Origin of the sequence: Bacillus sp. FSL K6-1284 (assembly GCF_038002625.1) — a bacterium.
Classification (GTDB): Bacteria; Bacillota; Bacilli; order Bacillales; family Bacillaceae; genus Bacillus; species Bacillus paralicheniformis.
In genome coordinates, this window is record NZ_JBBOCW010000001.1 from 3,444,491 (window position 1) to 3,500,879 (window position 56,389).

Here is a 56,389-nt window from a genome sequence, read left to right on the forward strand (position 1 = left end):
GGTTCCGTACGCGCTTGAAATCGCAAATAAGGGCGCGGAAAAAGCGATACTTGAAAACCGTGCGCTAAAAGCCGGCGTAAACACAGCAAACGGCCATATCACTTATGAAGCCGTAGCCAGAGACTTAAACTATGATTACGTTCCGGCAGAGCTTGCGATCGAAAATTCGTCGTCAGCCACCGGTGCATAGCATCAAAAAGACAGAGCCTCGGGAAACAGCTCCGAGACTCTGTCTTTTTCTTTTATTCCGTTTTCCGCCGATCCTGAATCAATTTTGCGGTAATCACAGAAACAGGGATCACCGCAAACAGAACAATTCTCCACAGCGTCCTGTCTGAGGCATCGCCGGCTGCGGCAAAACCGCCGCAGCTGTCAGCGCTAATAAAACAGCAAAAGCCTTTTTCTTGAATGATGCGATCAAAAGCCAAAAACATACGGTCAGCATGCAAAATATGAGCAGCTGTACGAAAAACATTTCATCCTCCCCCGCTAATCAAAGCTGTACCTTTCTTCTTTCCAAGGATTTCCCCTCATATGGTACCCGTTTTTCTCCCAAAAGCCCGGATGGTTTTCCTTTGTAAACTGAATGCCCCTCAGCCATTTGGCGCTTTTCCAAAAATACAGATGCGGCATGACCGCTCTTAGCGGAAAACCGTGCTCCGGTGTGAGCGGGGCGCCGTTGTGGGAATGAGCCAAAAGAGACGAATCCTTTAAAAAGTCTTCGAGCGGAACATTCGTCGTCCAGCCTTCCTCTGCATGCAAGATGACAAATTTGGCTTCGGGAAGCGGCTTTACTCTTTCAGCGATCTCCTTTGTTTTGATCCCTTCCCAGACATTATCGAGCCTGGACCAGCCTGTTACACAATGAATATCATTGGACACTTCGCTCTGCGGCATGTCATGCAGATCATTCAAAGACAGCAGGAGCGGCTGTTCGACAAGTCCGTAGACTTGCAAATTCCATTTTGAGAGGTCTTTGTATTCCGGAACATCGCCTGCATGAAGAACAGGAAAAGATGTCGTGACATTTTGGTTTGGAGGCACCCTGTCGGACTTGTGCGGTTTTGTTTTTCCAAAAAACACGAAAGAACCCCCTTTGTTAACTTTGTTTAAAAAGTGGTTGACAAACTATTTTACGATCTCTTACGATAAGGTTGTGTTGAATCACTGAGGAGGAACAAAGATCATGAATAAAAAGAAACTTCGCGCCGCTGATATGGCGCTTGTCGGAATGTTTGCCGCCCTCATGGGGATCGGCGCTAATATCACTTCGTTTGCCCCGTTTCTGCAAATCGGCGGTATTCCGCTTACGATGCAGCCTTTCTTCTGTCTGCTTGCGGGGCTTCTGCTCGGCCGCAAATTAGGTGCGCTGTCCATGATCGTTTATGCGTTAGTCGGCTTTGTAGGCGCTCCCGTATTCGCTTCTTTTTCAGGCGGTATTTCCGTTCTTTTCAAAGGAAGCGCCGGATTTATTCTATCCTACATTCCTGCCGCATATGCCGCGGGCTGGATCACGGACAAAGTATCAGAACCGAGAACAGGCCACTTTTTCACAGCTTCATTGATCGGTACACTAATCATTTATCTGATTGGCGTCAATTATACGTATCTCGCGTTTTCAACTTGGCTCAATACACCGTTGTCTTATTCAGCCGTTTGGAAGATGATGACCTGGTTCTTCGTGAAAGACTTGGCATTCTCCGTTCTGCTTGCCGCGCTCGCCTCAAAGGTTTTCCGGGCGGTTCAAAAAGGCGCAGGCTTCAGAAGAAACCCGACCTATTAATTAAGAGCAGGCGGTGCGGTTCTCTTTTTATTTTAACAAACATAGAAAAAAATTCCCCTCAAAGTGAGGGGAATTTTTTTAAAGAACAATCGCCGCGATCCAGCCAAACAAAATCAGCGGAATATTATAAAAGATGAATGTCGGAACACAAGTATCCCAAATGTGGTGGTGCTGTCCGTCCGCATTTAAGCCTGATGTCGGGCCAAGCGTGCTGTCGCTCGCAGGTGAACCGGCGTCCCCGAGAGCCGCCGCCGTCCCGATAATGGCGATGGTCGCCATCGGACTGAAGCCAAGCTGCATGCAAAGCGGCACAAATATCGTTGCGATAATCGGAATCGTCGCAAATGATGAACCGATCCCCATTGTGATCAATAAACCGACAATCAGCATCAGCAATGCGCCGATCACTTGATTATTGCTGATGAAACCTGTTGACGCTTCAACAAGAGCTTTGACATCGCCCGTTTTCTCAAGCACATTGGCAAAACCGGCTGCGGCCAGCATCACAAATCCGATAAACGCCATCATGTTCATGCCGTTTGTGATCAATTCGTCCGCTTCGCCGCGCTTCATCGCTCCGCTTAAAAACAAGACCGCCAAACCGCTGAGCGCGCCGAAGATCATTCCGTCGACGTCTAAACTTTGAGACAAATAAAGCTGTACGCTTAGTGATACAGCGATGGCCAAAGCGGCAATCGAAAGGCTTTTTTTCGTATAAGCCGCCGATTTTTGACCGGCGATTTCCTTCATTTCGTACGTGCGCGGTTTGCGGTACACAAAAGCAGCAGCAGCCAAACCGGCAATCATCCCGGCGATCGGGATGATCATGGCGATCGGAATATCAGCCAATGTGACCGAAAGGCCGGCATCTTTCATATTGTCTTTCAAAATCCCCTGGAAAATCTGACCGAAGCCGACGGGAAGCAAAACATACGGAGCTGTCAATCCGAATGTCATCGCACACGCAATCAGGCGGCGGTCCACTTGCAGCTCATTCAAAATTTTCAATAGCGGCGGTATTAAAACAGGGATAAATGCGATATGAACCGGAACGATATTTTGAGACATACAAGAAATGATTAAAATCACGAAGACGATCAGCGCTTTTGAAAGGGTTTTGCGCCTTGTATCGCCTTCTTTGCCGATCAGCTTGACAGCAGCTTCAACCATGGCATCCGGAAGACCCGTTTTCGTCAAAGCGACCGCAAATGCGCCGAGGAGCGCGTAGCTGACAGCGACGGTTGCGTTCCCGCCGAGTCCTTCCGTGAATACGCTGACCGTCTGGCCGAGACCGAGACCGCCCGTCAGACCTCCTGCAAGAGCGCCCACAATCAAGGCAAGAACAACATTGACTCGCAGCAGGCTTAATATAAGCATGACAATAACAGCAATCACAACTGCATTCATATTTGAAACCTCCGAACAAACGCTTTAGTTTGCTAATGTAGTAGATAATTAAAGTAATGAACGTATATTACCACATGTTTTATGAATGCGTCAATGAGGCTCCTCTGTATTTTTCATAAAAAAAATCCCCTTCTGTCAAAGGGGATAAAAACCTACAATTGATCCGAAAACCGCTCGACAAACGTGACAAGCGTCCTTACCATCACGCCCGTTCCGCCTTTCGGTCCAAAGCATGAACTTTGAGATGTCGTTGCCGTTCCGGCGATGTCAAGGTGAACCCATGGCGTCCGCTCGGCGAATTCACCGAGGAACGTTCCGGCCATAATCGCATGGCCTTCCCTGCCCGGTGAATTGTTAAGGTCGGCCATTTGGCTGTTTTTTACTCTTTTTTTGTCTTTTTCTGTAATCGGAAGCTGCCAAATCGCTTCTCCCGCTTCTTCAGCCGCCTGTCTCACCTGCTGATAAAGCGGATCATGATTTGTCATCGCGCCTGTCGTTTCCGTTCCCAGAGCTACGACGACACCTCCGGTCAGTGTCGCGACATCGATCAACACGGAGGCTCCGTGGTGCTTTGCATATGTCAGTCCGTCAGCGAGCGCCAGCCTTCCTTCGGCGTCCGTATTCAAGATCTCAATCGTCTTGCCGCTCAAGGAAACGATAACATCGTCCGGCTTCATTGCGCTTCCCGAAATCATGTTATCAGTCGATGGGATCACGGCAAGCACGTTTTGTTCCGGCCTTAATTCACCGATCGCTTCCATCGCTCCCAAAACGCTGGCGGCTCCGCCCATATCTGACTTCATGCCGACAATGCCGCTCTTCGTCTTAATCGAATAGCCGCCGGTATCAAACGTGATCCCTTTGCCGACTAAACCGATGACATCATCCCATGCTTCCTTTCCCTGATATTTTAAGACGATCATTTTCGGCGGCTCTTCTGATCCTTGGTTGACCGCGAGGAGACCGCCCATCCCGAGCTCTTCCATTTCAGCCTTTTCGAGAATTTCACATTCAAATTCGTATTTTGCTGCCAATTCAGCGGCGTATGATGCGAGATCCGCCGCTGTCAGCATGTTCCCCGGCATGTTCACGAGGGTTCTCGCCGAATTCGTCGCATTTCCGTACACCTGCCCGACATGCAGACTCGCCTGAATTTCCTTCAGGTCATGGTCTGTCAAAACATAGACGCTTCGCAGGCATTGATCAGGTACATTTGCTCTGTGCTTGTAATCCTGCACTTCATAGCATGACAGCATGCACGATTCAGCCAATGCATGCGCGGCGTCAGCGGCTGGTACCTCTTCAGATACGAAGCTGTCGAGCATGACGGTTAACTCCTGCTTTCGATCTTTGTGAATCTGCTGAACAGCTTCGGCAAAGCACTGTTTCGCATCCTCGAAGGTAAATTCCGCTTCACGGCCCAATCCGACGATATAGATGCGTTTGACTCCCTGAAGGGAAGGGGTAAATATTTTAGACACTTTCGTTTTTTTGGAAGATACATCCCCGTCTTTCAGCAGCTGAGAAAGCTGGCCGTCCAAAAGGCGGTCGATTTCTTCCGCCTTCCCGTACAGCTGGCTTTTTTTAAACAGTCCGATTAAAAGCGTTTCTTTTTTTTCGAAGTCTTTAAAGGCATAAAACATGCGTTCACAGCTCCTTATCAGCAAAGTGAGTAAAATTGAAACAACAATGTTATAATAGGAAAAACATTTTTTCCCGATGGGGTTTCATATTATATATTTTAGCAAATAACTGAGTGCTTTTTTGAATTCATCTCTATTTTCTTTATAGAAAGGATGTTCTGCAAAATGGAAATCCTCACAAACTTTCCTTTACTGGCGAGCTTTGCCGCGATCTTTTTCGCTCAGTTTATCAAGGTGCCCATTTACTTTGTCGTCTCGAAAAAATGGGATTGGCGGCTCGTCACAAGCACTGGCGGAATGCCGAGCTCACACTCAGCAGCCGTTACGGCGCTTTCAACCGGCGTGGCTCTTGATCACGGGATGGATTCTTCTTTGTTCGCCGTTTCCGCAATATTTGCCGTTATTACGATGTTTGATGCAACCGGAGTGAGAAGACATGCCGGAGAACAAGCAACAGTGATCAACCGGCTTGTCCGCGATTTTAACCGCTTTGTCAACGAAGCGAAAGATTTCCCTAAAAGCCATCAGGAAGAAAAACAGAAGAAGCTGAAGGAACTGCTCGGCCATCAGCCGATTGAAGTTTTTTTCGGCGGTTTGACCGGCATTGCCCTGACGCTGCTTCTCGATTACTTATTGATGTAGAGCAAAAAAACGTTTAAGACGCAACGGTCTTAAACGTTTTTTCTTATTCTTTCGCCATTTTATATTTTTGTCTGAATACTTGCATCGATTTATTTTCATTCAGTTTCAGGAGATCCTCTTCGGTAATGGTGCCGTTTCCTTTTTTAATGACATACACATCAAGTGTTTTTTTGCCCCACTCTTTATAAACATCTTCAACCGTCTCATAGTACAAATCAAGCCGGTTCCCTTTGATGGCTGATCCGGTGTCCGCAACAACGCCATAGCCGTAGTCCGGTATGAACAATATGGTGCCGATCGGAAAGACCGACGGGTCGGCAGCAACGGTTGAATATAAATCTCTTTTAACTTTGACTCCCGAATATGTAATCCCGTAATCTGGATGATGAGGCTGTTTTCCCGTCGATTCCGCCCCTGCTGTATATCCGGTCGCGGTGACTTTTTGCTTCGGATACTTGGTCCAGTCAAAGGCATCTTCAAGCGATTTCGGTTTGTTTTTAATTTGTTCTGCGGCAGACAGAGACGTTTTTTCCGCTTTTTCTTTCGGAAGTGATTTAAAGGTGAGCATCAGCTGTTTCAAGGACAGATCGCGTTCTTTCGCCCAGCTGGATATGTCCTGTGCTTCCACGCCTGAAACGGCAAAGAAGGTCGTCATAAAAGCAAAGACAAACAAAACTGTCATCAAGAAACGCCGGAACATTGTCATCACTTTTCTCAAATCTTCCACTCCTCTCACCATCTAGTTGTTTCCAAGCGGAAACAGAAATATTCAGATGGCGGAAAAATTTTAAGAAAAGTGAAAAAATTAAATTCAAAAAACCCTCTCCCTTGAAGAAGAAGGCTTAAAACATTTGATATCCCCTTTTTCGCAACGCTTTAATCGTAACACCCGACAACAGGGCTCCGGCCATTCCGCTGGCTAAAATGATGATATCGGCAGCTGCCAATGAAGTCACTCTGTCAAAAAGGCCGGAAAATGCCTCTCCCGGCGCCTCTACATAGCGAATCAGCTTTTCTTTATTCACAATGAAAAGGCATACAATTGGATAAATGACAGCCATGATCCATGACATCCTGAGCAGCATATTCAGCAGAAAACCGATGCCGAAAAACAGGACGAAAAATAAGACAACTGAAATGATGACAACTGGTAAACTAATCAAAGCCTCCACCCCCAATTCACCTCTTTTAGTGTACATTGGGGAAGGAACTTGAGTCAATCATTGGAAAGCGGCGATCAGCGGTCTTTTCCCGTTCCCTTGCAGTTGTTGCACGTTTCCGAACCACCGAGCAGAAGCTGAAAATAGCCTTTTCCCGAACAAAATGTACAGGTTGATTCAAGGCGATGGGTTGATGTCGTCTTCATTAGTTACTCACCTTTTTCTTAATTTTCTGATAATATATCATGAACATTGTCAATAATAAAGTCAGAAAATATAACAGATCATTCGATGTAAGCGCTTAAAAGCTAAGCTATCTTCCTTTTTCTTTCGTTTTTGAAGTTTTTAACCCCGAATAAAAAGCCCGCAGCTTCCGCTGCAGGCTTCGATTCCGCTTAGAAAAATTTAAACTTTCCTTTTTTCAGAACAAGTCCCGGCCCGCCGATCAGGAACAGCGAGCGGTTGTCGATGATTTTTTTCATCATGGACGCCGTCGTTCCCGTCATCTTTCTCCCGAATGCGACGCCGATTGCATCATGTTCGCCGAGAGAAGCGACAGAGCCTTTATTATCGAATGAGAACGTTTCCGTTTCTTTGCCGTGAATCAGTGCGGCCAAATTGTTTGCGCACGTTTCGCCCTGCTGCATGGAAATCTGCGCAGTCGGCGGATAAGGCCTTTCGGTTTCTTCATTTATGATCAGCGAGCAGTCTCCGATTACAAATATATCATCATGGCCTTCAACGCGCAGATCAGGTTTTACCTTCACACGGCCGCGCATGTTTTCAAAGCCTGATTCTTCTATGATCGGGTTGCCGCGGACACCTGCGGCCCATACGACAGTACCTGCTTTGATTTCTTCGGTCTGATCGTCTTTTCCGCAGATGATTCCGTCAGGCGTGCATTCTTTCACCGCCGTGCCGATTTTGAATTCAACGCCTTTTCCTTCAAGGTAGTTGACCGCATAATCGACAAGCTCCGGATCAAAGCCCGGGAGAACGGACGGCGCGGCTTCCACGCATATTAAACGAACCTGCTGGCGATCGATATCGTATTCGCGGCACAGCTCAGGAATGCGGTTGCCCAATTCGCCCAAAAATTCAATGCCGGTAAAACCCGCTCCTCCGACAACGATCGTCAGGCGTTCCGGGCGCTTCTCGGCTTCTGTGTTATACGTCGCAAACTGATATTCAATGTGCTCGCGAAGCTGCCGGGACGAGTTGATGTTTGAAATGGAGAAAGCATACTCTTTCAATCCAGAAATTCCGAAAGTTTCAGGGACGGCCCCCAGCGCTACGACAAGATAGTCGTAACTAAGCTCGCCGGTTTCAAGGACGACTTTCTTTCCTTCTTTATCGATTTTCTTTACCGTATCCTGAACGAAATTGACACGGGAAGTATTGATGACGTCTTTAATCTGATAGCGGCATCTGTCATGATGAAGCGTACCTGCGCTCGCTTCGTGCATCCAGGTTGTCTCATAATGATAATTGTGCTTGTTGACAAGCGTAACATCCGCTTCATTGACGCCGATTTTTTTAACAAGTCTCGTAACGGTCATTAATCCACCATAACCTGCACCTAATACTACTACTTTTGGCTTATTCAACGGAATCACATCCACCTTTTCTGTATTTTACTGCTAAGCCGGATTAAAAATAGCCTTTGGGTTATCTTCTGCCGGCTTCAGGCTTTTTATGAAAAAAAGTTTGTGAAACCCTTCACTTTAATTTGCCGAACAACGGAATGTTTTTCGGCTGTGCGTCGAAAAATATTCACGAATTTTTAACAAAATGTTCACAACTACATCATAGCCGCTCGCTTTTGCTTTTTCAAGGTTAAATATGCTTGGGCGGCAGACTTTAGATCAGACGGTAATATTTTCCGATCTTAAAAAAACAGACGCGCTCGTATTTATTTTATGTGATATGATATAATTAAGAACAATTTTCATTTAGGGGGCATTATTTTCATGCGTGAAGACTCAAAAGTATATGACATTACAATTATCGGGGGCGGCCCTGTCGGCTTGTTTACCGCATTTTACGGCGGAATGCGGCAAACGAGCGTCAAAATTATCGAAAGCCTGCCGCAGCTAGGCGGTCAGCTGTCCGCTTTGTATCCCGAAAAATACATATACGATGTAGCCGGGTTCCCTAAAATCCGCGCTCAGGAGCTGGTCGACAATTTAAAAGAGCAAATGGCGAAATTTGATCAGACCGTTTGTCTGGAACAAGCCGTCGAAAGCGTTGAAAAACAAGCAGACGGCATTTTCAAGCTCGTCACCAACAAAGAAATCCACTATTCCAAAACGGTGATTATTACAGCCGGAAACGGAGCATTCCAGCCGAGAAAGCTCGAGCTTGAATCTGCGGCTCAATACGAGAATGCAAACCTTCATTACTTTATAGATGATCTGAATCAATTTGCGGGCAAACGCGTTGCGGTGTTGGGCGGCGGCGACTCCGCCGTCGACTGGGCGCTCATGCTGGAACCGATCGCTAAAGAGGTGTCAATTATTCATCGCCGCGATAAATTCCGCGCACATGAACACAGCGTCGAAAACCTGCACAATTCAAAAGTCAATGTGCTGACACCGTTTGTTCCGACCGAACTGATCGGCGCCGAGCGGATTGAACAGATCGTCATCGAGGAAGTGAAAGGCGAGAGAAAAGAAATCATCGATGTCGACGATGTGATCGTCAACTTCGGCTTTGTTTCATCTCTCGGACCAATCAAAAACTGGGGGCTTGAAATCGAGAAAAATTCGATCGTCGTCAAGTCCACAATGGAAACGAACATCGAGGGATTCTATGCAGCTGGCGACATCTGCACATACGAAGGAAAAGTCAAGCTGATTGCCAGCGGATTTGGAGAAGCACCGACCGCTGTCAACAATGCAAAAGCTTACATGGATCCTAAAGCGCGCGTGCAGCCGCTGCACTCTACAAGCATGTTTGAAAACAAATAAAAATGAAAAGGAGCCTGACACCGGCTCCTTTTCATTATATGATATTCAAATATGAGAAGATCGTTCCCAAAATCAGCACAATCGTTAAGATACCGACCACTCCCGCCGCAGTCAAGACAATCCGGTCCGTAATTTTCTGTGCTTTTGGAAGCGGTTTTTCGCAGCCGCATGCTTCACAGACTTTTGAATCGTAAGGCGTAAGCCCGCCGCAGCTTCTGCAGTTGATTTTTTCCATGGTTGAACCCCTTTTCTTTACTGGGCTTGGACTCTAAATAAACCTGTCCAGTATAGAATAACAAATTGACGAATAGAATGTCTTAAGATTCACAAAATATTCTTAAATGAACTCCAAAAAACCCTTGTTAGGAAGTGACGATATGTCTTACTACAACAATCGCAATCAAGAGCCTTTGCCAAAGGAAGATATCAGTACGTGGGAATGTACCGCTGAGGACTGCAACGGATGGATGAGAAAAAATTTCACGAGCAGCGATCGCCCTCTATGCCCTCTGTGCAACAAGGAAATGGTAAGCGGAAGCCGCTATATCACCTCAATCACCAACAACACGAGCAATCTCAACCGAATCTTTAACCAGAAATAAACACGATTGTTCCGGAAGCCCCGTTGCAAAAACCTTGCTCAGCACTTGAGCGGGGTGGCTGCATTGCTTCCTTCCGGCATTTCCCGAGCGAAGCGGAACACAGATTATGTTAAATCTTTTACCAAAAGAATCTCATCCCGAATCGGAATGCCGTTATCCGCGGCAAAGGGAATTTCAGGCTTTACTTTTCTTGCTTCTTCAACTGCGTTTACATACAGCTCGGCCATTGTATAGCCTCTCTTTTGATAAAACATAAACGCCCGCATATTATCGTTCGTCGTGATCAGTTTAATCGATTGACACTGTTTTCGCTTTGCAGCACGTTCCACTTCGTTTAAAAGGAGTGAGCCGATCCCTTTGTTTTCGGCAATACTGTCCAAGGAGACGACTTCACATTCGTTTCCGGCGATGAAGTACGTAATCAGGCCTTTTATATCGCCTTTTTCATCTGTCACAGCGAATCCTTCCAATTCATCGCAGCGGAATGTTCCGTGTGAATTGACCATGTCCGGACTTCCCCAATGCTTATGAAAAAACGCGGTAACGTCCGCTTTTGACAAGCCGAGCGTTGATACGAGTTTCATTTCTTTCCCCCCAGATCATAATAAAACGCCTTTTCGTCACGATGATGCATCGCAATGAAAGGCGTTTTTCTCATTCCATATCGTTGACCTGATGCCAATATGTCAGCACTCTTCAGGCTTCCCTGCATTCACTGCGGTTCTGAATGATGATCCGCAGCCGCATGAAGCGATGGCGTTTGGATTATCGATGGTGAAGCCTCCGCCCATCATCGATTGTTTAAAATCAATGACCGTACCGTTCATAATATCCAGGCTTTCTTGATCTACAAGCACTGTGATTCCATGCTGGACGAATTCATTGTCGTCTTCGTTTTTTTCGTGTTCAAAACCCATGCCGTATGACAGGCCGCTGCATCCGCCGCCTTTTACTCCGATTCTCAAGAATGCGTTCTCCTCTTCATGCTCTTTCATCATATCCTTGATATGAAGAGCAGCCGCTTCCGTGACCGTAACTGTTTTTTCGCTCATAACATCACACCTCCTAAAAGCTCATGTGTACTTTATTATAAAGTCGCACGTCCGATTTCTCAAACGGACCGACTCATGATATAAAAAACTCGCCTTCACATACCGTTTCAGCGGGTCCTGTCATCATGACGCGTCCGTCATTTTTCCAATTAATGATCAAATCGCCGCCGGCGAGATGGACGGTAATGTCCGTGTCCCGTTTGGAATAGCCGTTGAGTATCGAACTCACTGCGGCTGCGCAGGCGCCCGTTCCGCATGCCTGGGTAATTCCTGAACCCCTTTCCCATACACGGAAATGGAGTTCTTTGTCGTTTTCGACTTCAACAAATTCTACGTTAACCCCTTCCGGAAACCTTTCATCTTTTTCAATGAGCGGTCCCATCGACGTAAGCGGCGCTTTTTCAATATCGTCTAAATAAAAGACGATGTGGGGATTGCCCATGGATACAGCGGTACCTTTCATTTCCCGGCCGCCGAATATCATCTTTTCATTGATCGTCTCCGATCCCTGTTCACCGCGCATTGGCATATCTGATTTGAGAAGGCGCGGTTCACCCATATCGACTGTAGCCGATACAACTTTTCCTTCCTTCACTTCAATCTCAGCCTTTACCAAGCCTGAAAGAGTTTCAATTAAAAAGGATGTTTCCTTCACCAGTTTATGTTCATACGCGTATTTTGCAACGCAGCGCAAACCGTTTCCGCAGTTTTTGCCTTCAGATCCGTCGCTGTTGAAAATCCTCATTTTAACCGGCGCTTGATCTGAAGGACAGATGAGTATCATTCCGTCTGAACCGATTCCGGTGTAAACGGAAGACACTTTGACGGCCAAATCTGACAACAGCTCCTCAGGGAGATGTTCTTCAAACTGATTGACGTATATATAGCTGTTTCCTAAGCCGTGCATTTTAGTAAAACGAAAAGAATTCATAGCCGCCTCCACATTTTTTTACTTTCTTCTAGTATAAAAGCTGAAAGGGATGGATACAATATGGCTATCCCCCGTTTTTCATACATAAAAGCTCCCTGCGTTCATTTGCAGGGAGCTTTTATCATGTTATCCGATAAACATACCGGCGATCGCCGCGCTTGTAAGGTTGGCCAATGTTCCGGCAGCAACGGCTTTCAAGCCGAGACGGGCGATATCGGAACGGCGGTTCGGCGCCATTCCTCCCAATCCTCCGAGCAAAATCGCCACAGAAGACAGGTTTGCGAAACCGCACAGCGCAAAGCTGATAATCGAAGCGGTTTTGACGGAAAGCTGATCAAACATCGGAGCAAAATTGGAATAAGCGACAAATTCATTCAGCACGAGCTTTTGACCGATAAAGCTTCCGGCCTGAACTGCTTCATCCCAAGGGACGCCGATGACAAAGGCGAGAGGTGCAAATACATAGCCGAGAATGAATTCAAGCGAAAGGTCTTTAAAACCGAACCATCCGCCGATTCCTCCAAGAATTCCGTTTAAAACGGCAATCAAAGCAACAAATGCAAGCAGCATCGCGCCGACATTCAAAGCAAGAGAAAGACCTGTTGATGCCCCTTTTGCAGCGGCATCGATGACATTTGCTGCGTCTTCGTCTTCAGCCATTTGAATATCTTTTTCTTCAATTTTCGATTTTTCAGTTTCGGGAATAAGCATTTTTGCCATAATCAAGCCCGCAGGTGCAGCCATAAAGCTCGCTGCAAGCAAATATTCGAGAGGAACCCCAAGAAGGGCGTAACCGAACAAAACAGAACCGGCCACTGATGCGAGTCCGCCTGTCATAACGGCAAACAGCTCCGACTTTGTTAAGTTTGCGATAAACGGCTTAATCACAAGCGGCGCCTCAGTTTGTCCGACAAAGATATTGGCAGCTGCAGAAAGAGATTCCGTTTTGCTTGTTCCGAGCAGTTTTGCCAATCCGCCGCCGATAAAGCGGATGATGACTTGCATGATCCGTAAGTGGTAAAGAACCGCAATCAGCGATGAAAAGAAGATGATAACAGGAAGAACGCTTAAAGCGAAGGCAGCGCTGTCGCCTACTTGCAAGAGAGGCCCGAAGAGAAAGCTGATTCCTTCATTCGCATAATTGACAAGATGCTGAACGGCTTTCGTAAACGAAAGAAACACTTCCCGCCCCATTTCCCATTTGAGAACGATGAATCCGAACAGGAGCTGCATCGCCAAACCGATTAAAATCGTTCTTATGTTAATTTTACTCTTGTGCTCAGAAAGCAGAAAAGCAATCGCGAAAATCGCCAGAATACCAAGAAGTCCCCATAAAATGTTCATGACCACACCTCTTATTATTTTTTAAACTTTTATTAAGATAACAATTAATGATTGGCCTGTCCACAAAAATTTTTAAGAATTTTTTCTCTTTTTATGTAAACCCTTTCAAACAAAGGCTTTGCATGAAAAAACGAGATCACCAAGATGACCCCGTTTTTAAATAAGTTCATTTTCATCAATGAACTTGTATATATTTTCGACCAATTCAGCCGGATTATTCGCTGTCACCATTTCTCCGTTTACAAGAGCATACATGGTCTGCATGCATTGTCCGCAGTAACTCAGGCAGCCGTATTCGACGACGTCCAGATTCGGATCTTTCTCCAATATTTCTTTTGCTTCCTGAGAACCTTGGGCAAGATTGCTGACGCAAAACTCAACGATTGGAAACACTTTATTTCACCTCACATTGCTTTTTTATCGTACCCTATTTACGTTTCAATAGTCAAAGTTTAAGGCTGAGGAATAAAGCTTTTGTAACATATTAATACCTTAAAGGGTTTTACTAATTATCGATTCAAGGCGGATATGTAGGTTATTTTCCCGAGAAATATTGTGATTTTACATCAAATTAGATATAATTCTAGAGGGTATTTACATAGTTTTTTAATTTTACAATGAAAAAGGTTAGTTTCTTAATCTGAGGGGAAAAGGGGAATTACCAATGAGAAATTTAGTCTTGCTCGGCGGCGGGTACGGAAATATGCGGATCATTCATCGTTTGCTGCCTAACCAGCTGCCAGATGATGTGATGATCACTTTAATCGACAAAAACCCTTACCATTGTTTGAAAACGGAGTACTACGCACTGGCTGCGGGGACGATTTCCGATCATCATATCAGAGTGTCCTTCCCGGATCACCCGAAGTTAAAGATTGAATACGGGACGATTTCGTCTGTTGATTTGGAAGGAAAAAAAGTTTTGTTTCATGACAGGGAGCCGATATCTTATGATGACGCCGTCATCGGGCTCGGCTGTGAAGATAAATATCACAACGTTCCCGGTGCGCCTGAACATACCTACAGCATTCAGACAATCGATCAATCACGCAGCACTTACCAGGCGCTCAACAACTTAAATGCGGAAGCCACCGTTGCGATCGTCGGGGCAGGACTGAGCGGCGTTGAGCTTGCGAGCGAGCTTAGGGAAAGCCGAAAAGATTTGAACATCGTCCTTTTTGACCGGGGAGAATTAATTTTGTCGAGCTTCCCGAAGCGTTTGAGCAAATATGTTCAAAGCTGGTTTGAAGAGCACGGCGTCAAGATTATTAATTGCGCCAACATCACAAAGGTGGAAGAAGGCATCGTCTACAATCATGACGATCCGATACAAGCTGACGCCATCGTCTGGACAGCGGGGATACAGCCGAACCAAATCGTTCGGGAACTCGATGTGGAAAAAGATCCGCAAGGGCGCGTCGTCCTGACGCCGCACCATAACCTGCCGGGAGACGAACACGTGTATGTTGTCGGCGATTGCGCAAGCCTGCCTCACGCGCCAAGCGCACAGCTGGCCGAAGCCCAGGCGGAACAAATCGTCCAAGTGCTTGAACTGCGCTGGAAAGACGAACCTCTTCCTGAAACGATGCCGAAATTCAAGCTGAAAGGCGTGCTCGGTTCACTCGGCAAAAAAGCCGGCTTCGGTTTAGTTGCCGAACGGCCGTTGATCGGCAGAGTGCCTCGCCTGCTGAAATCCGGCTTGCTTTGGATGTATAAGCATCATAACGGATAAGATTACTCGAAACCTTAGCATTTTAGAACAGCAGCGTTTTTAATTAGGGCGCTCTCTCGCCTTCAATGAGAGAACGCCCTTATTTTTGCGTTTTTTTATTTCCGCCAAAAAGTTGAACAGTCCGCCTTATCCGCAATATTAAACTCGATCATTTTTTTAAGTAATGAGAAATCAAGCGGACGATCCCACGGGAAACGGACAAGCTGCTTCGTATGATCATAGCCGGCCTGCACGATTTCTTCAGAAAAACGATCAATTCCCGCGCTTTCAGGGGCAACAGCCAGGTGATGTTTCGCTGTGCTGAAACCGATAATAAAAGTGCCGTGATCGGTAAACATAGGCTGATTCCAGGCGATTTTCGGCGTTAAATTTGGAAATGTCTCCGCTGTCCAATTCAACACTTCCTCCATCCGGGCTCGATGTTCCGGGTGATCAATTCCTTCTAAATATTCTGCAAAAGCTTCCATGTTGCTCCCTCCTAAAATTAAAATGATGCTAGAACTTTGTTTCGCAAATGAACCCTTTGTAATAAGTCTATCCTTGGAACAGCTTCATTCGAATTCCCACAGATAAGATTCTACTCAAAAAAGCCCCCTTGTCATCGGCGAGCTTTCTTGAATTGAGCGTCATACCTATTATAGCGTTTCCATGCCTGTCCGCTTTTTATAAAGCTATTAAAAACTCCATCATCGTTTCATAAGCAATTTGCGAGGACTGCCGGTTGTATTTTACGGAATACGGGTCGCTAAATCCATGCTCACCCTTCAGCTTCACCGTTTTGACATTCTTTGATTCCAATTGGGATATACACGCGGCAACGTCAAAGGACTGCTCTTTTTCCGGGAAAAAAAGCAGTGCCGGACATGAAGGCGATATGTTCAGATAGTCTCTTATCCGGGAGCCGTAGTATCCGGCGATCCCATTGACACGCTCATCTTCGCTGCAAAGCCAGGCAGCGGTTGCTCCGACGCTGAACCCGAGTAAGATGATCTTGCGATATTGACGATCCAGCTTGGATATGATTGTATTTATTTTGCGCAAAAGACCGGGGAAACCGACGTTTTCCATAAAAAAAAGATAAGCCGCTTTTTCTTCAGCGTATTCAAACGGTTGATCCCGATTTAACAAATTGGGGCAAATAACATCAAAGCCCTGCTCAGCTATCAATTGGCAAACATCGTGCATGTGCCGGTTAATCCCGTATATTTCGTGCAGCACGATAACCGCTGTATCGGATTTATTTTGAATATGTATCATGTTCTGACTCCTTGTCTCTCATTGCTGCATAAAAAAAGGGCGCCGCCTTCGGCGCCAGTTTAACAGCTTGTACGGCAACAAATCAGGTTATGCAGTCTTTTGCAAAGCTGCAGGCGCTTTACCATCAAAGCTGTCGAGAAAAATCGCTCTGCCCGCCATCAGCTGGGCCGGCTTATCGTCAAGAAAAATGGCGCGACCGGCAAACTCGGCATTTCCCTTCGGCTGAGACGAAAAACTTAAAACGACAAGGCTGGCAAAGACGGCAGTCAACGCAACGGCAATCATCTTTTTCACTTTAGCTCCTCCGTTCTTTTAAGAATTTGGTCTCTTGCATGATGAGATTCTTCAAAATATTCGGCAGCTTTGTCTGCATCTCCATTTTCTTTATAGTAAAGTGCGATATCAAATGTTAATTCCGCTACATCCGTCCAGAGATTGATCGTTTTAAGATATTCTAAAGCATGTTCAACCGTAAGTGGATCCTGTTCATCATACAGAGCATGAATAAGTTTAAATTTCGACAAATATTCCCTTTCTCCTGCTTTTTCCGCGCGGAAAAATCCTTTTTCATACAATTTGCGGGCTTCTTTGACAACATTTGATTTGTATAGCACATGTGTCAGTTCAAACATGGAGTGGATGCCGTAAACCGATTCTTCATGCTCTTTGATAAGCAGCGCTTCTTTGAAATGATGTTCGGCCAAGGTGAGGAGATTGCGATTGACATAGCTCAATCCTAAGTTGTGGTGAGCCATACCGAGGAGAACGTGGTGCTTGATCAGTGCCGCGTCTTTTAGGGCTTGCTTGTAATGCTGTTCGGCTTCATCAAAACGAAATAAATCGAGTTTATTTGCTCCGATCAGCATATCGTTGCTGATCGCTTTTTGAATATAGTCATCATGTGTTTTGAAGGTTTTTAGAGCTGTTTTTGCATGGTTTAAGGAGAGGAAATTCTGTTTGATTTGATAGTAGGCGATAGCCAGTTTGTAATGGAATTCGGCGATTTCGATTTGATCGGGGATTGTTCTGAGCTTTTCTTCGGCTAGTTTATAATAATTGATGGCATTTGTATAATCCTTTTTATGAAATTCGTACATGCCTGCGAAAAAGAAATAATAATATTCGATCATGTCATCTGTGCTTTGCATATCTGCTTTTTGCTCCTGAATATCTTCGAACAATTTTGTGGAAGCTGCAAACTCTTCTGTCAGCAGTTTGTGCCGATAGTCTAAAAGATTAAAATAAAGAAGCAGATCTTGATTTTCTTCCATATTCGGCAGCCGGTGCTCAATGTCGTATTTAATCGAGACCGCTTGTGCCACTTCATGGCGCTTGATCATGACATACCATTGATTAAGCATTCCCGCGACTTCCTCATAAGCAATTTTTGTCTTCAATCGTTTATCCTTCCTTTCCTCCCATGTCTCTTCCTTTTTATGGGTTGTTTTTCATTTTACAGAATCGCTTATTTTTTGACAATCACTTTTCTAAATATTGGCTTAATTTCCTAAAATAACTCAAAATTCTGACATCAATCGTAACCATTTTCTGTATTGTTGCAAATCTCTCAGAAAGTATTTTCGTTTGACATTGTTTTTGATGACATTTTATAATTATATATGTAAATATCAACATGTTCTATTTTACAATAAACAAATAAGGAGCGGTTCATATGAATCAAGATGTCAAAGAGTTTGTCGGAAGCCATATGATCTATACGTATGAAAACGGATGGGAATATGAAATCTACATTAAAAATGACCATACCATTGATTACCGCATTCACAGCGGAATGGTCGGGGGACGCTGGGTTCGCGATCAAAAAGCCGATATCGTCAAGCTGACTGAAGGCGTCTATAAAGTATCATGGACAGAACCGACAGGGACTGACGTTTCCTTGAATTTCATGCCCAATGAAAAGCGGATGCACGGCATCATCTTCTTCCCTAAATGGGTTCATGAACGCCCTGATATCACAGTCTGCTATCAAAATGACCACATCGACTTAATGGAAGAATCGCGCGAAAAATATGAGACGTATCCAAAATATGTCGTACCGGAATTCGCCGATATCACATTCATTGAAAATGCCGGAATCGATAATGAAGATCTGATTTCAAAAGCCCCTTATCCCGGAATGACGGATGACATCAGAGCCGGAAAACGAGTATAAATGGGAAAAGGGCTTTTCATTAATGATATAATGACTGGACTTTTGTTAAGTCATGCAGCAAGGCTTTAATATCATCTTGCGATAAAGGGACAAGCATTTGATCGTAAAGGGTGATGATCTGTCCTCCCTCGTCATGCTCATGCTGCCTTAAATACTGCTGCAAAGCCCTGAGCTGGTTTTCTTTCAAGCTGGTCTGCGTTTGAAACTGCTTGATTTTCTTTAACGAAAAAACATTCATTTCGTCATCAAAATCGCCTGACATGATTTGACCTTCAATGCTGGACATGCTGGCTATCCCTCCTTATTGACGATTCGGCTGGTAGTTAGTCTGTCCGCTTTAAGAAAAGTACAATCATAAAAAATAAAACAGCAAGGGACAGATCTGTCCCTTGCTGTTTATCATGCAGGCTTATAACCTTGCTTTTCCATTTCTTTATACACGTCTTTCAGCTTCGGATTTCCTTCGCCGACTACTTGATCACCGACCATGATGAGCGGATAAAAATATTCGTCGTTCAGGATTTTTTCGGAGATTTCCTGTTTTTCAGGATCGTTTTCCGGCGGCTGATGGATATCAATGTACGTGATCGAGAAAGGCTGGTCGGGATATTTTCTTTTCAGGGCGGCTTCGAGCCACTCATAAGTTTCTTTTGATGACGGAAGGTTGACACAGCTTGGACAAAGAACGTCGGCACCGTAAACAAAAAGCTCGGCTTGTTTTTTCATCAGCGGCAGCTCCTTTCTCTTTGTCTTTTATTTTATTCTATTTTGTCCTTTCGCTCCATATTGAAATGAAAATCGCTTTTTGTCTTTGCCGGCAAATATGATATAATATGTGGGAAAACGATTGAAACCAAACAATAGCTTTTTATTGTTCGACTGAATATAATGGTTGTATGATTTGAAAGGAGCGATACGAATGACGACAGAGGTCGAAATGAAAGAACAAGTACAGGAAGTGCTGGACAAACTTCGTCCATTTCTACTCCGCGACGGCGGTGACTGTGAACTCGTCGATGTTGAAGACGGCATCGTCAAGCTTCGCCTGCTTGGCGCATGCGGAAGCTGCCCAAGTTCCACGATCACCCTTAAAGCTGGAATTGAGCGCGCCCTTTTAGAAGAAGTTCCGGGCGTCATTGAAGTTGAACAAGTATTTTAATTTGAGGCGGCTGCCGTTCATTACGGCAGCCTTTTCTTTTTTTATAGATAATCTTCAAACCAGCCGGCAATATACTCAAGCCGTCTGATCCGCTGCTTTGGATGCCCGCTTCTTGATAAATCGTGCGACGCATTCGGGAATCTGACGAATTTCACTTCTTTCCCCATTTTTTTCAATGCCGTAAACAGCTGCTCCGCCTGTTCAATCGGGCACCTGTCGTCCCGTTCGCCATGGAGGATGAGAAGAGGAGTCTCCACCTTGTCCGCATATTTGAGCGGCGAATGCTCCCACAGTTTGCCGGGATTTTCAAAAAGGTCCGCTCCGATCTGCCAGTCTGTGAAAAAATAGCCGATGTCGCTTACCCCGTAAAAACTGATCCAATTGGAAATGGACCTCTGCGTCACCGCGGCCTTAAAGCGATTCGTGTGGCCGACAGCCCAGTTTGTCATAAAGCCGCCGTAGCTTCCTCCTGTGATTCCGAGCCTTTCTTGATCGATGAAATCATATTGTCCCAGCGCGTGGTCAACAGCTGCCATTACATCTTTAAAATCTCCCCCGCCGTAGTCGCCTCTCACCCGGTTGACAAAATCCTGTCCGTAGCCGTGGCTTCCCCGCGGATTGACATATACAACGGCGCTTCCCTTTGCGGCCAGCACTTGAAATTCGTGAAAATAAGCATTCGCATACATGGCGTGAGGACCGCCGTGCACTTCCAGAATGAGCGGATACGTGTTTCCTTTTTCATATTGAGCAGGCTTTATCAGCCAACCGTGAATTGTCAAACCGTCAGCTGTCTGAAATTGAAGCTCCTCCGGTTCCGATATGATATGCTCTTCCGTAAACGCTTGGTTGGCATCTGTTAATCGCTCCGCTGTTTCTTCACCCAATGGGAGATGGTAAAGTTCGCTCGGCCGGACAGGCAGGGCTATCGATGCCGCAAAACTTTTTTCATCCGGATGCAGGCTGAATCCGTTCAGATGCTCTTTTTCCAACCGGACCGGATAAGCAAGACCTTCGATTGATATGTAGTAAATGCCTGTCGAACCTTGGTCAGATCCAATGACATAAAAGCCGTTTCCGTCTTTGGTCCAGGCCGGTTTCGGAAGAACGCCTCCGACAAGGCTGTCCCCTGCTACTGCATCGCTGAGATGGACATCAAGCATTTCCGTCAGACACGTTAGTTTTCCTGTTCCAATATTATACAGCCATGCTTTATCAAGCGTGGCGTTTTGAAATTCCTTTTCGTTTCCGATGAATGCAAGGTGTTTGCCGTCAGGAGAAAACGATAGTGAAGAAAAAACGCCGTTTTGACCTGTCAGGCGCTTCAAATCACCTGTCGAAAGGTTCATCAAATAGACATCGTTCACACGTATATCCGTCTGATTGGCACAAAATGCAATCCTGCCTCCGCACGGTGAAAATGCGTGGCTGAAGTGGTCGCGTTCTAGATCGGTCAGCTGTTTTATCTCCCCGGTTTCCACTTGAACGAGGACAAGCTGCGTATACTTTCCCCTTTTAAACCCTTGGCCGTCTAATTTATACGACAAAGAATCGACTTCCAGCGGTTCGTGATCTTCAATCTCCGTTTTTTTCTCATCGTCGACGCTTTCCTCTTTCGTCAGCCTCACTGAACAAAGCAATGACTTGCCGTCAGGCGACCATTCAGGCTGTGATACATCATAGGGAATATCGGTCACTTTTCTCGCTTCTCCTCCGGCGGCGCTTATTACGTAAAGTTGTGTGGTTTCCTCGCGATTAGACGTAAATGCAAGGGATTTGCCGTCGGGCGACCAGCGCGGATGCTGGTTTCTTCCTTTTCCAAACGTCCATTGTACTGACGCTTGTTGTTTGCGGTCGTAGACCATGATATGCGAATCATAAGAGTCCTGTTTTTCGTTTACTTTTGTTTGTACGTAGGCGATTTTTGCACCGTCAGGCGAGTACTGCGGGTCGGTAATGGATACAAGCTTGATGAGGTCTTTTTCGGTTATCAGCTGCTTCATGTTCGTTTCTCCTCCTCTATATGTTTGTCATACTATTTCGACTTTCTAAATAAAAATCCTTGTTTTGAAGGCAAACAAAAAAAGAGCCGAAAAAGCTCTTTTATCGTTAAACACTGTTAACTGATTTTCTTTCAACGATAATGCCTGTATCCGGGACACGAAGGCAGTCCACTTCACAATGCGGAAACTTAGAAGCAAGCTGATCTCTCAGCGCGTCTCCCTTTCCTTTTTCAATAAAGGAAAGGATCGTCGGTCCTGCTCCGCTTAAAGCGGTCCCAAACGCGCCGTTTTTGCCTGCTTCATGCTCTACTTTAGAAAGCTCAGGGACGAGCGCCCTTCGGTAAGGCTGATGAAAGAGGTCTTTTTGCATCATGCGGCCGACAAGCTTCCAATCTTTCGCCATCAGTCCGGCGACGAGCATATTGCTGACCGCGCTTGCTTCCACCGCTTTCGGATAAGAGAGGCTTTCGGGAAGAACATCCCGCGCATCTTTTGTCAGCACTTCATAAAAAGGAATGACGACAACGACATCCAAATCGATGTCTTTCATCGAAACCATCTCTGTTTCATCTTCTTCATGAAGTCCGATGACAAGCCCGCCGAAAAGCGATGCTCCGGCATTGTCAGGATGGCCTTCTTCAAGGCTTGCAAAATGGAGTTTCTCGCGGTCAGAGAGTTTTAAATCGGCAAGTTCGTTCGCCAGCTCAATCGCAGCGGCAATTGCGGCTGCGCTGCTGCCGAGACCGCGCGCCAGCGGAATATCGCTCCACACTTTGACGAGGCTTGGCGGAATGTCTTTTCCGAAGTGTGCGGCGGTCCGTTTGGCCACCTGGTAAATTAAATTATCCGTCCCTTCAGGAATTCCCGCTACGACTTCTGTTTCAGCCTCAAAACGCCACTCATCATGAGGAAAAACAGACAGTCTCAAATAACGGGACAGCGCCATGCCGACTGAATCAAAGCCCGGGCCCAGATTGGCCGTGCTTCCGGGAACCGTAACGGAAAACAGCATGTCAGCCTCAGTCATACACGAGCGGCTCCTTTTAAGTGTTCGAGAATGGCTTCTTCATCTGTCGGCAGTGTGACAGGTTTGATCTGCGACACATCAACGGCTGTGTTCGGATCTTTCAAGCCGTTTCCAGTTAAGACAGCGACAACTTTCGCCCCCGGCTGAATCTCTTTCGTTTCCAGCTGTTTCAGTACGCCGGCAATAGATGCGCACGATCCCGGTTCTGCAAATACGCCTTCTTCTCTTGCCAGGAGCTGATAAGCGTGCAGGATCTCTTCGTCTGACACTTCATCGATTTTTCCGTTCGATTCTTTTGCAGCATTGACCGCTTTGTCCCAGCTTGCCGGATTTCCGATTCTGATCGCTGTCGCAACGGTTTCCGGCTTTTCAATTACTTTGTTTTTGACAATCGGGGCCGCGCCTTCCGCCTGAAAACCTCTCATAACCGGCAGGCCTGTGCCGTTTTTCTCATGATATTCTTTAAAGCCTTTCCAGTAAGCCGTAATATTTCCGGCATTCCCGACAGGAATTGCAAGGATGTCAGGCGCTTCGCCCAGCTGTTCACAAATTTCAAAGGAAGCGGTTTTCTGTCCTTCAATCCGGTAAGGATTCACAGAGTTGACGAGTGCAATCGGCTCTTTCTCGCAAATGCTGCGCACCATTTTCAGGGCATCGTCGAAGTTTCCGTCGATCGCAATGATTTTAGCGCCGTACATGACGGCTTGGGCCAACTTTCCGAAGGCGATTTTACCGTCTGGAATAATGACGATGCACTTCATGTTGGCGCGAGCCGCATAAGCCGCAGCAGCAGCTGACGTATTGCCGGTCGAAGCGCACATGATCGTGTCATTGCCTTCTTCTTTCGCCTTGGCGACCGCCATGACCATCCCGCGGTCTTTAAAGGAGCCTGTAGGATTGACACCCTCTGTTTTGACATAAAGCTCGATTCCGAGCTTTTTCGAAAGATTTTGCAGATAAATGAGTGGGGTATTTCCTTCGTTCAGCGTCAATTCCGGTGTTTTGTCCGTTACTGGCAAATATTCTTTATATTGATGGATGAGTCCTTTCCACATTAGCTCCAACCGTTCCCTTCTACTCGATAAGTGCTTTTCACCTGATCAACAACCTCAAGATCATTCAGCTTTTGCAAGATATCCGTAAAATCCTCTTCTGACGTATGATGTGTCACAATGACAATCTCAGCCAGGTCATCATGGCCTTTAATCGGAAGCTGCAGAATTTTTTCAAAACTGACGCCTCTTTCCGAAAAAATCGATGTGATTTTTGAAAACGAACCGACCTGATCTTTAACATGAATTCTTAAAAACTGCTGGGCGAAGATTTCAGAAGGTGCCTTGATCTTCTTTTCAAATTGCGGATCGACAAAGCTGCTGCCGTTCACGCCGAGACGCATGTTTTTCATGACGGAAACCAAATCTGATACGACGGCGGTCGCAGTCGGCATGCTTCCTGCGCCAGGCCCGTAAAACATCGTTTCCCCGACGGCCTCGCCATACACGTAAACCGCATTGAATTCATTATGGACGGAAGACAGCGGATGATGCTCCGGCAGCAATGTCGGCTGGACGCTCACTTCGACTTTTTGTCCGTCGCGCTGGGCGATGCCGATCAGCTTCATCGTATAGCCGAGCCGTTTGCTGAAATTGATGTCTTCATCAGACACTTGGGAAATGCCCTTCACTTTGACATCGTCAAGATCGACATTCATTGAGAAACCGAGCCTGGCCAAAATCGCCATCTTTCTCGCCGCATCAAGACCTTCAACATCAGCTGTCGGGTCCGCTTCGGCGAAGCCGAGCTCCTGCGCTTCTTTCAGCACATCAGCATAAGGCGCGTTTTCTTTATTCATCTTCGTTAAAATGAAGTTGGTCGTTCCATTGACGATTCCCATCATTTTCGTAATCCGGTCTGAAGCCAGCCCGTCTTCCAGGCTTCGCAAAATCGGAATTCCGCCGGCGACGCTCGCTTCAAAATAAAGGTCGCAGCCGTTTTCTTTCGCGGCAGCCGTCAGTTCCGATCCATAGAGGGCGATCAAATCTTTATTCGCTGTCACGACATGTTTTTTCGCCTGAAGCGCGTCAAGCAAATAGCGTCTTGTCTCCTCGATTCCCCCGATGACCTCAATGATGACATCCACCTCCGGATCTTGAATGACATCATAAGCTTCCGTCGTCAGAACATCTTTGGAAAGGTCGACATCCCTCTTCTTATCTTTATCTTTTACAAGAACTTTTTGAATCGTAACAGGGCATCCGACTTGGTGTGTCAGCTTATCCTGGTGATCCTGAATAATCTTCACCACACCGCTCCCGACTGTTCCTAATCCTAGCAGCCCCACTCGTATCGCCTTCAATGAAATTCCACCTTTCTCTCTCTTATCGTCCTCTCTCTGAGGACATTTGTAAACACAACGCAGACATTTAAGTTACAAACATTATAATGGGGGATTCTTTTTTTGACAAGATGACATTTGCTGAAAAACAAATCATGAAAACGCTTTATACATTGATATAATAAGATTCTATATATTCAGAAATATTTTCGTGAGAAAATCTTCCGACCCGTCAGGCCGGCCGGAAGAAACATCAAATCTCGGTCTTTGCCGGCTTCCCTCCCAGGACAAGCGCAATATTTTCCGCACAAAGCCTCATCATGGCTTCTCTCGTTTCGACAGTGGCGCTGCCGATGTGAGGCAGCGCGGTCACTTGCGGCAGATTGGCGAGCGGGTGATCCTGCTGCACGGGTTCTTCCGCAAAGACGTCGAGTCCTGCGCCGGCAATATCTTTTTCGATCAGGGCTTCATATAAATCGTCTTCATTCACAACCTGTCCTCTTGAGACATTGATAAAAATAGCGGAGCGCTTCATCCTTTTGAATGCGCTGCGGTTAAACAGATGCTTCGTTTCCTCAGTCAGAGGCGTCAGGCATACCACAAAATCCGCCTGTTCGAGCAGTTCGCCAAAGGATAGATAAGTTGCCCCCAGTTCGGCTTCCGCCTCGGGATTGCGGGTGCGGTTATGATATAAAATCTCCATGCCAAAGCCTTTCGCCCGCCGGGCAACGGCTTGTCCAATGCTCCCCATCCCGACGATGCCAATCGTTTTATGATGGATATCCGCTCCGGCCAAAAGCAGCGGCCCCCAGCCCGTCCAGTTACCTTGTCTAATCCAGTCGCTTGCCTCGACGATTCTGCGCGCGGATGCCATCAGCAGAGCAAACGTCAAATCTGCCGTTGACTCTGTCAGCACGCCGGGCGTGTTGCAGCAGATGACGCCATGCTTTTTCGCAGCCTCCACATCGAGGTTGTCATAGCCCACCGCCAAATTGGCCACCACTTTTAAATGCGGCGCACCTTTTAAAAGCTCCTCATCAACTGTGTCGGAAAGCATCGTCAACAGTCCGTGCGCCTTTTTTGCTTTTTCCGCCAGAACGGCGCGCGGGCACGGTTCTTCTTCCTTTTCCCACATCTCAATACGGGCTTCTTCTTTTAACGCAGAAAGCTGTTCTTCCGGTAATTTTCTCGTTACATATACAAACGGTTTGTCCATGCTGCCTCGTTCCTTTCTAAGAGTAGCTTCCAACCAAGCATATCGAAAAAATCCGGAAATGTTAACATGAAGAAAAGAACACCGCGGCGTCTATGGTGTCCTTTTCAGCCAATTGACAGGCGGCATGCTCATAAATCCTGCGGCTCTCATGCTCGCCATTTCTTGAAAGCCATTTAGAAATTGCTCATAAGCCGGCGCTTGAGACAATAAATGGTCGAGTCTGCTTTCAAAATAATGGTGCTCTGATTCAGGAGAAATATAATACCCTTCAACCGTTTCAAAATAGTGAAGCGGAAACAGAAGCCTGCTGTACACCAGCCGTTTAGAAAATGAGGAAAGCGGCGCGGCTTGTTCGTATTGCTGAAAAAACAATGCGATGTCATTGAAGTTTTTCCTTTCGTGAAACAAGCTTCTGGCATATTCCGCAAGATCCCTGGCCGCATGATCAAACACCCATTCCATCGGGATTTTAATAAGCGGCTCGCGCCTTAAAGCCTCGCAGGTGAGCCGCTGCTGGCAAATCGTCCCGGAGTCGGCGGCCTGCGGCTGATCATCCAATTCGGTATCGGCCAAATATTGAATCGCGTTTTCGGTTAAACCGAGATAATAAGGAAACGATTCGATAAAATGTTTTTCAAAAGGCTGCAGCTGTCTTGCCTGCGTTTTTTGGATCCAGAATTGTTCCAGCTGGTCGAGCCGTTTCCCCCAAAGTTCTTTCCACTGCCCAATCCGCGAGGTTTCTTTTACCTCATAAGGGTATCCTCTTCCCTTCTGATGAAATTCAGCCAGCTCCGCCCCAAATGAAACGGACCTGTTTGTCATGCGGGGAGCAGCTTGAAGCAGTACATATGAGGCGCCATTGTCCTCAAATGTCATCTCCCCATCCTTTGTCAATATAAAAGATGAAACGTATGGGTCGCGCTGTTCTTGCAAATACTGACTCATACTAAACAATTCCGCCAGCTCATCCTGACTCAAGTGGGATACCGGGACGATCAAAAACATCGAATTCGGGGTATGAAAAGCCTGATAAGACAAGTATGAAGTAAGATCGCGAATATGGATTCCGAATTTTTCTTTGATCAGCTCCTTCACGGACATCACTTCCTGATAAATTTTTCTCCTTCTACACATCGTAATCATGAAGGGATTCGATTATGAATCGATTCGGAAAAAGAGTTCTAAAATCGTTACATTTTTAAGGTTGTTTGTATACACTAAGTAAAAAAAGATTGGGTGAAAATGATGCCGGAAAACAACAGCATGCATCAAATCGAAACAGCAGCAAAAGAATGGCTTGAGAAACGGGGCGTCAAGATTTCGGATATTGCTGATCTTGTCTACGTACTACAGAAGAAATATCATCCAAACTTGACAAAAGAAGAATGTGAAGAGAATGTCAACCGGGTCATGAAAAAACGCGAAGTTCAAAACGCCGTGATCACAGGGATTCAATTGGATATGCTGGGTGAGCAAAGAAAGCTCATGGAACCGCTCCAAACCTTAATCGAGACAGATGAAAGCCTGTACGGCGTCGATGAAATCTTATCCTTCTCCATTGTGAATTTGTATGGATCAATCGGTTATACAAACTATGGATATATCGATAAAATCAAACCGGGAGTGCTCGCACGTTTAAACGATAAATCAACAGGCGAATGCCACACGTTTTTGGATGATATCGTCGGAGCGATTGCGGCAGCCGCATCCAGCAGACTGGCGCATCGAGCAAAAGATGCGGAATAAGCCATTAAAAAACACTTGTCCTTAAAAGACAAGTGTTTTTTTGCGGTTAGATGCGATCCATCCAGTCTGTTAAAGAATCAATGACATATGTCGGCTTTTCCTGATAGGCTTCAAGGTGTTCTTTTTTGGTCACGCCCGTATGAACGAGAAGCGTGTCCATCCCGGAATTCATTCCCGCCATAATATCCGTATCATAATTGTCACCGACCATCAGCGTTTCACTGATATTTGTGCCGAGCACCTTCATCGCCTGCTCCATGATGATCGGCTCCGGCTTGCCGATAAAAATAGGCTCTGTCTGCGTAGAAACGGTTAATACTGACGTGAGAGAACCATTGCCCGGCAATAGTCCTCTTTCTGTAGGAATAGCGATATCGCCGTTAGTCGAGATGAATGTAGCGCCGTTGCGGATGGCAAGGCAACCGACGGCTAGCTTTTCGTATGTAATGCCGCGGTCGATACCGACGACGACGAAGTCGGCGTCTTCTTCGCCGAATGCCAGTCCTTTTTCCTCAATGGCCTGGCGGATGCCTTCCTCACCGATCACATATACGGAAGCATCCGGTTTTTGTTCGGCGATAAAATTGGCGGTCGCCATGCTGGTTGTGAATACCTGGCTCTCTTCGGCCGGAATATCAAATGAAACAAGCTTGTCCGCCACTTGCTTCGGCGTGCGCGACGAGTTGTTAGTGACGAACAGATACGGGATGCTCCGTTCTTTCAGCTTCCTTACGAATTCGCATGCTTCTTCGATTTTTTCCGTCCCTTTGTACATTGTTCCATCCAGATCAATTAAGTATCCTTTGTATGTTTTCATGTTGTACACTCCAGTTTTGTTTAGTGCGGTTTGAATGCGGATACCGGACCGAGCTCATGGTTTAAATAATCGCGGATCCGCGCCGGAAATTTCTCAAGCGTTTCCGCATGCCTGCTGAGCAGCATGTCCAATTCTTCATGGTTGACATTCAAGTAGTCTTGAACCAATGTCTTCCGATAGGCGATCAAATGTTTCAGACTGTCGCCTTCCGCTTGGCTGACAACCTTTTCATCGGTCAGTATATCCATAATGTCGTCATAGCTTCCCGGATCTCTCATAATAAAGCCGTCAATCATATCGTTCCCTATATCCAATATACATTCGATCAGCGTGTGGCCGATTCGTTCGAGCGCTTTTTTTTCGACGTCGGAAGTCCATTCCTCCTGTGTTTGATAAAGCCGCAGCTCCTCTTCCAGAAAGTTCAGCGTGTTTTCGATTTTGTGTCGATCGACAAAATACATCATCAGAGCATCCCCTTTTATGATCGCTTATTTTCGCAGACGTTTTAAAACAAAGTAGGCACATCCGAAATTACAGTACTCGTAAATATATTCATCAAGCGTGCTGATCTTCGTATCAAATGTGGCTTTTTGATTTTGATCGTCAAAAAAGCCTTTCAGCCTCAGCTGGCTGTATCCCCAATCCCCGACGATGTAGTCATATTTATTTAAAATGTCGGAGTATCTGGCTTTAAACGCTTCTTCGTTAAAACCGTTTTTCACATCTTTGACGACTTCAAATGCAGCGTTCTGAACGACAATCATTCTTTTCACCTCTTTTATATGATAATTCAAACCCGTGCCGCCATCAATTGCTAAGAATAAATCCTCCCCGTTGGAAAAGCTATAAATGAGGAGGAAAAGCAGAATGAATAAAAAAATTCTTTTAGCAGGGCTGCTGGCGGTGCCTTTAGCAGGATGCCAGACAGCCTTAAATGATACCGAACACAATATATATGACGAAGACGGAAATACCGTTCACGTTGCAGACAAGAACCCTCAATATCATGAAAAGTTCAGAAATGACAACCGGAAAGGCAGATTCGGTTATGCGCGCCATCAGGCAACTCCAGTCGCAAACAAGGAAGAAATGCAGGCGCCTCAAATTGATCGGGAAGAAATGGCGCATATTATATCTAGTTTAACGGTTCAGCTTCCCAATATTCAAGATGCCTCAGCACTTGTGACAGACGAAGAAGCGCTTGTCGTGTACAAAACGGACTCTGGGCAGCGCGAACAGACGGCTGACCAAGTTAAAAAGACGGCGGCATCCGTCATTCCGAGGTATTACCACATCTATATTTCCGATGATCCGGACATGATGCAATCCGTCGCCAACTTCAGCCGGCTTGGAGCCAATTCAAGAAACGTTGATCAGCTGATGGCCGATACGATTAAGGAAATGCAAAAATCACCGCAAGGCAAAACAACGACAGGTACAGATGAAAACGGCCTTGACGGAAAAGGAAAAGCGACCGAATCCTGACTTGAAAATAAGAAAAACGCCAGCGCAAATGGCTGGCGTTTTTTCATCCAATGTTATGCCTGCGCTTGGCGTTTTTTAGACGCTTCATTCACCTGTTCATCGGCATGGTATGAAGAGCGGACAAGCGGCCCTGCTTCACAGTGGCTGAAGCCTTTTTCCATGGCGATTTCTTTCAGCTCGGCAAACTCGTCAGGATGGTAATATTTCTGTACTTTAATGTGTTTTTTGGACGGCTGCAGATACTGGCCGATTGCCATGATGTCGACGTTGTTCGCAAGAAGGTCGTCCATTGTTTCGATGATTTCTTCTTTTGTTTCGCCGAGGCCGATCATGATGCTGGATTTCGTCGGGATGTCCGGCTGCATCTCTTTGGCGCGGCGCAAAAATTCCAATGATCTTTCGTATGTAGCTCTCGCACGGACTCTCGGCGTCAGGCGGCGGACCGTCTCAATATTATGGTTTAAAATATCCGGACGCGTATCCATCAGCGTTTTCAAATTATGATAGTCTCCGCCCATGTCAGACGGGAGAACTTCGATTGTTGTAAACGGGCTTTTTCTCCGGACGGCGCGTACGGTTTCAGCGAATACCCCTGCTCCTCCGTCTTTTAAATCGTCACGGGCAACGGCTGTAATGACCGCGTGTTTCAGATTCATGATGCTCACAGAATCCGCGACTCTTTCCGGCTCATTCAAGTCAAGTTCTGTCGGCAGCCCCGTCTTCACCGCACAGAAGCGGCAGGCTCTCGTACAGACAGATCCGAGAATCATAAAGGTTGCGGTACGTCTGACGGCCCAGCATTCGTGGATGTTCGGGCATTTCGCCTCTTCACAGACCGTATGGAGGTTGTTTTCCCGCATTAATTTTTTTAAGCCCGTATAGTTTTCATTTGTGTTCAGCTTGATCTTAAGCCATTCGGGCTTTCTTAGGTGCTCGTCTTTCTTTGCCAATTCCATCATCTCCATTGTGGATTGTAGTCATGTTCAATACGAAATTTGTGACATAGCGCCGGATGTGTCCCTCTGCTTTGGAACCGCTTAAATTAAAATTGCTAAATCTTCATCTTTAGTCACTTTAACATAGTACAGATTTGTGAACAAGAGCTTGATTAGTCAAGATGGAATTTCTAACATTTTCTTATTATCGATTTCCGCAGATGTCACAAACTAACCGTATTCAAACTGAAAGGAGCTAAGGACACTGTGAAAGCTGTATTATCCGTTCTCATCCTCCTTTTGCTCATATCGCAGCCGTGCGCTCTTGCAAAGGAGAAAAAAGAGCCCGATCTGCAAAAGAGAATGGCCCTTTATCATAAAACAGAAGCTGCAACCCATATTCCTTGGTATGTTTTCGCGGCTGTCGACCAATACGAAATCAACATCCGCAAAAACCGCAAGGACTTGCCGAAGCAAAAAGGGCACACCGGGATATATATTCCGCAAAGCGTGTGGAGCGGACCTGAAAACCCCAACCCGAAAGATACATCGCCGCTCAGCATCAAGGTTTTTGACGGAATTGGAATGGACGGAAACGGAGACGGACTGGCGGAACCGGATCAGGATGAAGACGTCCTTTATACGTTTGGACAATACTTGTTGACATACGGAAGAGACATAGAAAATATCCGCATCGGCCTGTGGGAGTTTTACGAAAGGGATCAGACGGTCGGCATCATATCAGGCTTTATCAAGCTTTTTCAAAAATACGGCCACATTGATTTGGGCAAGCACGCCTTTCCTCTTCCCGTAAGATCAGATTACAGCTATAGAAGCACATGGGGAGATGCCCGCGGATTCGGGGGCAGGCGGATTCACGAAGGGACGGATTTGTTCGCCCATTATGGCCTCCCCGTCCGGTCGACATGCTACGGTATTGTTGAAATGAAAGGCTGGAACCGTTTCGGCGGTTGGCGGATCGGAATCAGAGACATCAACAATACGTACCATTATTTCGCTCATTTGAACGGATTCACAAAAGGCTTGAAAGTGGGAGAAATCGTCGAGCCCGGCCAAGTGATCGGCTCGGTCGGAGCAACGGGATACGGGCCGCCGGGGACATCGGGAAAATTCCCGCCCCATCTTCACTACGGCATGTATAAAGACAACGGAAGAACCGAATGGTCTTTTGACCCTTATCCTCATTTAAGGGCATGGGAACGGAAGGAGCTTCGAAAGAAAAAATAAAAGACATCCCTATTTCAGAAGAATAGGGATGTCTTCTTTTCAGAGATTAACCGGCTTGGCTTTTCTTGCTTTTCACAACCGCATTGAAGATGCTTGCGGCCAAGCCCCCCCAAATAATGACGATGCCGATAACCATCATTGCTATAGATGCGCCGTTCATGAGGAAACCTCCTTGTCCTGTTGAAATGGCGTATATTTCAATTCGTTCTTCCATTTTGAAAGTGAAAGGATAAACCCGGCTGCGATCGCTCCAACAGCGACGCACCATCCCCATTTCAGGAGAAACTCTACCGGCAGATCACCGTAGGCTGTTGTGATATTCGTCTTGATATTATCAAACATCATATACCCCAGAACAATCGGCGTGACGACGCTCAGGCAGATTCTCCACCAGGCGCCGAGCTGAATGTCGGAAACCGAATTGGCGTGAGCCTGCAAAGCTTTCAGCTCTTTCGCAAACCATGCAATCGCAACGACTTCGATCAATCCGGCAAGCGCCACTCCGAAATTGTTGATAAAGTAATCGGCTGCATCGAGAAAGAACAGTCCGCCTTTTGTCGCAAATACGAGCGAACACAATGCAGCAGCCCCTCCGCCGAACAGGACGGCTTTCCGCCGCGGAACGTTGAACTTATCCTGAATCGCGGCAACATATGTTTCAGAGATCGAAATGAGAGACGACAGACCTGCCAAAACTAGCGAACCAAAGAATAAAAACCCGAAAAGCACATTAAACGCTGGAAACTCATTGATGATCTGCGGAAAGACGACGAACGCCAAACCGATTCCGGAAGAGACGACCTCTTTAACTGGAACGCCTTGCTGCGCGGCCATAAAGCCCAGCGCACTGAATACCCCGATCCCGGCCAGCAGCTCGAACGACGAATTCCCGAAGCCGGTGATGAACGCATTGTTTGTAACATCGGATTTTTTCGGCAAATAGCTGGAATACGTAATCATGATGGCAAACGCGATCGACAGACTGAAGAAAATTTGGCCGTATGCCGCCACCCAAACTTTTCCGTTTGTTATCTGGCTCCAATCAGGCGTGAAAAACGCATTCAGCCCTTGAGCAGCCCCGTCAAGTGTAATCGAATAAATGACGATGATTAAAAATAAGACCACAAGCAGCGGAATGAAAATGCGGTTCGCAATTTCGATTCCTTTTTTGACTCCGGCAAATAAAATGCCTAAGGAAACAATCCAGACAATCGCGAGCGGAATCAGGACGCCCGGCACGAAGCCTCCGAATTGCCCGATGGCTCCTCCTCCAATATCAACTCTGTTTAAATATTCAGTCATTAGAAAATTTTCTGTATCTTTACCCCAGCCTAAATTGAAAGAAAAGACAGTGTAAGAAATGGCCCATGCCACGATCACGGCATAATACGTCGAGATGACAAATGAGATGGCGACCTGCCACCAGCCGATCCACTCCTTTCCTTTCCCCATCCGGGCATAGGATAGCGGGGCTGAGCCCCTGTATTTATGGCCGATTGTAAATTCCATGATGAGAAGAGGGATTCCTGCTGTCAAAAGCGCGAACAAATATGGCAGAAAGAACGCGCCTCCTCCGTTTTCATAAGCTACAGCCGGGAACCTCCATATATTCCCCAAACCGATCGCAGAACCGACAGCTGCTAAAATAAAACCCGCTCTTGTTCCCCATTGTGGACGACTATCCATAAGCTTCCTCCTTTACCTTATTGAAACATCTGAAAACAATGAATTTTCTAATAATTATTATTATTGAATAGTATATACAGTCTTTTTGCCTAAGTCAAAGTATTTTTTTAAGAAAATAGACACATTCTGTTTCCAGGACGCAAAAAAAAGCATTCTGCCTGATGTGTGCAGAACGCCTGGAAATCATTGCTTATTTTGTTCCTTTTTTTGTTCTGTTTTTTCATCCTTTGAAGGGATTTGAATCGATGGCGCCGTCTGGCTGCCGTTGCCGCTGTAGAAGTCGGGTACTTCGCCGTGCACGGCTTGAATCGTTGCCGGAATCGTATTTTTAACAACCGCCGTTTTTGTCGCAAACGGTATGACGACACGGACCTTGACTTCGACAAGAACACCGACATTTATTAAAGCATTATTAATTCCATATGGTTCGACACTATGTTTAAAATCTGTAAAGACATCCCCCACAACATTAAGCCGTACAGGTATTTTCGGCCCTAGGTTTCCAAGAAGCGTGTTTCCCGTTGCCTGACCTAGAGGAATATTATAGATTACACCATCATTCTTACCTTCGGGAGTTTTCGCAGAAGAATTAAATTCTTCGGTTTCTGTTTCCTTCAGCTTTTCGTGAAGTTGTTTCGTAATTTTCGAATGCATACCACGAAGACCATGAGAGTTGAAATCAATTGTTGTTACTTTTCCATTTTCATTCGTCTTCATTTCTACTAGATTTTGCACATTTTCATCTTGGCTCATATAATCCTCGACGGCTTCCTGGATGACGTGCGTCGCAATCCGGTTCGTTTCCATTTCAGCGATGTTCAGAAGCGTCGGTTTGATGGATGAGTTGATGATCAACAGGCTGATGGCCGTTGAAAAAATAAAAAATACAAACGAAAGCAGCATGACATATCGAAAAGGCAAAGGTCCTCTTTTTGACAGAGGGCCGCGAAATCTTCGCAAGCAAAATCCCCCCTTACATCACAAGTGTATGCTTGTAAGAGGGGATATACGATTCAATCAGACAACTTTATTTCACCATTTTTAAAAGGGCTTCTTTTCCGCTCATTCCGGGATGGATGCCGAGCTCTCTGGCCGCATCGGTTACAGATTCGAGCGGCGCTTCGAGAAGCTGATCGATCGTCCGCACGCCGACGGCTCTGGCGGCGACGATTTTCCGTTCTTTTAATTTATCATTCAGCAGGGCGACGTCAAGCGCTCCGCACATAATATATCCATGGTCATTGGTTACCGCCATAAAGTTCGTTTTCGGCAGTTTGACCGTTACAGCCGTAAACGGCTGATCTTCTATCATAATCGGAGTTAAATTTACCATCGCGATCCCTCCTTTACCATTAATGTATGATAAAGCGGGAGACATGTTCCGGTTTACCCCGAATCTTAAAGCATCTGTATTAGAACCGGTTTGCTTTTTTAAGCTTCCAGGCGAGCAGATCGCGCAGGAATTCAGGCATAAAGTACTCGATATCTTCCGCATCGCGGATCGCCGGAAACAGCGTTCCGAGTGTAAACATATCAATCGTGGCGATCGTGTAGAACGCATCATCTTCAATGTCCGCTCCGTTGACAGAGAGCTTTTCCGGGTCAAGGCCGGCATAGAGCATTTTCCCCATCACTTCGCCGCGAAAACCGAGCCCTTTAATTCGCAGTTTCTCGGTTTCTTCCGATGATGCATGGAAGATGACCTCTTTCAGCTCACGTCCCGTCAGCTTCAGTTTGACCGGATTAATCGGATGCGGACAGATGCGGTGAACATCCGCTTTCGTCACCGGGCCTTGTGATAGAGACTCCAGTACAATGCCTGAGTTGACCATTCCGATTTCCGCCTCACACCATTCCTTTAAGGCGTCTGCCAGCATTTGCGGAAGGGCGCTTCTGCGGAACCAGGCGGTTTCAAGGGTGTTGTCCAATGTCGCAATTTCTTCTTCAAGCAGATGTCCGGCTTCTTTCTCTTTTTCCTTCAGAAAACGAATCGTCTCCTCTGATTCTTCGTTCCATTCTGCCGTCTTCATAACGGTTGCTGTGATGTTCTCAAGCGTTCCGTTATACGTCAGTTCAACATGACCGACATAGTTCCCGTATTTTTCGGCGCAGGCCAGCATAACGCCGTCTTTCATCATCCCTTCTTCAAGCAGGTGATGGGTGTGGGAGCCGAGAATCAGGTCGATTTCGGGAAAAGCCTCCGCGACGCGCTGATCATCCAAAATGCCGAGGTGTGAAAGAAGAATGACAATATCGGCTTTTTCTTTGATTTCACTGAGCATCTCGCCGATGCTTTCAAATGCGTCTGCAACCGTCCAGCCAAGCTGCCGGTAGATCGGATAATACGGGACTGTCACACCGAGAATGGCAAGAGTTGCGCCGCTCTTCACCTTTTTGAGCACATACGGTGCTGCCCAGCCGGGCCTCTTCCCTTTTTCGTCAAACAAATTGGAAACAACGACAGGAAACTGTGCGTTGTCATAAAGTGTATCCAGCTCCTGATGCGGCAGTGTAATTCCTTCATTATTTCCGATCGTTGCAGCATCATACTGCAGACGGTTCAACAGCTCCACATTCGCTTTTCCGAAGGTGGCCTCAGATATCGGATGGAATCTGTCGACATGATCGCCGAGGTCGAACAAAAGCACTTCTTCCCCCTGCTCTTCATGTTTTTGTCTTTGTGTCTGAATATAATCGACGATTTTCGGCCAGTTTTCAAAATGGCTGTGCAAATCGTTCGTATGGTAAATATGGAGCTTTTCCGTCATGCAAATCTCTCCCTAACGTTTAACTAAACACGCCTTGATAGATTAATCTGATTCCGATGATGATCAATACGAACCTCATGATCAATACGATCGTCTTTGTTTGCATCTTTTTATTAATGTAGGCGCCGAGCTGTCCGCCAAACCAGGCGCCCGGGATCAATGCGAGCGCATAAAGCCAGTTGACATGGCCCGCGATGACATGGCCGGCAGAGCCGGCGACAGATGAAAGGAAAATAATAAACATCGATGTCGCAACGGCGACCCTTGTCGGAAATAAAAACAGAAGAATCATCGCCGGCACCATCAGCGAGCCGCCCCCGATGCCGAAAAGCCCGCCGAGGAAGCCGACGACAAAGGCGATCGCGATTCCGGCTAAAGGATGATATGAATACGTATATTCCTGTCCTTCATCCCCTGTGAACGTTCTGATAACGCCCGTATGCTTTTTCTCGGCAGGTTTCACCCTTTTCTTTATCATTAAGGAAAGGGAAATGAGAATCATAAAAATCCCGAACCATAGAGAAAACGAGTCTGAGCTGAAATATGTCGATACATGGGCACCTGCGATGCTGCCCGGCCCCGAGCCGATGAAAAAAATAAGACCGCTTTTATAATCTACGGTTTTATACTTCATATACGCAATCGTTGAAGAAAGCCCTGTAAATATGATGACAACAAGCGATGTGCCGACCGCCATTTGCGGTGTCACATGGTCAAAGAGCGTCGGCAGCCCCGCCAGAAAAAGGAGCGAGGGAACGATGACGATCCCTCCGCCGAGCCCGACAAGACTGCCGATGGTTCCCGCGATAAATCCGAGTATGAGCAAAATAAGATATTCCATAAAATAAGTCCTCTTTTCTAGCTGAATAAATCGAGCTGCCTTGGCGTAAGCCCTTTGTATTCAATATCGAGCAGCTCCTTCATTTGCTTCCCGTTTTGAGCCGCATCACCGCCTGAATTGTTATTAAACAGCACGTAAACGTTTTTCGACTGCTGTTCAAGCAGCTCAAGGTTTTTCTTCCAGTCTTTTAATTCTTGTTCATTATATAAATATAAATATCTGACCTCACGCCAATTTTGCCCGGAAGACGGCCTTAACCAGCCTTCCTTGTTACGGCCGTGAAAACGGACGAGCGTTTTCCTGCTGTCAGTCGCATGAAGAACCGTCGGTATGCTGCCTTCGCCCGCCTGGGGTTCATCGCAAATGCTGTGAATCCATTGCTGTTCCTCCATAAAAGCGAGCGTTTTGTCGTAAAACTGGGGCATAAACCATGACCGATGCCTGAATTCAAGCGCACACGGTATATCTCCCATTTTCTCTTTTACCCATCTTAAGTAATTGACGTTTTCTTTTTTGCAATCAAACCATGGCGGAAACTGAAAGAGGACCATCGCCAGCTTGCCCGCTTTTATGTATGGCGTTAACGAAAGCTTAAAAGCAGCAAACATGTCGTCTTTCGTTTCAAAGGGGATTTCCCCGCGCTGATGCCCCGTCATTCCCTGATATGCCTTAATGATAAACTGAAAGGTTTCCGGCGTCTCCTTCACCCATTTTTCATTGTTCCGCTCGGGCTGAATCGCGTAAAAGCTCGCATCAAGCTCGACGATCGGAAAATGCGCCGAATAGTGGATCAGCTTGTTTTGACTGCTTGTCTTGGGCGGATACAGGCTGTCATGATCCCCCCATCCTGTTAATCCAATATAAATCAATGCAGTTCACCTCTTCCTTTAGTTTATCACAGGTTTTTTTCGAAAACTTGATCCAGGTCTGCTTGTAGCATTTCCTTTTTCAGCGGCGGAATACTTGAACATGAAAAAGAAGCCGGATGTCCGGCTTCTTTTAACGGGCTTTCTTCGGAAAAAGGGTAAAGCTGAAACTGTACAGAAAATCGATGGCAAGGATGATCGACCATAAAGAAGCGATGCGGATTAACGGTTCCGTTCTTTCCGGGTCGCCGATGAACAGATGCATCCCGGCCAGCAGCGCCGCCCCGATCAGCCATGCGATAAAATGCCGCAACCAGCCTTTGCGCTCTTTTTTGGCGTGTTCCTTGCCGTACTGCGGGCCTTTGTCAGGCTTCGGACCGCCGGCAAAGCGATAGGCGAACCTTTCATCCGCCCATTTGATCATGCGGCTTCCGAACGCAATGCTGACGCCGATATAAACGGCGGCGAGGGCGTGCAAAACATCCGCTTGCGCCCCATTGTACAGATCAAGCGCCGTTGCAGCCAAAAGCAGCAAATCCAAAACCGGTGTGCATGCAAACATGATCAAACCAGCCTTTTTCCAGCCTGCCATATAGCGAAAAATAAGGCCAAGCAGAATAAAAATCCAAAAACCGATCTCACAAGCTATAATCAATAAACCAATCACCTTTTATCCGCCTCTCTTTTTAACACATTTGTACTAAAAAATTATAACACATATGTATTAAATAATACACCCGTGTTATAATGTGTGTATGCCAAAAATAGTTGATCACGAAAAACAAAAAGAAAAAATTGCCGAAGCGGTGTGGAATGTGATTCACAGAGATGGACTTGAACATTGCACCGTCAGAAATGTCGCTAAGGAAGCCGGGCTTTCGGCCGGATCGATGCGCCATTATTTTCCCCAACAGTCTGAGCTTTTCATTTATTCAATGAGGCTTGTGGCAAACCGGGTCAAAACGCGGATTGAGAGCATGACATTTAACGGTACACCGGCTGAGAACGTCAAACAGCTTCTTTTTCAGCTTATGCCTCTTGATGAGGAGCGAAAACTGGAAATGGAGGCATGGTATGCATTTACGGCCAAATCGCTCAGCGATCCGGAGCTCAAACCGTTAAGAAAGGAGATGAATGAAGGCATTTATTCAGCCTGTAAATCGGCTGTTGAAATGCTGGTGAATACCGGCGCCAAACCGGGGATCGATGTTCTAAAGGAAACCGAGCACCTGTACGCCCTTGTCGACGGGCTGGCGCTTCATTTGATCATGGCCCCTGAAAGGCTGACGGCTGAAATGATCGATTCTGTATTGGCCGGTTATTTAAGATCGTTGGAATAGACACAGATCGATCGGATTGCACCAAAAGAGACTTACACAAAACCACGGAAAAGCAGGCCTCTCAGCCTGCTTTTTTTGATTAATTCTCTTGTTTTAGATTCTCACGGATGTCGCAAAATTGTTTTTTTCTGGTCATCCCACAAAAAACAGCCTGATCACAGGCTGCTTTTTGCGCTTCAGTGAACCGCTTTTGCTTCTCTTTCGTCTGCCTTAAAAATGTATTGACGCACTGCCGTCAAGCACGCCCGGCTCAGCAATCATCCCGTCTTTGACGCCGATATCGGTTTTCCTTACGTCTGAGCACACGACGGAAGCGCCTTTCAAAAGCAAGTCAAACGTTTTCATGAGATTAGCCTACTCATGATAGAAATCCAGAGCCGCCTGAAGCGCATTTCCCGGCGATACTGAAGCACCTGTGCGAATGAGAACCGCTTCGAGAGCAGCCAATGTAAAAAGAACATTTTCTTTTCGGCAGCTGTACCCCATTGTCCCGATTCTCCATATCTTTCCGGCCAGCGGTCCGAAAGAGCTGGCGATTTCGACGCCGAAGTCGTCAAGCATCATCTTCCTGACAAGGTCCGCGTCAACCCGATCAGGCACTTTCACACAAGTGACGGTCGGCAGCTTTTTCCGGCCTTCCGTAAACAATTCGAGACCCATCGCTTTGATGCCCTTGATTAGCGCTGCTTCATGCAGCCGGTGTCTTGAGAACCGCTCGCGGAGCCCCTCCTCAAGAACGACCCGCGCTCCTTCACGCAAACCGTACAGCATCGAAGTCGCTTCTGTATGATGATTGAGGCGCCTCGGGCTCCAATAATCCATCAGCATGCCGAGGTCAAAATAATTGCTGGAAATCGGCAAGCGTCCTGTTTCAAGCTCGATATCTTCTCTTGTGGCAATGCCACGTTCTACCTTTTTCCTTTCATTGATGCGCTTTTCAACCCGGCTGTTAAATGTGATCGGCGCCATCCCGGAAGGAACGGATAAACACTTTTGCGTACCTCCGACGACCGCGTCAAGGCACCATTCATCCGTATTGACATCCGTGCCGCCGATCGTAGCCACCGCATCGACTACACAAAGTACATCAAGCTCCCGGCAGGCCCGGCCGATTTCTTCTAGCGGCTGAATGCATCCCGTTGACGTCTCGCCGTGCACAACCGCGACGATCTCCGGTTTCGTCCGTTTGATTTCGGAGATGATATCTTTCGGTTCAAAAACGTCTCCCCACGGGCATTCCATTGTATTAACATCAGCCCGGTACCGTTCGCAAATTTCGGCCAGCAGATAGCCGAACCGTCCGAAAATGGGAATGAGCACCCGGTCCCCCGGTTTGATGAGACTGGCAAGGACGGCTTCAAGCCCGGCCCGCGATGTCCCGTCTATCGGAAATGCCCATTTATTTGTCGTTCGGAAAATCTGCCGGAGCAGCGCCATGACGTCATTCATCATGTCTGTAAATGCAGGATCGAATTGTCCCAGTACAGGTGAGGAAAGCGCCCTCAGCACTCTCGGATGAACCTCGACAGGACCGGGAGTCATAATTGTCCGTTTCGGAATATTCATTTCGCCAATTGTCATGTGAAGAAACTTCCTTTCTTTTTTCTTGTTATATTTCTTTACAACTCTCTATATAAATACAAGTTTACTGGTAACATGAAAAATAAACATCGGCATAAATGTCACAAATCCGCTCATTTTTTGTTGATAATGACTAAAATGACAAAGGAGGTCTGTACAGATCAATGAATATCTATGACATGATGAAACTCCCCGTGTTTAAAGGCGCAACGCTTGCCGCCGGAAAAACGGGAGGGACCCGGAACATCGAACACATCAATATGATGGATGCGCCAGATATTGCCGATTATCTGCATCACGGCGAGCTCCTCGTCACGACCGCATACCATTTAAAGGACCGGCCTTTTTTATTGAAGGAATTGATTGAAAGGATGATCAGGCGGGGCTGCGCCGGACTCGGCATCAAAACGCGCTTTTTGCAGAAAATACCCGACGAGGTGATCAAGCTTGCCGACGAGCGGTCATTTCCGATCATCGAGCTAAATAAAGATGTCCGCCTCGGTGATATTGTCAATCATACACTGAGCCATATTTTGGACAAACGGACGGCAGAACTCGAACAGGCCATCACCGCCCAAAAAAAGTTCACAACCCATATTATGAGCGGAAAAAGCATTCAATCGCTCTTGCATAACGTCTCTGCTGTTTTGAAGCTTCCCGTTCTTCTTTTCAATCAGCATCTCAAGCCGATCGCCTCCTCAAAAGCGGATGCCGCCGGGACGCTGTCGCATTATGAAGGAATATTTCAAAAAGGAAACAGAACGGGGCTCACCTGTTTTTCAACACTTCCCGACCAACAAACCTATTCGGTATTTCCGATCTATACTCATGAAAAAAAATGCGGCTTCCTCGTTGTCTGCGGGATGATTTCCCCTTCAGACAAAGGCTTGCTGTTAACCCTCGAACAAGCCGCCAATGTCATCGCCTTTGAGCTGCTGAAGGAAAATGCGCTCAAACAATATTTGCGAAGAGCGCGGAACGAGTTTTTCAGCAATTTTTTGGACGGCGCCTTTTCCTCTGCTGAAGAAATTAAAAACCGGGCCAAAGAATTTCAGCTCAAGTGGGATCAAAAATATGTGTGCATTGCGGGCAAATTGGACCGGCGCGAAAAATCGCTCAGCTTCACGGAAAATCAGCTTGAATCAGATTCCGTGTTCGAACGCCTGGAAGAAGAGCTGGTTGACTTTCCGTTCCCTCCGCACCTTTTCACAAAGGGAAATGTCTGCTTCCTGCTGGCCGAAGCGACGGACAGCTGGGCTGAACTGAATGCAGACGTCGGCGGATTTTTAAAGACGTTTCAGCGTCATGCAGCGGAGCACTTTCAGCGGACAATCTCTTTCGGAATCAGTAACCTCAGCCATCAGCTGAGCGACGTTCCGCACATTTGCAAAGAAGCCGTCGACGCGCTCCACTCCGGCCATTTGTCCGGCAGCACCGAGTTCATCCAGACGTACCATATGAAAGACGTCTCTGAGCTTTTACGCATGATTCCGGCTGATGATTTGAAGACATTTTACACGCATGCACTGCATCAGCTTGCCAGCCTGCCGAAGGATGACCAGGGGCTCCTGCAAACATTGTCCGTCTATCTGGAAACGCACTGTCAGATTTCTGAAACGGCCAAGCGCCTGTATGTCCACAGAAACACAGTCATCTACAGGCTTGAAAAATGCGAAGAATTGCTCGGGAAAAGCCTGAAAGATGCGGACACAACCCTGCGCTTGAGACTGGCGCTCAGAATTCAAATGCTGCTTGGATTGTGAGAAACTCCAACAGCAGCAACCGGAGAAAGTTAAGCCATACCGGCATTGCTGATGATTTGAAATTCACCATAGAAAAAAGCCGGCATATGTGCCGGCTCCCTTATACTTTTTCGGGAATTGCGCGCGTCTGCTGCTTCCGCCCCCAGCTGACTGCCGCCAAAAAGCTGAGCACGAGAACGACCGCACCAAAAATATATGGAATTTCCACGTTCACATCGAATAACAGACCGGCCACCGTCGGTCCGACAATGTTGGCAAGGCTCATAAACGCATTGTTCATGCCTGCGGCAAAGCCCTGTTCATCACCGGCCATTTTTGAAATCAGCGTATTAATCGCCGGACGGAGGATGGACGTCAGCATGAAGAAAACAATTGTTGCACCGAAAACGAGCCAGTACGAACCGGCAATCGAGCAGACGGCAAGCGCTGCGGCTGAACCGATCAGCGTCATGTTCATCAGCTTTTTTTCGCCGAAGCGGTTCGTCAGCATCCCGAGGGCCACCGCCTGGACGAACACGCCGATCAAGCTTGCCGCTGTAATGACAAAGGCAATGTCTCCCGGTGTAAAGCCGTGCTTATGATCGACATAAAGGCTGAATACCGCCTCAAAATTCATGATCCCGAAGTTCAGGATGAACACGAGGACAAACAGAAAAGCATACGGCGATCGCAGCGCGCGCGCCATTTGCTTAGGAAGCGGTTCGCGCTTTTGAGCGGAGCGGCGCTTTTCAAGCATCTTTTCTTGACTGAGCGTTTCCGGGAGGACAAAAAGCGATAAAACCGTCGCCAAGCCGGCTAATCCGGCTGACACGTAAAACGGAAAAGTGAGCCCGTACGCAGCCAAATATCCGCCGGCTCCCGGACCGATGACAAAGCCGAGAGACATCGCGGCGCTGATCAGCCCCATCCCTTTGCTTCGATCCTTTTCCGATGTGATGTCGGCGATGTAGGCAAACATGGCCGGCACCAAAAACGCCGCTCCCGCTCCGCCGAGAAGGCGGGAAACAAACAGCAGCCACATCTGGCTCGCCAAGGCGAAAAGCAACTGGGAAACCGCAAACGCACCGATGCCTAAAATGATCATTTTCCGTCTTCCGTATTTATCGGTCATTTCCCCGGCAACGGGCGAAAACAGCAGCTGGGTAATACCCGAAGCCGCAATCAGCAACCCGAGCGTGCTGCCTGAGGCGCCGAATTCTTCTATAAACGTAGGCATGAGTGGAATAATCAAGCCTATACCAAGCATAACGATGAACACGTTCAGCATGAGAATATACAATCTGGCCATTTTTTTCATCCGCGGATACCTTCCTTAAAGCCCGATAATACCGGACAATCTTAAATTCGATCAATTACTAAATTAGTATATCCACAGATAGGTTCAAAGTCTAGTTTTTTCATATTTATGCATATTTTTTCTTCTGAAGGAATGATGGGAAAATAAAAAAGCGGAGGATTCCCCCGCCTTTTTATCCATTTACGACCAGCCGACAGCGTTAGCAAACAGCAGGAAAAGCACGGCCGCTCCCATCCAGAGGCAAAACAGCGGAAGGATGAATCGCAGCCACTTGTTCCAGGCAATCCGGCTGATCGCAAGCGTCGCCATAAAGTAACCCGATGTCGGAAAGACGATGTTTGAAAAACCGTCGCCGAATTGGAAAGCCAGAATCGCCGTCTGCCGCGTAATTCCGACAATATCAGCCAAAGGCGCCATAATCGGCATCATTATTAAAGCCTGTCCGCTTCCGCTTGGAACAAAAAAGTTAAACAGCATCTGTGTGAAAAGCATCGCCGTAACGGTTAAATAAGAAGGAAGCTGTGAGACCGCATGAGACAAGCCGTAAACAATCGTATCCATGATCTGTCCGTCGGCCATAACGACCGCAGCAGCTCTTGCAATGCCGCAAATCATCGCCCCGACGAGCACTTCTTTAAAGCCCTCATTAAAGGACTCGGCAATGTCTCTCGAGCTCATGCCGGCAATGTAAGCAGGAATGATGCCGAGCGCGAGGAAATAGCCCGCCATTGTCAGCATATCCCACCTGAAATAAATGACACAGCCAATCAAGCCGGCAAACAACCCAAGCGCCGCGATACCGGCCCATTTCACCCGTCTGCCTGCTTTAAAAGCAGGCACCGCTTCTACTGCTTCTTTCCCCGTCAGGCTTTTTTCAGGATGCGCCCTGACCTTTTCCGCATATTTGAGCACATATACAGCGGCAATCGCCGTAATGACAACAAAGATGACCGCCCTGTACCCCATCCCTGAATAAAGCGGGAGACCGGAAATCATTTGTGAGGTTCCTACGGTAAAAGGGTTTGTCAAAGCGCTCGTAAAGCCGGCGATCGTCCCGCACAACGCAATTGCTGCTGCTGTCATCCGGTCATATCCGAAAGACAGCAGCAGAGGAAGAATGACAGGGACGTAAACGATGGAAAGCTCAGGCGTCCCGATAAAACAGGAAATGCCGGAAAAAACGAATATTAAGACAGGTGTAACGAAAACCGGTTTGTTCCTGAACTGATCCGCCAGCAGACGGACACCGAGCTCAATGACAGACGCTTTCCGCAGAACGGCAAAAGCGCCGCCAATCACAAATGTAAACACGATAATCGGGGCCGCTTCTGTCATCCCTTTCGGAACAGCCGTAAGCAACCCCAAGATATCAACCGGCGTCTGTTCGATCCGTTTGTAGGACGCCGGATCAATCATTTCCCTGCCGTCCGGACTTTCCACCCGTTCATATTCGCCCGCCGGAATCACATATGTCATAAGCGCCATTAGACCAATCATGACAGCCAGAATGACATAAATATGCGGAAATTCCTTTTTGCTTTTTTCTTTCTTGTTCACGTCTTCTGTTTTGTAAGCCGGCATTCCCATTTTCGATCATCCCCTTTTCCATGTTAACTTTTTTAACATATTAAATGATTACAGCATTAATCGCATTGAAAAATCCTCTAAATTTCAGCATGTTTTCAGTTAAAATACCTAAATCTACACGGCCAATCCAGAAAATCGTCATATTTTCTATCAAGTATTAAGCCGACAATCTCGACTGTTCCTTTTCTGCATTTTCATGTAAAGTCATAAGAAAGATCAGCATGTAAAGGAGAGAGTTCACATTGCAACAGTGGATTAAAGAAGTCGCAAGAGGAAAAAGGGGCGCCCGCAATTTAACTTATGAAGAGGCCAAACAGGCTGCAGAAGCGATCGTTACGGGAAATGCCAGCCCCGTCCAGACCGCCGCATTCTTAATAGCGGAGCGGATGAAAACAGAGTCCCCTGAGGAATTGCTCGCGTTTACCGAAGCATTGCGGAACAGCTCGAAAACACTGAACCTTTCCAAAGCTGTAAAAGATGCGGTCATCGATTTTGCGGGACCTTACACAGGAAGACATTCTTTTTTAGCAACCATTCCTGTCTCGCTCCTTCTCGCAGGAAACGGAGTCCCCGTGTTTCTCCACGGCAGTGATGCATTGCCGCCCAAATATGGAACGAGTGTAAAAAATGTCCTAGACAAACTCGGAATCCCCTCTGAGACTGATCCTGCGCAAACGGCACACTCACTGGAAGAGGCCTCAATCGGATTCGCAGCCGCCGAAACATTTTGCAAACCGTTTGTTCGGATGAGGAAAATTCGCGAAGAGATCGGCGTCCGCACCGTGCTGAATACAGCTGAAAAACTGGTCAACTTCTCTGATGCCGACAAGCTCATGATGGGCGCGTTTCACCGGACGGCCATTCAGAAAATGCATCCCGTTTTTCAGCACTTGACGTACAAAGAAGTGTTCATTGTCCAGGGGGCGGAAGGCTCGGAAGACGTACCGGTCCACAGAGGCAGCTTTGTGTTTACGATAAAAAACGGCGTGATCGATTCCTTTATATTAAAGCCGGAAAAATTCGGGCTTTACGCAGATGAAGCAAAGCTCAACAAACCGCTGTCTGCTGAGGAACAGGCGGAAAAAATAACGGCCGTTCTCGCCGGAGATGAATCGGCCGATACCGAATACGAAAGAAAACAAGTCATCATGAATACCGCATTGCGCTATTATTTGTTCGGACACTGCGCGGCCATTGAAGAAGGCGTCCGAACGGCGGAAAAACAGCTGAAAGAAAAAGCCGGCCTGGAAGCCCTCGAGAGGTGGAAAGCTTCATTTACAAGACCGTAAGAAAACCGTAACCAAAATGATATTTCCTTTTCATGAAAAGATTGGATAATGGAAGAAATGAAAAGGAGGGAATCGAAAGATGAACCGAAAGTGTCTCATACCGTTTATTTTGATGCTGTCAGCGATGTGCGCGCCCACCCAAAACGCAGAAGCCTTCCAGTTGTTTTCCTTACACGTCCAGCCCCATCAGTCCTCGGCTCCGGCGGATTACTATGAACAGGCGCAAGGCAAAACAGGCGAAGCTTTAAAACAAGCGCTTCACGACACAATCGACGATCATAGAGAGCTTTCTTACAGCGAGGTATGGGAAGCGCTGAAAGCAACGGACGAAGATCCGGCCAATCGAAATAACGTGATTCTCTTATATTCCAGAGAGTCGCGCTCTAAACAGGCGAACGGGGGGCAAACTGGCGATTGGAACCGCGAGCACGTATGGGCAAAATCGCACGGTGATTTCGGAACAAGCAAAGGACCCGGAACAGATTTGCATCATCTCAGACCCAGCGATGTGCAAGTAAACGCCGCCCGCGGAAACCTTGATTTCGACGAAGGCGGCAGCCCCTATCCCGGTTCTCCCGGAAACCGCTATGACGGCGATTCCTGGGAACCTGACAAAAGCATTAAAGGCGATGTCGCCAGAATGATTTTCTATATGGCGGTCCGCTATGAAGGGGACGACGGCCAGCCGGATCTTGAAATGAACGACACAACGAACAACGGATCTAAACCGTACCATGGAAAAATGTCGGTTTTATTGAAATGGCACCATGAAGATCCTGTCGATGCCCTTGAAAGAAAGCGGAACGACATCATCTATCAGCAATACCAGCATAACCGCAATCCATTCATTGATCACCCTGAATGGGCGGAGGATATTTGGGGCTCAGGCGTTTTGAATTGAACAAAAAAAGCGCCTGCCCGGCGCTCTTTTTTTAAACCTCTCTTTTTTTGTTCAGCACACCGATTTTAGGGCCAGTTCAAATTCATGGTATCCCGCGCGCCTGCAAATATTGGATTCAAACGCTTGTCAAAACGTCTCCTTCTTCAGCATGTCGAGAATGTCAAACAGCGTATGTTTGATGACAAATTTGCGATACTCAGCGGAACCCTGCGCATCGTCCAAAACAGGGCCGGGAAAGCGGCTGATCGCCTTTTCCACCCTTTGATCTACAGGGAGCGATTCGTCATTCAACGCAGATTCCACTTCTGATGAACGAAACGGAAAAGGGCAGACACCGCTAAATGCACAGCGGACGCGTCCGTCTATTTCAAGAGCTGAAATCGTCGCCAAAGGATATCCCGTATCCCATTGCTGCCTCACTTTTATGCTTGCAAAAGGCTGATGAAGATAGCGTTCTTCAATCAAAAGGAAAATGAGGATTTCTCCCTTGTTCAGCTTCAGCTGCTGATCGAATACGTCGTGAATCAAATAGCGCTTTTCCCCCTTGTCTCCGATCGTCACCACTTTGCTGTCGGTTAATAAAAAAGGCAGCACTGCTTCGCGGTAAAAGATCTGCCCGCAAATATTGCCGCCAAGCGTAATCTTATTGCGCGCCGTATGGTCGGCCACTTCCCTTACCGCTTTGCTCAACAATGGAAAGCCGCCGTTTTCCGTGATCTCTGTCAATGTTAATGCTGAGCCTAAAGCGAGGTGGCGCCGTTCAAATTGCAGAGTTCTGCACTCAGGTATGTCTTTAATATCGATAACGGCATTTGGATGAATCACACTCAGCCGTCCTGGTATTAAATGTTCTGTTCCGCCGGAAAAATAAGCCGGCTTTTTCCCCTTGCGCTCCAAGCTTTGAAAGAGCTTTACCGCTTCCTGCGCAGATTGGGGCCTGTAATACTCAAAGTCAAACTGGATCATGGCGACCCTCCTTTTACTTTCCAAATTTGTTCGGGAATCAGAGGCGGCCGATTGAACCGAACACCTGCCGTTCAAAAAAACCGGCATGCACTACGAAGAAAGTCATATGGTTTTCTCAAAATTTTCCTCCATGGATTTATATTGAAAAATTTTCTATTTTAAAACTATAAACAAGAAAAAAGTTCACTCTAGCTTCTAGTGAACTTTTTTTTGCAACATGATTCAACTTTCAAGCGCGCCGGCCGGATCATATAAAGCGATATCAAGCTCAGGCTCTTCTCCCAAGGCGAGCCTTGCCAATTCCGCGCCAAGGTAAGGACCTGACGTGAGCCCTGAAGCGCCAAGGCCGTTGGCAACAAGCAGCCCGCAAATGTTCGGCAATGAGCCGATCACGGGGAGAAAGCCTGGTGTAAACGGCCTGAATCCTACACGCGTCTCAAGCAGCTCACTCAATTCCAAACCCGGCGCAACAGCAAGCGCCTTTGAGAAAATTTCGTGAAGGCCGCCAGCCGTTACCCGAAGATCATCAAGCTCCGCTTCATTTTCGTGAGTAGCGCCGGCAACGATCCGGCCGTCTTCAAATGCCAATATGTATTGGTCATTCGGAGGCATCACAACAGGCCAGCTGCCGGTATCCGCATCCGGAAGACGAAGATGAACAATCTGCGCTTTTTGGTGGCTGACTGAAAAACGCACGCCGAGCGGCTTCAAAAGCTCGTCCGCCCAAGCGCCCGCTGTGACCAGCACCTGATCAGCGTATATTTTTTTGTCCGCTGTGGAGATCCCTGTTACCCGGTTTCCTTCATAGAGCAATGAAGCGTTTCCGGCAACAACTGAAGCTCCGTATTTCTGTGCGGCATTCACAAGTGAGCGGCGGAGCAAATTTCCGTTTACGCGCGCGGCGCCGCTGATATGAACCGAGCCGTACCCCTCTGCCAAAGGCGGAAATAAACGCTTCGTTTCCTCATGGGATAAACGGGTGATCTCGCCGATTTCAGGGGCATCCTTGCGCCTGAGATGCGCCCGTTCTTCCATTTTCTCCAGCTTTCGCTCGTCTGTATGCAAGCTGATAGCGCCTGTCCGTTTATACCCCGTATCCGATTCTCCGTCAGCTTCAAGCTGCTTGATTAAATCGGCGTAGTACGCCGCTCCGCCTTTTGCAAGCTTGTACCATGCCTGGTTTCTGCGCTGCGAAAGCCAGGGGCAGACGATTCCTGCCGCGGCATCTGTAGCCCTTCCCCGCTCTCCGCGGTCAATCAAGGTCACTTCCGCGCCCTTTTTTGCAAGATGATAAGCGGCAGAAGCGCCGAGGACGCCCGCTCCGACTACAATAAAAGATTTCATGATTAACACCTTTTTCATTTCTGTTTATTTACAAATATAACGGATCACATCGATGGAACACAACCTAACCAACGGCTACCGATATCACGCCAAGCACCATAAAGACAGCCGCGACAATTCTAAGCCGTCCGAAACCTTCAGACAAAAGAACCGCCCCCATCACCGTTCCGATTAAAATGCTGATTTCCCGAACCGGTGCCACATAGCTGACCGGAGCAAATACCATGACACTCAGCGCCAAAATATAAGCCAAAGAGTTAAAAACCCCCACCCCGACAGCTTCCATCCGGTGATGCTTCCACTCAAAGCGGACTTCGCTCCAGCTTTTCGCGGCAAAAGGAGTCAATATGATCAGACGGCCGAGCGTATTGCAATAATCAAGCAGCAACGGCGGAATGAGAAACCGGCTGACCGCTGCTTTATCAAGGAGGGTATATGCGGCAATAATACCGCCGACCGCCAGCCCGTAAAGAACCGGTGTGAGCGAGCCTGATTCTTTTAACCGCTTGACTCCCCCTGTGAAAAAAAGAATGCTGATCACAATCAAAAGAATCCCTGTTATTGCGGGCAGCGTCAATGACTCGCCAAAAAAGGCGACCGCCAGCACGCAGGTGAGCAGCGGGCCAGTTCCTCTCGCAATAGGGTAGACGAGGGAAAGGTCGCCCTTTTTGTACCCTTTTTGAAGAACAAGAAAAAAGCCCAAGTGTGCAAGGATGCTCGCCATGATAATGGCAAGCTGCCAGATGCCGATCTCAGGCTTTTCATATATGACAACACCTATGGCCAACGGCGTGTAGACAACGGCTGCAATCGCTGTGAACAGCCAGATAAATGGAACGCCTCCATCGGCTTTTTTTGAAAGGTAGTTCCATGATGCATGGATAAATGCAGAACATAATAATACACAAAAACCCACGGCAGTCATTACACAGCCCTCCGTTCATCATAATGGAGCTCAATGTTTGATGACAATGTAGCGCTTCAATTCCCCATGCCATTTCTTTCCTTTAACAGCATCCACCCAGACGTCATACTTGCCCGGTTTCAGCTTTTTCGTCGGGAAGCTCACCCGAAAATGAGATTTTCCGCGTGTTAAATGAACATCTCGATAGATCAGGACAGTTCCTTTTTTATTGATCAGCCGGACAGCGATCATCGTTCCCGTAACAGGACTTTTTCCAGTGACAACGATCGAAGTGGCTGATTTCGTATATGTATTGGCATCCGTCCTGAATTTCACCGCGCCTTTGGAAGGCATAGCAAAGGCTTCTGTACTCCCGGCAAATGCGGCCAGCAAGAAAACAGCGGCTGTCAACACAGCCTTTTTCAACATTTTCACTGGTCATATCCTTTCTTATACAGTATGAATGTCACATGCTATACCCTTCATTATACATGACAATATGATCTAATAAAGATATTTTACAAGAAGATCCTGTTCTTCTTTTAATGGACAAATACTGTATAAGTGGGTGAAAGGAGGTGATTTAATGTATTAATCAAAGAACTTAAAATAATACTCAAGTATTCAAAATTTGAGGTTTTAATAATGCTGCGGGAATTTTTTTATAGTAAGAAATCCTGCTGCTTTAACTACCCCTAGAACGATTTAGTTTACATGTAGAAAAGCACTCCTTTGAATTTGTCTTCTCGCATTAACTGTTATCCGGTAGAATTCCACTGCATCTCGAATTTTTTCTTTTTTCTCTAGAAGCTCTGCTGCTATAAGACCGTATTCCTCCATGTCTGCATACTTGCCTTTACTTTCGAAAAACTTGAACGATTCTCGAACCATATCTAGATCAAATGAAAGATAAAGCCCTTTTATTAAGTCAAACTTCGCAAGCATATCTAAATTCTTGTTCCTTTCAGCCAACTCTTTGCCTTCATAGTATAGGTCATCAGTTATTGACAACTTTCCTTGCTTTGCCCTGACATGGGCGAGGTTGAATAATGTTTTTGGCAAAAAACTATGCTTCTCCTCTTTATAAAGGTTCAGAGCTCTTTGAAAATGGTAGGTTGCTTTATCGACATCTTCCAATTTATTGTAGCATATGCCAATATTTAAATGTGATGAACCCATAAGATGAAGAATTCCTTGTGTCTTTGACTCTTTAAGCGCTTTATTTAAATTATGTAGAGATTTTTCAGGATACATATGATCTAACCAGTTGCCAGCAATAATAAATTGACTTTGCACTCGACGCTCACCGTAGGTTTTATACTTTTTGTATATGTTATACGCACGACTTGCGTAATTCATTGAAAAGAAAGTTTGCTTCATATGGTAATAAACTTCAGAAGCTTTGAAATAGAATTCAGCCCTTTCCAGTTCATCACAATCAAAAGAATCAAGTTTTTTCTCGGCTTCCCTATAAAAATTCAGCGCAAGGATTAATTCTTTTTGTCTGAAATGATACATCCCAGCGAAAAAATGATAATAATAATCCAACATCCCTTCCAGATTATTCTGACCGCGAATCTTTTTGAACTCATCAAAACGACTATTTAAATTTACACCGGGTTTAGAATACATATAATCAAGTTGAAGATTATGCCGGAAGAGCAGTAAGTTGTAATAGACAATCACATCCTGATTTTGTTCCATTTGTTCTAATTCTCGTTCAACTTCTTTCTTAGTATCCTCAGCCTTGCCTGTCCAATTGTTTTTTAAGGCTGTATACCAAAAATTCATTTTCGTCGCAACCAAATCATATGGTATCACGCTCACATATCCTCTTCCTTTCTAGCAATATTATAACTTTTCTGAAAACAAAAGGTTTCCTTTTTCTTCATAGTCATCATTTTACATAAAAGAATAATTTTTCACAACAACATTCTAAGAAATCTTTAAAAGTTAGAGGTTCTTTGACCTAATCAATATGATTCGTTTTCCGTGTTCGGGTGAATTTTTTGAAGTATAGGAAGGAAGGCAGAACAGATGAAGGATTATATTTTCCTGTTGATATGTAATTTGGCATAACTAATCGTTAGGAAGGAAAATTCAAACCTCTTTTATGAAATAAAAAGCTAAAGTCCTCTGACCGTATGATTATCATTTAATCTATTCAAGAAAAAACCGCAGATACACTTCTACGCCTTTTAGAAAATTGCTAGGCAATAGATTATATCTGCGGTACATTTGGGGTGCAATCAAATCGAAGTCTGATCACACCCTTTCTTTTCAATGATTAACCAATAGACCCTTCCATTTCAAACTTGATCAAACGGTTCATCTCAACCGCGTATTCCATCGGCAGTTCTTTCGTGAACGGCTCGATGAAGCCCATGACGATCATTTCTGTTGCTTCTTCTTCAGAAATGCCGCGGCTCATCAAGTAGAAGAGCTGCTCTTCAGATACTTTTGATACTTTCGCTTCGTGCTCCAATGAAATGTTGTCGTTCAAAATTTCATTGTATGGGATTGTATCAGAAGTTGATTTGTTGTCCATGATCAGCGTGTCGCATTCGATGTTTGAGCGGGCGCCTTCGGCTTTGCGTCCGAAGTGGACGATTCCGCGGTATGTGACTTTTCCGCCTTGTTTTGAGATCGATTTTGAAACGATTGTAGATGACGTATTTGGTGCAAGGTGAATCATTTTCGCACCGGCATCCTGATGCTGTCCTTTTCCTGCGAGAGCGATAGAAAGCGTCATGCCGCGCGCGCCTTCGCCTTTCAGGATAACGGCAGGATATTTCATTGTCAGCTTGGAGCCGATGTTTCCGTCGATCCATTCCATTGTCGCGTTTTCTTCACAGACCGCACGCTTTGTCACAAGGTTGAAGACGTTGTTCGCCCAGTTTTGAATCGTTGTATAACGGCAGTAGCCGCCTTTTTTAACGATGATCTCAACAACCGCGCTGTGAAGGGAGTTTGTTGTATAAACAGGTGCTGTACATCCCTCTACATAGTGAACGTGAGCGCCTTCGTCGACGATGATCAGCGTCCGTTCGAACTGTCCCATATTTTCTGAGTTGATGCGGAAGTATGCTTGCAGCGGAGTATCAACTTTTACGCCTTTTGGCACGTAGATGAATGATCCGCCGGACCATACCGCAGAGTTCAAGGCCGCAAACTTGTTGTCAGTCGGCGGAATGACTTTTGCCCAATGCTTGCGGAAAATGTCTTCATTTTCTTTGAGGGCGCTGTCTGTGTCTTTAAAGACGATCCCTTGAGACTCAAGATCTTCTTTCATGTTATGGTAAACGACTTCTGACTCATACTGCGCAGATACACCGGCCAAATATTTTTGCTCAGCTTCAGGGATTCCAAGCTTGTCAAATGTTTGTTTGATTTCCTCAGGAACTTCGTCCCATGATCTTTCTGAGCGCTCAGAAGGCTTTACATAGTACGTGATTTCATCAAAGTTCAATGAGTTTAAATCTCCGCCCCATTGCGGCATTGGCATATTGTAGAAGTGTTCAAGAGATTTCAGACGAAAGTCGAGCATCCACTCCGGCTCTTCTTTCATGCGTGAAATTTCTTCAACGATTTCTTTTGTCAATCCCCGCTCTGAACGGAAAATGGAAACGTCTTTGTCGGCAAAACCGTATTTATATTCGCCGATATCCGGCATTTTCTTAGCCATCCATTTTCACTCCAATCTTTATTCGTTATCGCTGTTTTCTTTGGAAACGCCTTTTTCAAGGGCTTTCCATGACAATGTTGCACATTTAATCCGGGCCGGAAATTTTGAAACGCCTTGCAGGGCTTCAATATCGCCTAAATCGATCGAATCGTCGTAGTCTTTGCCCTGCATCATATCTGAAAAGATCTGTGACATCTGAAGGGCGGTCTCCACGTCTTTCCCTTTGATCGCCTGTGTCATCATGGACGCAGAGGCCATTGAGATTGAGCATCCTTCGCCTTCAAATTTTGCATCTTCTACTTTACCGTCTGTTATCTTCATCGTCAGTCTGATTCGGTCACCGCATGTCGGGTTGTTCATATCAACAACGATGCTGTCATTTAAAACCCCTTTGTTTCTCGGGTTTTTGTAGTGATCCATTATCACCTGGCGATACAGTGTATCCAAGTTCACATTAAAAGACATTTGTGAAATACTCCTTTGTCTTCTGAAGAGCTTCAATCAGTTTGTCGATGTCTTCTTCCGTATTATACAGATAAAAGCTTGCTCTTGCAGTGGCGGAAACGTTCAGCCATTTCATCAAAGGCTGTGCACAGTGATGACCGGCTCTGACGGCGACCCCTTCTGCATCAAGCACGGTTGCCACATCGTGCGGATGAACGTCTTCAAGGTTGAATGTCACGAGTCCTGCACGTTCGGCAGGACCATAGACAGTCGCGCCTTCAAGCTCTTTAAAGCGCTCCAGGGCGTAGGCCGCCAAACGGTGTTCATGCGCCAATATTTCGTCAAGTCCGATGTCTTCAAGGAAGTCAATCGCCGCTCCCAATCCGATCGCACCGGCAATGATCGGTGTGCCGGCTTCGAATTTCCAAGGCAGCTCCTTCCAAGTCGATTCGTAAAGACCG

General features: G+C 46.6%; 64 protein-coding genes and 1 pseudogene (2 of these 65 cut by a window edge). 15 read left to right on the plus strand and 50 right to left on the minus strand.

Going from position 1 to position 56,389, the window contains the following annotated elements; translation table 11 throughout:
- Positions 1-190 carry the 3' portion of an alanine dehydrogenase gene (gene ald / locus MHB72_RS17670; RefSeq protein WP_105981201.1) on the plus strand. It extends 950 nt beyond the left edge of the window, so the window shows 190 of its 1,140 coding nt (coding positions 951-1,140); the start codon falls outside the window, past its left edge; it ends in the stop codon at positions 188-190.
- A 108-nt stretch (positions 191-298) separates the two neighbouring features.
- Here the strand turns inward: ald and MHB72_RS17675 are convergent, their stop codons facing one another.
- The gene (locus tag MHB72_RS17675; protein ID WP_340903473.1) at positions 299-475 is read right to left on the minus strand and encodes a hypothetical protein; all 177 of its coding nucleotides are present in this window, start codon (positions 473-475) and stop codon (positions 299-301) included.
- 14 nt (positions 476-489) lie between these two features.
- Complete coding sequence (locus tag MHB72_RS17680; RefSeq protein WP_035337616.1) at positions 490-1,083, minus strand: sulfite oxidase-like oxidoreductase; 594 nt, start codon at positions 1,081-1,083, stop codon at positions 490-492.
- A 103-nt stretch (positions 1,084-1,186) separates the two neighbouring features.
- Between MHB72_RS17680 and MHB72_RS17685 the strand changes: the two genes are divergently transcribed.
- Positions 1,187-1,783: a biotin transporter BioY gene (locus MHB72_RS17685; RefSeq protein ID WP_020452815.1), complete on the plus strand. Its 597-nt coding sequence runs from the start codon at positions 1,187-1,189 to the stop codon at positions 1,781-1,783.
- A gap of 78 nt (positions 1,784-1,861) precedes the next feature.
- Here MHB72_RS17685 and MHB72_RS17690 read toward each other — a convergent pair whose 3' ends face one another.
- Positions 1,862-3,190 carry a Na+/H+ antiporter family protein gene (locus MHB72_RS17690; RefSeq protein ID WP_025809768.1) on the minus strand — a complete coding sequence of 443 codons (1,329 nt, stop codon included), beginning with the start codon at positions 3,188-3,190 and terminating at the stop codon, positions 1,862-1,864.
- A gap of 152 nt (positions 3,191-3,342) precedes the next feature.
- On the minus strand, positions 3,343-4,833 hold the full coding sequence (locus tag MHB72_RS17695; RefSeq protein ID WP_216919609.1) for a leucyl aminopeptidase: 1,491 nt from the start codon (positions 4,831-4,833) through the stop codon (positions 3,343-3,345).
- Between the two features lie 165 nt (positions 4,834-4,998).
- Here MHB72_RS17695 and MHB72_RS17700 point away from each other — a divergent pair, with 165 nt between their 5' ends.
- Entirely contained in the window at positions 4,999-5,475 is a 477-nt protein-coding gene (locus MHB72_RS17700; RefSeq protein WP_003184918.1) for a divergent PAP2 family protein, read from the plus strand.
- Positions 5,476-5,518: 43 nt separating this feature from the next.
- Here the strand turns inward: MHB72_RS17700 and MHB72_RS17705 are convergent, their stop codons facing one another.
- The 4 genes from MHB72_RS17705 to MHB72_RS17720 all read right to left on the minus strand — a co-directional run bounded on the left by MHB72_RS17705 (position 5,519) and on the right by MHB72_RS17720 (position 8,248).
- Complete coding sequence (locus MHB72_RS17705; RefSeq protein WP_023856175.1) at positions 5,519-6,184, minus strand: 3D domain-containing protein; 666 nt, start codon at positions 6,182-6,184, stop codon at positions 5,519-5,521.
- Positions 6,185-6,317: 133 nt separating this feature from the next.
- Positions 6,318-6,638 (minus strand): YuiB family protein, encoded by a 321-nt coding sequence (locus tag MHB72_RS17710; protein ID WP_216919608.1) that lies wholly within the window; start codon positions 6,636-6,638, stop codon positions 6,318-6,320.
- 74 nt (positions 6,639-6,712) lie between these two features.
- Positions 6,713-6,841, minus strand: a complete 129-nt coding sequence (locus tag MHB72_RS17715) for a YuiA family protein (protein WP_033155022.1) — start codon at positions 6,839-6,841, stop codon at positions 6,713-6,715.
- 189 nt (positions 6,842-7,030) lie between these two features.
- The gene (locus tag MHB72_RS17720) at positions 7,031-8,248 is read right to left on the minus strand and encodes an NAD(P)/FAD-dependent oxidoreductase (protein ID WP_026580067.1); all 1,218 of its coding nucleotides are present in this window, start codon (positions 8,246-8,248) and stop codon (positions 7,031-7,033) included.
- Positions 8,249-8,605: 357 nt separating this feature from the next.
- On the opposite strand from MHB72_RS17720, the gene yumC reads away from it, so the two are divergent.
- Entirely contained in the window at positions 8,606-9,604 is a 999-nt protein-coding gene (gene yumC / locus MHB72_RS17725) for a ferredoxin--NADP reductase 2 (RefSeq protein ID WP_216919606.1), read from the plus strand.
- A gap of 34 nt (positions 9,605-9,638) precedes the next feature.
- Here yumC and MHB72_RS17730 read toward each other — a convergent pair whose 3' ends face one another.
- Complete coding sequence (locus tag MHB72_RS17730; protein WP_020452822.1) at positions 9,639-9,839, minus strand: hypothetical protein; 201 nt, start codon at positions 9,837-9,839, stop codon at positions 9,639-9,641.
- A gap of 142 nt (positions 9,840-9,981) precedes the next feature.
- Between MHB72_RS17730 and MHB72_RS17735 the strand changes: the two genes are divergently transcribed.
- Positions 9,982-10,206 carry a cold-shock protein gene (locus tag MHB72_RS17735; RefSeq protein ID WP_020452823.1) on the plus strand — a complete coding sequence of 75 codons (225 nt, stop codon included), beginning with the start codon at positions 9,982-9,984 and terminating at the stop codon, positions 10,204-10,206.
- Between the two features lie 104 nt (positions 10,207-10,310).
- Here MHB72_RS17735 and MHB72_RS17740 read toward each other — a convergent pair whose 3' ends face one another.
- From MHB72_RS17740 to MHB72_RS17760, 5 genes are all read right to left on the minus strand, one after another.
- Positions 10,311-10,790: a GNAT family N-acetyltransferase gene (locus MHB72_RS17740; protein ID WP_020452824.1), complete on the minus strand. Its 480-nt coding sequence runs from the start codon at positions 10,788-10,790 to the stop codon at positions 10,311-10,313.
- Positions 10,791-10,892: 102 nt separating this feature from the next.
- A complete protein-coding gene (locus MHB72_RS17745; protein WP_020452825.1) occupies positions 10,893-11,258 on the minus strand; it encodes a HesB/IscA family protein in 366 nt (121 codons plus the stop codon).
- A gap of 73 nt (positions 11,259-11,331) precedes the next feature.
- A complete protein-coding gene (gene dapF / locus MHB72_RS17750) occupies positions 11,332-12,189 on the minus strand; it encodes a diaminopimelate epimerase (RefSeq protein WP_020452826.1) in 858 nt (285 codons plus the stop codon).
- Positions 12,190-12,315: 126 nt separating this feature from the next.
- A complete protein-coding gene (locus MHB72_RS17755; RefSeq protein WP_020452827.1) occupies positions 12,316-13,533 on the minus strand; it encodes a NupC/NupG family nucleoside CNT transporter in 1,218 nt (405 codons plus the stop codon).
- A 156-nt stretch (positions 13,534-13,689) separates the two neighbouring features.
- Positions 13,690-13,926 (minus strand): YuzB family protein, encoded by a 237-nt coding sequence (locus MHB72_RS17760; RefSeq protein WP_003184941.1) that lies wholly within the window; start codon positions 13,924-13,926, stop codon positions 13,690-13,692.
- Between the two features lie 271 nt (positions 13,927-14,197).
- Here MHB72_RS17760 and MHB72_RS17765 point away from each other — a divergent pair, with 271 nt between their 5' ends.
- Positions 14,198-15,265, plus strand: a complete 1,068-nt coding sequence (locus MHB72_RS17765) for an NAD(P)/FAD-dependent oxidoreductase (protein ID WP_216919589.1) — start codon at positions 14,198-14,200, stop codon at positions 15,263-15,265.
- Between the two features lie 95 nt (positions 15,266-15,360).
- Here MHB72_RS17765 and MHB72_RS17770 read toward each other — a convergent pair whose 3' ends face one another.
- The 4 genes from MHB72_RS17770 to MHB72_RS17785 form a co-directional block, all read right to left on the minus strand.
- Complete coding sequence (locus tag MHB72_RS17770; protein WP_106071027.1) at positions 15,361-15,732, minus strand: iron chaperone; 372 nt, start codon at positions 15,730-15,732, stop codon at positions 15,361-15,363.
- Positions 15,733-15,928: 196 nt separating this feature from the next.
- Positions 15,929-16,522, minus strand: coding sequence for a dienelactone hydrolase family protein (locus tag MHB72_RS17775; protein ID WP_105981203.1), 594 nt, complete (start codon positions 16,520-16,522; stop codon positions 15,929-15,931).
- Positions 16,523-16,609: 87 nt separating this feature from the next.
- Positions 16,610-16,807, minus strand: a complete 198-nt coding sequence (locus MHB72_RS17780; protein WP_154495611.1) for a hypothetical protein — start codon at positions 16,805-16,807, stop codon at positions 16,610-16,612.
- Between the two features lie 5 nt (positions 16,808-16,812).
- Positions 16,813-17,919, minus strand: a complete 1,107-nt coding sequence (locus MHB72_RS17785; RefSeq protein WP_020452833.1) for a Rap family tetratricopeptide repeat protein — start codon at positions 17,917-17,919, stop codon at positions 16,813-16,815.
- A 275-nt stretch (positions 17,920-18,194) separates the two neighbouring features.
- Here MHB72_RS17785 and MHB72_RS17790 point away from each other — a divergent pair, with 275 nt between their 5' ends.
- Entirely contained in the window at positions 18,195-18,695 is a 501-nt protein-coding gene (locus tag MHB72_RS17790) for a phenolic acid decarboxylase (RefSeq protein ID WP_009329528.1), read from the plus strand.
- A 19-nt stretch (positions 18,696-18,714) separates the two neighbouring features.
- Here the strand turns inward: MHB72_RS17790 and MHB72_RS17795 are convergent, their stop codons facing one another.
- Both MHB72_RS17795 and MHB72_RS17800 read right to left on the minus strand, forming a co-directional pair.
- Positions 18,715-18,981, minus strand: a complete 267-nt coding sequence (locus tag MHB72_RS17795; protein ID WP_023856183.1) for a hypothetical protein — start codon at positions 18,979-18,981, stop codon at positions 18,715-18,717.
- Positions 18,982-19,094: 113 nt separating this feature from the next.
- A complete protein-coding gene (locus MHB72_RS17800) occupies positions 19,095-19,421 on the minus strand; it encodes a YuzD family protein (RefSeq protein ID WP_075213854.1) in 327 nt (108 codons plus the stop codon).
- Between the two features lie 134 nt (positions 19,422-19,555).
- On the opposite strand from MHB72_RS17800, the pseudogene MHB72_RS17805 reads away from it, so the two are divergent.
- Positions 19,556-19,854 (plus strand): annotated as a pseudogene (locus tag MHB72_RS17805) (NifU family protein).
- A gap of 41 nt (positions 19,855-19,895) precedes the next feature.
- Here the strand turns inward: MHB72_RS17805 and MHB72_RS17810 are convergent.
- The 6 genes from MHB72_RS17810 to yutH all read right to left on the minus strand — a co-directional run bounded on the left by MHB72_RS17810 (position 19,896) and on the right by yutH (position 27,536).
- Entirely contained in the window at positions 19,896-21,857 is a 1,962-nt protein-coding gene (locus MHB72_RS17810; RefSeq protein WP_216919587.1) for a S9 family peptidase, read from the minus strand.
- Positions 21,858-21,963: 106 nt separating this feature from the next.
- Complete coding sequence (thrB, locus tag MHB72_RS17815; RefSeq protein ID WP_216919586.1) at positions 21,964-22,884, minus strand: homoserine kinase; 921 nt, start codon at positions 22,882-22,884, stop codon at positions 21,964-21,966.
- Positions 22,881-23,939, minus strand: coding sequence for a threonine synthase (gene thrC / locus MHB72_RS17820; RefSeq protein WP_023856186.1), 1,059 nt, complete (start codon positions 23,937-23,939; stop codon positions 22,881-22,883). The genes thrB and thrC overlap by 4 nt, the downstream gene beginning before the upstream one ends.
- On the minus strand, positions 23,939-25,240 hold the full coding sequence (locus tag MHB72_RS17825; protein WP_020452839.1) for a homoserine dehydrogenase: 1,302 nt from the start codon (positions 25,238-25,240) through the stop codon (positions 23,939-23,941). Before MHB72_RS17825 ends, thrC begins: the two co-directional genes overlap by 1 nt.
- 232 nt (positions 25,241-25,472) lie before the next feature.
- Complete coding sequence (locus MHB72_RS17830) at positions 25,473-26,435, minus strand: 2-hydroxyacid dehydrogenase (protein WP_020452840.1); 963 nt, start codon at positions 26,433-26,435, stop codon at positions 25,473-25,475.
- Positions 26,436-26,525: 90 nt separating this feature from the next.
- Positions 26,526-27,536, minus strand: coding sequence for a spore coat putative kinase YutH (gene yutH, locus MHB72_RS17835; RefSeq protein ID WP_216919691.1), 1,011 nt, complete (start codon positions 27,534-27,536; stop codon positions 26,526-26,528).
- A gap of 144 nt (positions 27,537-27,680) precedes the next feature.
- Between yutH and MHB72_RS17840 the strand changes: the two genes are divergently transcribed.
- A complete protein-coding gene (locus MHB72_RS17840; protein WP_020452842.1) occupies positions 27,681-28,181 on the plus strand; it encodes a phosphatidylglycerophosphatase A family protein in 501 nt (166 codons plus the stop codon).
- A 46-nt stretch (positions 28,182-28,227) separates the two neighbouring features.
- Here MHB72_RS17840 and MHB72_RS17845 read toward each other — a convergent pair whose 3' ends face one another.
- The 3 genes from MHB72_RS17845 to MHB72_RS17855 are packed head-to-tail and all read right to left on the minus strand — an operon-like array spanning position 28,228 to position 29,762.
- Positions 28,228-28,998, minus strand: a complete 771-nt coding sequence (locus MHB72_RS17845; RefSeq protein ID WP_020452843.1) for a TIGR01457 family HAD-type hydrolase — start codon at positions 28,996-28,998, stop codon at positions 28,228-28,230.
- Between the two features lie 20 nt (positions 28,999-29,018).
- On the minus strand, positions 29,019-29,459 hold the full coding sequence (locus MHB72_RS17850) for a DUF86 domain-containing protein (RefSeq protein ID WP_023856189.1): 441 nt from the start codon (positions 29,457-29,459) through the stop codon (positions 29,019-29,021).
- A gap of 27 nt (positions 29,460-29,486) precedes the next feature.
- A complete protein-coding gene (locus MHB72_RS17855; RefSeq protein ID WP_003184977.1) occupies positions 29,487-29,762 on the minus strand; it encodes a YutD family protein in 276 nt (91 codons plus the stop codon).
- Positions 29,763-29,865: 103 nt separating this feature from the next.
- Between MHB72_RS17855 and MHB72_RS17860 the strand changes: the two genes are divergently transcribed.
- Entirely contained in the window at positions 29,866-30,483 is a 618-nt protein-coding gene (locus MHB72_RS17860; RefSeq protein WP_020452845.1) for a YhcN/YlaJ family sporulation lipoprotein, read from the plus strand.
- Between the two features lie 53 nt (positions 30,484-30,536).
- Here MHB72_RS17860 and lipA read toward each other — a convergent pair whose 3' ends face one another.
- The gene (gene lipA, locus MHB72_RS17865) at positions 30,537-31,448 is read right to left on the minus strand and encodes a lipoyl synthase (RefSeq protein ID WP_256163556.1); all 912 of its coding nucleotides are present in this window, start codon (positions 31,446-31,448) and stop codon (positions 30,537-30,539) included.
- A gap of 237 nt (positions 31,449-31,685) precedes the next feature.
- On the opposite strand from lipA, the gene MHB72_RS17870 reads away from it, so the two are divergent.
- Positions 31,686-32,666 carry a M23 family metallopeptidase gene (locus MHB72_RS17870; RefSeq protein WP_216919581.1) on the plus strand — a complete coding sequence of 327 codons (981 nt, stop codon included), beginning with the start codon at positions 31,686-31,688 and terminating at the stop codon, positions 32,664-32,666.
- 46 nt (positions 32,667-32,712) lie between these two features.
- Here the strand turns inward: MHB72_RS17870 and MHB72_RS17875 are convergent, their stop codons facing one another.
- From MHB72_RS17875 to MHB72_RS17910, 8 genes are all read right to left on the minus strand, one after another.
- A complete protein-coding gene (locus MHB72_RS17875; RefSeq protein WP_216919579.1) occupies positions 32,713-32,826 on the minus strand; it encodes a methionine/alanine import family NSS transporter small subunit in 114 nt (37 codons plus the stop codon).
- On the minus strand, positions 32,823-34,352 hold the full coding sequence (locus MHB72_RS17880; protein ID WP_216919577.1) for a sodium-dependent transporter: 1,530 nt from the start codon (positions 34,350-34,352) through the stop codon (positions 32,823-32,825). Before MHB72_RS17880 ends, MHB72_RS17875 begins: the two co-directional genes overlap by 4 nt.
- A gap of 183 nt (positions 34,353-34,535) precedes the next feature.
- Positions 34,536-35,312, minus strand: coding sequence for a sporulation protein YunB (gene yunB / locus MHB72_RS17885; RefSeq protein WP_023856193.1), 777 nt, complete (start codon positions 35,310-35,312; stop codon positions 34,536-34,538).
- Positions 35,313-35,379: 67 nt separating this feature from the next.
- Positions 35,380-35,685, minus strand: a complete 306-nt coding sequence (locus MHB72_RS17890; RefSeq protein WP_023856194.1) for a YunC family protein — start codon at positions 35,683-35,685, stop codon at positions 35,380-35,382.
- Positions 35,686-35,764: 79 nt separating this feature from the next.
- The gene (locus MHB72_RS17895) at positions 35,765-37,120 is read right to left on the minus strand and encodes a bifunctional metallophosphatase/5'-nucleotidase (RefSeq protein ID WP_216919575.1); all 1,356 of its coding nucleotides are present in this window, start codon (positions 37,118-37,120) and stop codon (positions 35,765-35,767) included.
- 19 nt (positions 37,121-37,139) lie between these two features.
- Complete coding sequence (locus tag MHB72_RS17900) at positions 37,140-37,961, minus strand: sulfite exporter TauE/SafE family protein (protein WP_025809806.1); 822 nt, start codon at positions 37,959-37,961, stop codon at positions 37,140-37,142.
- A gap of 17 nt (positions 37,962-37,978) precedes the next feature.
- Positions 37,979-38,830, minus strand: a complete 852-nt coding sequence (locus tag MHB72_RS17905; RefSeq protein ID WP_020452851.1) for a DUF72 domain-containing protein — start codon at positions 38,828-38,830, stop codon at positions 37,979-37,981.
- Positions 38,831-38,960: 130 nt separating this feature from the next.
- Entirely contained in the window at positions 38,961-39,494 is a 534-nt protein-coding gene (locus MHB72_RS17910) for a hypothetical protein (RefSeq protein WP_146874777.1), read from the minus strand.
- A gap of 88 nt (positions 39,495-39,582) precedes the next feature.
- On the opposite strand from MHB72_RS17910, the gene MHB72_RS17915 reads away from it, so the two are divergent.
- The gene (locus MHB72_RS17915) at positions 39,583-40,167 is read left to right on the plus strand and encodes a TetR/AcrR family transcriptional regulator (RefSeq protein WP_020452853.1); all 585 of its coding nucleotides are present in this window, start codon (positions 39,583-39,585) and stop codon (positions 40,165-40,167) included.
- 210 nt (positions 40,168-40,377) lie between these two features.
- Here MHB72_RS17915 and MHB72_RS17920 read toward each other — a convergent pair whose 3' ends face one another.
- Both MHB72_RS17920 and MHB72_RS17925 read right to left on the minus strand, forming a co-directional pair.
- Entirely contained in the window at positions 40,378-40,512 is a 135-nt protein-coding gene (locus MHB72_RS17920) for a hypothetical protein (protein WP_268510165.1), read from the minus strand.
- 9 nt (positions 40,513-40,521) lie between these two features.
- Complete coding sequence (locus MHB72_RS17925; RefSeq protein WP_197407110.1) at positions 40,522-41,748, minus strand: pyridoxal-phosphate-dependent aminotransferase family protein; 1,227 nt, start codon at positions 41,746-41,748, stop codon at positions 40,522-40,524.
- A 164-nt stretch (positions 41,749-41,912) separates the two neighbouring features.
- Here MHB72_RS17925 and MHB72_RS17930 point away from each other — a divergent pair, with 164 nt between their 5' ends.
- The gene (locus MHB72_RS17930) at positions 41,913-43,511 is read left to right on the plus strand and encodes a PucR family transcriptional regulator (protein WP_079289501.1); all 1,599 of its coding nucleotides are present in this window, start codon (positions 41,913-41,915) and stop codon (positions 43,509-43,511) included.
- Between the two features lie 100 nt (positions 43,512-43,611).
- On the opposite strand, the gene MHB72_RS17935 is transcribed toward MHB72_RS17930, so the two are convergent.
- Positions 43,612-44,808, minus strand: coding sequence for an MFS transporter (locus MHB72_RS17935; RefSeq protein ID WP_020452856.1), 1,197 nt, complete (start codon positions 44,806-44,808; stop codon positions 43,612-43,614).
- Between the two features lie 180 nt (positions 44,809-44,988).
- Positions 44,989-46,395 carry a YfcC family protein gene (locus tag MHB72_RS17940; RefSeq protein WP_025809819.1) on the minus strand — a complete coding sequence of 469 codons (1,407 nt, stop codon included), beginning with the start codon at positions 46,393-46,395 and terminating at the stop codon, positions 44,989-44,991.
- 242 nt (positions 46,396-46,637) lie between these two features.
- On the opposite strand from MHB72_RS17940, the gene MHB72_RS17945 reads away from it, so the two are divergent.
- Both MHB72_RS17945 and MHB72_RS17950 read left to right on the plus strand, forming a co-directional pair.
- The gene (locus MHB72_RS17945; RefSeq protein WP_254121910.1) at positions 46,638-47,684 is read left to right on the plus strand and encodes an anthranilate phosphoribosyltransferase; all 1,047 of its coding nucleotides are present in this window, start codon (positions 46,638-46,640) and stop codon (positions 47,682-47,684) included.
- 79 nt (positions 47,685-47,763) lie between these two features.
- On the plus strand, positions 47,764-48,585 hold the full coding sequence (locus MHB72_RS17950; RefSeq protein ID WP_020452859.1) for an endonuclease I family protein: 822 nt from the start codon (positions 47,764-47,766) through the stop codon (positions 48,583-48,585).
- 126 nt (positions 48,586-48,711) lie between these two features.
- On the opposite strand, the gene MHB72_RS17955 is transcribed toward MHB72_RS17950, so the two are convergent.
- The 8 genes from MHB72_RS17955 to sufS form a co-directional block, all read right to left on the minus strand.
- Entirely contained in the window at positions 48,712-49,551 is an 840-nt protein-coding gene (locus MHB72_RS17955; protein ID WP_023856203.1) for an FAD binding domain-containing protein, read from the minus strand.
- A gap of 222 nt (positions 49,552-49,773) precedes the next feature.
- Positions 49,774-50,895 carry an NAD(P)/FAD-dependent oxidoreductase gene (locus tag MHB72_RS17960; RefSeq protein ID WP_197407109.1) on the minus strand — a complete coding sequence of 374 codons (1,122 nt, stop codon included), beginning with the start codon at positions 50,893-50,895 and terminating at the stop codon, positions 49,774-49,776.
- A 64-nt stretch (positions 50,896-50,959) separates the two neighbouring features.
- Positions 50,960-51,820 (minus strand): DMT family transporter, encoded by an 861-nt coding sequence (locus MHB72_RS17965; RefSeq protein WP_020452862.1) that lies wholly within the window; start codon positions 51,818-51,820, stop codon positions 50,960-50,962.
- A gap of 30 nt (positions 51,821-51,850) precedes the next feature.
- Positions 51,851-52,234, minus strand: a complete 384-nt coding sequence (locus MHB72_RS17970) for a hypothetical protein (RefSeq protein WP_023856206.1) — start codon at positions 52,232-52,234, stop codon at positions 51,851-51,853.
- Positions 52,235-52,504: 270 nt separating this feature from the next.
- A complete protein-coding gene (locus MHB72_RS17975) occupies positions 52,505-53,626 on the minus strand; it encodes a response regulator aspartate phosphatase (protein ID WP_216919573.1) in 1,122 nt (373 codons plus the stop codon).
- Between the two features lie 460 nt (positions 53,627-54,086).
- A complete protein-coding gene (gene sufB / locus MHB72_RS17980) occupies positions 54,087-55,484 on the minus strand; it encodes a Fe-S cluster assembly protein SufB (RefSeq protein ID WP_035337663.1) in 1,398 nt (465 codons plus the stop codon).
- A gap of 18 nt (positions 55,485-55,502) precedes the next feature.
- The gene (sufU, locus tag MHB72_RS17985; protein WP_020452866.1) at positions 55,503-55,949 is read right to left on the minus strand and encodes a Fe-S cluster assembly sulfur transfer protein SufU; all 447 of its coding nucleotides are present in this window, start codon (positions 55,947-55,949) and stop codon (positions 55,503-55,505) included.
- Positions 55,939-56,389, minus strand: the final stretch of a protein-coding gene (gene sufS / locus MHB72_RS17990) for a cysteine desulfurase SufS (RefSeq protein WP_075212651.1). Its footprint extends 770 nt past the window's final position; 451 of the gene's 1,221 nt are visible here — the last part of the coding sequence; its start codon lies beyond the right edge, outside the window — the gene reads right to left on this strand; its stop codon occupies positions 55,939-55,941. Before sufS ends, sufU begins: the two co-directional genes overlap by 11 nt.

Bases quoted from the DNA above. Each gene is read 5' to 3' on its own strand.
- MHB72_RS17675 (WP_340903473.1), bottom strand. From the start codon at position 475: ATGTTTTTCGTACAGCTGCTCATATTTTGCATGCTGACCGTATGTTTT.
- MHB72_RS17685 (WP_020452815.1), top strand. From the start codon at position 1,187: ATGAATAAAAAGAAACTTCGCGCCGCTGATATGGCGCTTGTCGGAATG.
- MHB72_RS17690 (WP_025809768.1), bottom strand. From the start codon at position 3,190: ATGAATGCAGTTGTGATTGCTGTTATTGTCATGCTTATATTAAGCCTG.
- MHB72_RS17695 (WP_216919609.1), bottom strand. From the start codon at position 4,833: ATGTTTTATGCCTTTAAAGACTTCGAAAAAAAAGAAACGCTTTTAATC.
- MHB72_RS17700 (WP_003184918.1), top strand. From the start codon at position 4,999: ATGGAAATCCTCACAAACTTTCCTTTACTGGCGAGCTTTGCCGCGATC.
- MHB72_RS17715 (WP_033155022.1), bottom strand. From the start codon at position 6,841: ATGAAGACGACATCAACCCATCGCCTTGAATCAACCTGTACATTTTGT.
- yumC (WP_216919606.1), top strand. From the start codon at position 8,606: ATGCGTGAAGACTCAAAAGTATATGACATTACAATTATCGGGGGCGGC.
- MHB72_RS17730 (WP_020452822.1), bottom strand. From the start codon at position 9,839: ATGGAAAAAATCAACTGCAGAAGCTGCGGCGGGCTTACGCCTTACGAT.
- MHB72_RS17735 (WP_020452823.1), top strand. From the start codon at position 9,982: ATGTCTTACTACAACAATCGCAATCAAGAGCCTTTGCCAAAGGAAGAT.
- MHB72_RS17740 (WP_020452824.1), bottom strand. From the start codon at position 10,790: ATGAAACTCGTATCAACGCTCGGCTTGTCAAAAGCGGACGTTACCGCG.
- MHB72_RS17745 (WP_020452825.1), bottom strand. From the start codon at position 11,258: ATGAGCGAAAAAACAGTTACGGTCACGGAAGCGGCTGCTCTTCATATC.
- dapF (WP_020452826.1), bottom strand. From the start codon at position 12,189: ATGAATTCTTTTCGTTTTACTAAAATGCACGGCTTAGGAAACAGCTAT.
- MHB72_RS17755 (WP_020452827.1), bottom strand. From the start codon at position 13,533: ATGAACATTTTATGGGGACTTCTTGGTATTCTGGCGATTTTCGCGATT.
- MHB72_RS17765 (WP_216919589.1), top strand. From the start codon at position 14,198: ATGAGAAATTTAGTCTTGCTCGGCGGCGGGTACGGAAATATGCGGATC.
- MHB72_RS17770 (WP_106071027.1), bottom strand. From the start codon at position 15,732: ATGGAAGCTTTTGCAGAATATTTAGAAGGAATTGATCACCCGGAACAT.
- MHB72_RS17775 (WP_105981203.1), bottom strand. From the start codon at position 16,522: ATGATACATATTCAAAATAAATCCGATACAGCGGTTATCGTGCTGCAC.
- MHB72_RS17780 (WP_154495611.1), bottom strand. From the start codon at position 16,807: ATGATTGCCGTTGCGTTGACTGCCGTCTTTGCCAGCCTTGTCGTTTTA.
- MHB72_RS17790 (WP_009329528.1), top strand. From the start codon at position 18,195: ATGAATCAAGATGTCAAAGAGTTTGTCGGAAGCCATATGATCTATACG.
- MHB72_RS17795 (WP_023856183.1), bottom strand. From the start codon at position 18,981: ATGTCCAGCATTGAAGGTCAAATCATGTCAGGCGATTTTGATGACGAA.
- MHB72_RS17800 (WP_075213854.1), bottom strand. From the start codon at position 19,421: ATGAAAAAACAAGCCGAGCTTTTTGTTTACGGTGCCGACGTTCTTTGT.
- MHB72_RS17810 (WP_216919587.1), bottom strand. From the start codon at position 21,857: ATGAAGCAGCTGATAACCGAAAAAGACCTCATCAAGCTTGTATCCATT.
- thrB (WP_216919586.1), bottom strand. From the start codon at position 22,884: ATGACTGAGGCTGACATGCTGTTTTCCGTTACGGTTCCCGGAAGCACG.
- thrC (WP_023856186.1), bottom strand. From the start codon at position 23,939: ATGTGGAAAGGACTCATCCATCAATATAAAGAATATTTGCCAGTAACG.
- MHB72_RS17830 (WP_020452840.1), bottom strand. From the start codon at position 26,435: ATGGACAAACCGTTTGTATATGTAACGAGAAAATTACCGGAAGAACAG.
- yutH (WP_216919691.1), bottom strand. From the start codon at position 27,536: ATGTCCGTGAAGGAGCTGATCAAAGAAAAATTCGGAATCCATATTCGC.
- MHB72_RS17840 (WP_020452842.1), top strand. From the start codon at position 27,681: ATGCCGGAAAACAACAGCATGCATCAAATCGAAACAGCAGCAAAAGAA.
- MHB72_RS17845 (WP_020452843.1), bottom strand. From the start codon at position 28,998: ATGAAAACATACAAAGGATACTTAATTGATCTGGATGGAACAATGTAC.
- MHB72_RS17850 (WP_023856189.1), bottom strand. From the start codon at position 29,459: ATGTATTTTGTCGATCGACACAAAATCGAAAACACGCTGAACTTTCTG.
- MHB72_RS17855 (WP_003184977.1), bottom strand. From the start codon at position 29,762: ATGATTGTCGTTCAGAACGCTGCATTTGAAGTCGTCAAAGATGTGAAA.
- MHB72_RS17860 (WP_020452845.1), top strand. From the start codon at position 29,866: ATGAATAAAAAAATTCTTTTAGCAGGGCTGCTGGCGGTGCCTTTAGCA.
- lipA (WP_256163556.1), bottom strand. From the start codon at position 31,448: ATGGAGATGATGGAATTGGCAAAGAAAGACGAGCACCTAAGAAAGCCC.
- MHB72_RS17875 (WP_216919579.1), bottom strand. From the start codon at position 32,826: ATGAACGGCGCATCTATAGCAATGATGGTTATCGGCATCGTCATTATT.
- MHB72_RS17880 (WP_216919577.1), bottom strand. From the start codon at position 34,352: ATGGATAGTCGTCCACAATGGGGAACAAGAGCGGGTTTTATTTTAGCA.
- MHB72_RS17890 (WP_023856194.1), bottom strand. From the start codon at position 35,685: ATGGTAAATTTAACTCCGATTATGATAGAAGATCAGCCGTTTACGGCT.
- MHB72_RS17895 (WP_216919575.1), bottom strand. From the start codon at position 37,120: ATGACGGAAAAGCTCCATATTTACCATACGAACGATTTGCACAGCCAT.
- MHB72_RS17900 (WP_025809806.1), bottom strand. From the start codon at position 37,961: ATGGAATATCTTATTTTGCTCATACTCGGATTTATCGCGGGAACCATC.
- MHB72_RS17915 (WP_020452853.1), top strand. From the start codon at position 39,583: ATGCCAAAAATAGTTGATCACGAAAAACAAAAAGAAAAAATTGCCGAA.
- MHB72_RS17920 (WP_268510165.1), bottom strand. From the start codon at position 40,512: ATGAAAACGTTTGACTTGCTTTTGAAAGGCGCTTCCGTCGTGTGCTCA.
- MHB72_RS17925 (WP_197407110.1), bottom strand. From the start codon at position 41,748: ATGACAATTGGCGAAATGAATATTCCGAAACGGACAATTATGACTCCC.
- MHB72_RS17930 (WP_079289501.1), top strand. From the start codon at position 41,913: ATGAATATCTATGACATGATGAAACTCCCCGTGTTTAAAGGCGCAACG.
- MHB72_RS17935 (WP_020452856.1), bottom strand. From the start codon at position 44,808: ATGAAAAAAATGGCCAGATTGTATATTCTCATGCTGAACGTGTTCATC.
- MHB72_RS17940 (WP_025809819.1), bottom strand. From the start codon at position 46,395: ATGGGAATGCCGGCTTACAAAACAGAAGACGTGAACAAGAAAGAAAAA.
- MHB72_RS17950 (WP_020452859.1), top strand. From the start codon at position 47,764: ATGAACCGAAAGTGTCTCATACCGTTTATTTTGATGCTGTCAGCGATG.
- MHB72_RS17955 (WP_023856203.1), bottom strand. From the start codon at position 49,551: ATGATCCAGTTTGACTTTGAGTATTACAGGCCCCAATCTGCGCAGGAA.
- MHB72_RS17960 (WP_197407109.1), bottom strand. From the start codon at position 50,895: ATGAAATCTTTTATTGTAGTCGGAGCGGGCGTCCTCGGCGCTTCTGCC.
- MHB72_RS17965 (WP_020452862.1), bottom strand. From the start codon at position 51,820: ATGACTGCCGTGGGTTTTTGTGTATTATTATGTTCTGCATTTATCCAT.
- sufB (WP_035337663.1), bottom strand. From the start codon at position 55,484: ATGGCTAAGAAAATGCCGGATATCGGCGAATATAAATACGGTTTTGCC.
- sufU (WP_020452866.1), bottom strand. From the start codon at position 55,949: ATGTCTTTTAATGTGAACTTGGATACACTGTATCGCCAGGTGATAATG.